Source organism: Pseudomonas yamanorum (genome assembly GCF_013386765.1).
GTDB classification, from domain to species: Bacteria; Pseudomonadota; Gammaproteobacteria; order Pseudomonadales; family Pseudomonadaceae; genus Aquipseudomonas; species Aquipseudomonas yamanorum_A.
The window spans coordinates 364-57,221 of sequence record NZ_JACARE010000034.1 but is presented as its reverse complement, the minus strand read 5'-3'; the positions used below and the strand labels follow the sequence as shown (position 1 = coordinate 57,221).

51 protein-coding genes and 2 pseudogenes (1 of these 53 running past the window's edge) are annotated in these 56,858 nt (G+C 63.3%); 17 read left to right on the top strand and 36 right to left on the bottom strand.

The features are described from left to right. Positions 1-923 carry the 3' portion of an ammonium transporter gene (locus HX875_RS24930; RefSeq protein WP_177046657.1) on the top strand. 403 nt of this gene lie to the left of the window's left edge, so 923 of the gene's 1,326 nt are visible here — the last part of the coding sequence; its start codon lies beyond the left edge, outside the window; its stop codon occupies positions 921-923. A gap of 137 nt (positions 924-1,060) precedes the next feature. On the opposite strand, the gene folD is transcribed toward HX875_RS24930, so the two are convergent. From folD to HX875_RS24885, 9 genes are all read right to left on the bottom strand, one after another. Further along, entirely contained in the window at positions 1,061-1,978 is a 918-nt protein-coding gene (gene folD / locus HX875_RS24925; RefSeq protein WP_177046655.1) for a bifunctional methylenetetrahydrofolate dehydrogenase/methenyltetrahydrofolate cyclohydrolase FolD, read from the bottom strand. Between the two features lie 48 nt (positions 1,979-2,026). Next, positions 2,027-3,706 (bottom strand): APC family permease, encoded by a 1,680-nt coding sequence (locus HX875_RS24920; protein WP_177046653.1) that lies wholly within the window; start codon positions 3,704-3,706, stop codon positions 2,027-2,029. Positions 3,707-3,781: 75 nt separating this feature from the next. Next, positions 3,782-6,091: a DUF1989 domain-containing protein gene (locus HX875_RS24915; protein ID WP_177046651.1), complete on the bottom strand. Its 2,310-nt coding sequence runs from the start codon at positions 6,089-6,091 to the stop codon at positions 3,782-3,784. Positions 6,092-6,093: 2 nt separating this feature from the next. Next, on the bottom strand, positions 6,094-7,461 hold the full coding sequence (locus HX875_RS24910; RefSeq protein WP_177046649.1) for an NAD(P)-binding domain-containing protein: 1,368 nt from the start codon (positions 7,459-7,461) through the stop codon (positions 6,094-6,096). A 21-nt stretch (positions 7,462-7,482) separates the two neighbouring features. Next, on the bottom strand, positions 7,483-8,349 hold the full coding sequence (gene purU / locus HX875_RS24905) for a formyltetrahydrofolate deformylase (RefSeq protein WP_177046647.1): 867 nt from the start codon (positions 8,347-8,349) through the stop codon (positions 7,483-7,485). Between the two features lie 30 nt (positions 8,350-8,379). Next, on the bottom strand, positions 8,380-9,510 hold the full coding sequence (locus HX875_RS24900) for an aminomethyltransferase family protein (protein WP_177046645.1): 1,131 nt from the start codon (positions 9,508-9,510) through the stop codon (positions 8,380-8,382). A 44-nt stretch (positions 9,511-9,554) separates the two neighbouring features. Continuing rightward, a complete protein-coding gene (locus HX875_RS24895) occupies positions 9,555-10,571 on the bottom strand; it encodes a heme-dependent oxidative N-demethylase family protein (protein WP_177046643.1) in 1,017 nt (338 codons plus the stop codon). A gap of 12 nt (positions 10,572-10,583) precedes the next feature. After that, positions 10,584-11,513, bottom strand: coding sequence for a PDR/VanB family oxidoreductase (locus HX875_RS24890; protein ID WP_177046641.1), 930 nt, complete (start codon positions 11,511-11,513; stop codon positions 10,584-10,586). Beyond that, positions 11,510-11,956 carry a dimethylamine monooxygenase subunit DmmA family protein gene (locus HX875_RS24885; protein ID WP_177046639.1) on the bottom strand — a complete coding sequence of 149 codons (447 nt, stop codon included), beginning with the start codon at positions 11,954-11,956 and terminating at the stop codon, positions 11,510-11,512. Before HX875_RS24885 ends, HX875_RS24890 begins: the two co-directional genes overlap by 4 nt. 224 nt (positions 11,957-12,180) lie before the next feature. On the opposite strand from HX875_RS24885, the gene HX875_RS24880 reads away from it, so the two are divergent. The 3 genes from HX875_RS24880 to HX875_RS24870 are packed head-to-tail and all read left to right on the top strand — an operon-like array spanning position 12,181 to position 14,647. Further along, a complete protein-coding gene (locus HX875_RS24880; protein ID WP_330213950.1) occupies positions 12,181-13,275 on the top strand; it encodes an ATP-binding protein in 1,095 nt (364 codons plus the stop codon). Continuing rightward, positions 13,244-13,903, top strand: coding sequence for a response regulator (locus HX875_RS24875; RefSeq protein WP_177046635.1), 660 nt, complete (start codon positions 13,244-13,246; stop codon positions 13,901-13,903). Before HX875_RS24880 ends, HX875_RS24875 begins: the two co-directional genes overlap by 32 nt. Further along, positions 13,904-14,647, top strand: a complete 744-nt coding sequence (locus HX875_RS24870; RefSeq protein ID WP_177046633.1) for a PAS domain-containing protein — start codon at positions 13,904-13,906, stop codon at positions 14,645-14,647. It abuts the gene before it with no gap. Positions 14,648-14,768: 121 nt separating this feature from the next. Here HX875_RS24870 and HX875_RS24865 read toward each other — a convergent pair whose 3' ends face one another. The 5 genes from HX875_RS24865 to ribBA all read right to left on the bottom strand — a co-directional run bounded on the left by HX875_RS24865 (position 14,769) and on the right by ribBA (position 20,031). Beyond that, positions 14,769-15,923: an ABC transporter ATP-binding protein gene (locus HX875_RS24865; protein WP_177046623.1), complete on the bottom strand. Its 1,155-nt coding sequence runs from the start codon at positions 15,921-15,923 to the stop codon at positions 14,769-14,771. A 15-nt stretch (positions 15,924-15,938) separates the two neighbouring features. Next, positions 15,939-16,748, bottom strand: coding sequence for an ABC transporter permease (locus HX875_RS24860; protein ID WP_177046621.1), 810 nt, complete (start codon positions 16,746-16,748; stop codon positions 15,939-15,941). A gap of 6 nt (positions 16,749-16,754) precedes the next feature. Beyond that, on the bottom strand, positions 16,755-17,672 hold the full coding sequence (locus HX875_RS24855; protein ID WP_177046618.1) for an ABC transporter permease: 918 nt from the start codon (positions 17,670-17,672) through the stop codon (positions 16,755-16,757). After that, positions 17,669-18,694, bottom strand: a complete 1,026-nt coding sequence (locus HX875_RS24850) for an ABC transporter substrate-binding protein (protein WP_177046617.1) — start codon at positions 18,692-18,694, stop codon at positions 17,669-17,671. The genes HX875_RS24855 and HX875_RS24850 overlap by 4 nt, the downstream gene beginning before the upstream one ends. Before the next feature lie 227 nt (positions 18,695-18,921). Beyond that, positions 18,922-20,031 (bottom strand): bifunctional 3,4-dihydroxy-2-butanone-4-phosphate synthase/GTP cyclohydrolase II, encoded by a 1,110-nt coding sequence (gene ribBA / locus HX875_RS24845; RefSeq protein ID WP_177046615.1) that lies wholly within the window; start codon positions 20,029-20,031, stop codon positions 18,922-18,924. Positions 20,032-20,100: 69 nt separating this feature from the next. Between ribBA and HX875_RS24840 the strand changes: the two genes are divergently transcribed. After that, positions 20,101-20,394: a DUF1330 domain-containing protein gene (locus HX875_RS24840; RefSeq protein WP_177046614.1), complete on the top strand. Its 294-nt coding sequence runs from the start codon at positions 20,101-20,103 to the stop codon at positions 20,392-20,394. 6 nt (positions 20,395-20,400) lie between these two features. Here the strand turns inward: HX875_RS24840 and HX875_RS24835 are convergent, their stop codons facing one another. From HX875_RS24835 to HX875_RS24780, 13 genes and pseudogenes are all read right to left on the bottom strand, one after another. Next, on the bottom strand, positions 20,401-20,964 hold the full coding sequence (locus tag HX875_RS24835; protein ID WP_177046612.1) for an NUDIX hydrolase: 564 nt from the start codon (positions 20,962-20,964) through the stop codon (positions 20,401-20,403). A gap of 2 nt (positions 20,965-20,966) precedes the next feature. Beyond that, on the bottom strand, positions 20,967-21,719 hold the full coding sequence (locus HX875_RS24830; protein WP_177046610.1) for a GntR family transcriptional regulator: 753 nt from the start codon (positions 21,717-21,719) through the stop codon (positions 20,967-20,969). Positions 21,720-21,888: 169 nt separating this feature from the next. Then, positions 21,889-22,374: a flavin reductase family protein gene (locus tag HX875_RS24825; protein WP_177046608.1), complete on the bottom strand. Its 486-nt coding sequence runs from the start codon at positions 22,372-22,374 to the stop codon at positions 21,889-21,891. Between the two features lie 12 nt (positions 22,375-22,386). Beyond that, the gene (locus HX875_RS24820) at positions 22,387-23,868 is read right to left on the bottom strand and encodes an aldehyde dehydrogenase (protein WP_177046606.1); all 1,482 of its coding nucleotides are present in this window, start codon (positions 23,866-23,868) and stop codon (positions 22,387-22,389) included. Next, positions 23,865-24,698, bottom strand: a complete 834-nt coding sequence (locus tag HX875_RS24815) for an alpha/beta fold hydrolase (RefSeq protein ID WP_177046588.1) — start codon at positions 24,696-24,698, stop codon at positions 23,865-23,867. Before HX875_RS24815 ends, HX875_RS24820 begins: the two co-directional genes overlap by 4 nt. 43 nt (positions 24,699-24,741) lie before the next feature. Continuing rightward, positions 24,742-25,332: an amino acid synthesis family protein gene (locus HX875_RS24810; RefSeq protein ID WP_177046586.1), complete on the bottom strand. Its 591-nt coding sequence runs from the start codon at positions 25,330-25,332 to the stop codon at positions 24,742-24,744. A gap of 196 nt (positions 25,333-25,528) precedes the next feature. Beyond that, positions 25,529-26,065 (bottom strand): annotated as a pseudogene (locus tag HX875_RS33250) (methyl-accepting chemotaxis protein); the annotation flags it as partial. Between the two features lie 327 nt (positions 26,066-26,392). Then, positions 26,393-27,472 (bottom strand): annotated as a pseudogene (locus tag HX875_RS33245) (HAMP domain-containing protein); the annotation flags it as partial. A 172-nt stretch (positions 27,473-27,644) separates the two neighbouring features. Beyond that, on the bottom strand, positions 27,645-29,057 hold the full coding sequence (locus HX875_RS24800) for an aspartate ammonia-lyase (RefSeq protein ID WP_177046582.1): 1,413 nt from the start codon (positions 29,055-29,057) through the stop codon (positions 27,645-27,647). Beyond that, the gene (locus HX875_RS24795; protein ID WP_177046580.1) at positions 29,044-30,033 is read right to left on the bottom strand and encodes a LysR family transcriptional regulator; all 990 of its coding nucleotides are present in this window, start codon (positions 30,031-30,033) and stop codon (positions 29,044-29,046) included. The genes HX875_RS24800 and HX875_RS24795 overlap by 14 nt, the downstream gene beginning before the upstream one ends. Before the next feature lie 20 nt (positions 30,034-30,053). Then, a complete protein-coding gene (locus HX875_RS24790) occupies positions 30,054-31,424 on the bottom strand; it encodes an MFS transporter (RefSeq protein WP_177046579.1) in 1,371 nt (456 codons plus the stop codon). Between the two features lie 247 nt (positions 31,425-31,671). Continuing rightward, a complete protein-coding gene (locus HX875_RS24785) occupies positions 31,672-32,394 on the bottom strand; it encodes a FadR/GntR family transcriptional regulator (protein WP_177046577.1) in 723 nt (240 codons plus the stop codon). 56 nt (positions 32,395-32,450) lie between these two features. Next, on the bottom strand, positions 32,451-34,187 hold the full coding sequence (locus HX875_RS24780) for an IlvD/Edd family dehydratase (RefSeq protein WP_010173667.1): 1,737 nt from the start codon (positions 34,185-34,187) through the stop codon (positions 32,451-32,453). A gap of 192 nt (positions 34,188-34,379) precedes the next feature. Here HX875_RS24780 and HX875_RS24775 point away from each other — a divergent pair, with 192 nt between their 5' ends. From HX875_RS24775 to araH, 7 genes are all read left to right on the top strand, one after another. Further along, positions 34,380-35,702: an MFS transporter gene (locus HX875_RS24775; protein WP_177046575.1), complete on the top strand. Its 1,323-nt coding sequence runs from the start codon at positions 34,380-34,382 to the stop codon at positions 35,700-35,702. Positions 35,703-35,723: 21 nt separating this feature from the next. Then, entirely contained in the window at positions 35,724-36,716 is a 993-nt protein-coding gene (gene araD1, locus HX875_RS24770) for an AraD1 family protein (RefSeq protein WP_177046573.1), read from the top strand. Positions 36,717-36,726: 10 nt separating this feature from the next. Further along, positions 36,727-38,307: an aldehyde dehydrogenase (NADP(+)) gene (locus HX875_RS24765; RefSeq protein WP_177046571.1), complete on the top strand. Its 1,581-nt coding sequence runs from the start codon at positions 36,727-36,729 to the stop codon at positions 38,305-38,307. Positions 38,308-38,357: 50 nt separating this feature from the next. Beyond that, positions 38,358-39,233 (top strand): SMP-30/gluconolactonase/LRE family protein, encoded by an 876-nt coding sequence (locus HX875_RS24760; RefSeq protein WP_177046568.1) that lies wholly within the window; start codon positions 38,358-38,360, stop codon positions 39,231-39,233. 56 nt (positions 39,234-39,289) lie between these two features. Continuing rightward, positions 39,290-40,294 (top strand): substrate-binding domain-containing protein, encoded by a 1,005-nt coding sequence (locus tag HX875_RS24755; RefSeq protein ID WP_177046567.1) that lies wholly within the window; start codon positions 39,290-39,292, stop codon positions 40,292-40,294. Positions 40,295-40,358: 64 nt separating this feature from the next. Next, entirely contained in the window at positions 40,359-41,891 is a 1,533-nt protein-coding gene (gene araG / locus HX875_RS24750; RefSeq protein ID WP_177046565.1) for an L-arabinose ABC transporter ATP-binding protein AraG, read from the top strand. A 10-nt stretch (positions 41,892-41,901) separates the two neighbouring features. Further along, positions 41,902-42,870 (top strand): L-arabinose ABC transporter permease AraH, encoded by a 969-nt coding sequence (araH, locus tag HX875_RS24745; RefSeq protein ID WP_177046563.1) that lies wholly within the window; start codon positions 41,902-41,904, stop codon positions 42,868-42,870. Between the two features lie 45 nt (positions 42,871-42,915). Here araH and HX875_RS24740 read toward each other — a convergent pair whose 3' ends face one another. Next, complete coding sequence (locus HX875_RS24740) at positions 42,916-44,064, bottom strand: aldose epimerase family protein (RefSeq protein WP_177046561.1); 1,149 nt, start codon at positions 44,062-44,064, stop codon at positions 42,916-42,918. A 138-nt stretch (positions 44,065-44,202) separates the two neighbouring features. Here HX875_RS24740 and HX875_RS24735 point away from each other — a divergent pair, with 138 nt between their 5' ends. The 5 genes from HX875_RS24735 to HX875_RS24715 all read left to right on the top strand — a co-directional run bounded on the left by HX875_RS24735 (position 44,203) and on the right by HX875_RS24715 (position 48,535). Next, positions 44,203-44,985, top strand: a complete 783-nt coding sequence (locus tag HX875_RS24735) for an SDR family NAD(P)-dependent oxidoreductase (RefSeq protein ID WP_177046558.1) — start codon at positions 44,203-44,205, stop codon at positions 44,983-44,985. Positions 44,986-45,117: 132 nt separating this feature from the next. Further along, positions 45,118-45,987, top strand: coding sequence for an isocitrate lyase/PEP mutase family protein (locus HX875_RS24730; protein WP_177046556.1), 870 nt, complete (start codon positions 45,118-45,120; stop codon positions 45,985-45,987). A 234-nt stretch (positions 45,988-46,221) separates the two neighbouring features. Beyond that, the gene (gene tauA / locus HX875_RS24725; RefSeq protein ID WP_177046554.1) at positions 46,222-47,208 is read left to right on the top strand and encodes a taurine ABC transporter substrate-binding protein; all 987 of its coding nucleotides are present in this window, start codon (positions 46,222-46,224) and stop codon (positions 47,206-47,208) included. Positions 47,209-47,210: 2 nt separating this feature from the next. After that, positions 47,211-48,044, top strand: a complete 834-nt coding sequence (gene tauD / locus HX875_RS24720) for a taurine dioxygenase (protein WP_177046552.1) — start codon at positions 47,211-47,213, stop codon at positions 48,042-48,044. A 14-nt stretch (positions 48,045-48,058) separates the two neighbouring features. After that, positions 48,059-48,535 carry an AAA family ATPase gene (locus tag HX875_RS24715; RefSeq protein WP_177046544.1) on the top strand — a complete coding sequence of 159 codons (477 nt, stop codon included), beginning with the start codon at positions 48,059-48,061 and terminating at the stop codon, positions 48,533-48,535. A gap of 230 nt (positions 48,536-48,765) precedes the next feature. Here the strand turns inward: HX875_RS24715 and paaZ are convergent, their stop codons facing one another. The 8 genes from paaZ to paaA form a co-directional block, all read right to left on the bottom strand. Beyond that, complete coding sequence (gene paaZ / locus HX875_RS24710; RefSeq protein WP_177046543.1) at positions 48,766-50,820, bottom strand: phenylacetic acid degradation bifunctional protein PaaZ; 2,055 nt, start codon at positions 50,818-50,820, stop codon at positions 48,766-48,768. A gap of 29 nt (positions 50,821-50,849) precedes the next feature. Beyond that, positions 50,850-52,496: a cation acetate symporter gene (locus HX875_RS24705; protein ID WP_177046541.1), complete on the bottom strand. Its 1,647-nt coding sequence runs from the start codon at positions 52,494-52,496 to the stop codon at positions 50,850-50,852. Further along, on the bottom strand, positions 52,493-52,801 hold the full coding sequence (locus HX875_RS24700) for a DUF485 domain-containing protein (protein WP_177046539.1): 309 nt from the start codon (positions 52,799-52,801) through the stop codon (positions 52,493-52,495). The genes HX875_RS24705 and HX875_RS24700 overlap by 4 nt, the downstream gene beginning before the upstream one ends. 161 nt (positions 52,802-52,962) lie before the next feature. Beyond that, positions 52,963-54,039 carry a 1,2-phenylacetyl-CoA epoxidase subunit PaaE gene (gene paaE, locus HX875_RS24695; protein ID WP_177046537.1) on the bottom strand — a complete coding sequence of 359 codons (1,077 nt, stop codon included), beginning with the start codon at positions 54,037-54,039 and terminating at the stop codon, positions 52,963-52,965. 33 nt (positions 54,040-54,072) lie between these two features. Then, positions 54,073-54,606: a 1,2-phenylacetyl-CoA epoxidase subunit PaaD gene (paaD, locus tag HX875_RS24690; RefSeq protein WP_177046535.1), complete on the bottom strand. Its 534-nt coding sequence runs from the start codon at positions 54,604-54,606 to the stop codon at positions 54,073-54,075. After that, positions 54,593-55,354: a 1,2-phenylacetyl-CoA epoxidase subunit PaaC gene (paaC, locus tag HX875_RS24685; protein WP_177046527.1), complete on the bottom strand. Its 762-nt coding sequence runs from the start codon at positions 55,352-55,354 to the stop codon at positions 54,593-54,595. Before paaC ends, paaD begins: the two co-directional genes overlap by 14 nt. Positions 55,355-55,362: 8 nt before the next feature. Further along, complete coding sequence (gene paaB, locus HX875_RS24680) at positions 55,363-55,644, bottom strand: 1,2-phenylacetyl-CoA epoxidase subunit PaaB (protein WP_003208899.1); 282 nt, start codon at positions 55,642-55,644, stop codon at positions 55,363-55,365. A gap of 27 nt (positions 55,645-55,671) precedes the next feature. Beyond that, positions 55,672-56,661, bottom strand: coding sequence for a 1,2-phenylacetyl-CoA epoxidase subunit PaaA (gene paaA / locus HX875_RS24675; RefSeq protein WP_003208897.1), 990 nt, complete (start codon positions 56,659-56,661; stop codon positions 55,672-55,674). Positions 56,662-56,858: the final 197 nt, after the last annotated feature.

The window sequence follows — 56,858 nt, the reverse complement described above, 5'->3', positions numbered from 1 at the left end:
TCGTGACCTTCCAGATGACCTTCGCCATCATCACCCCGGCACTGATCGCCGGGGCCTTTGCCGAACGCATGAAGTTCTCGGCGGCGCTGCTGTTCATGGCCGTGTGGTTCACCCTGGTCTATGCCCCGGTGGCGCATATGGTGTGGGGCGGTTCGGGGGCCTTGATGCATAACTGGGGCGTGCTCGATTTTGCCGGTGGCACCGCCGTGCACATCAACGCCGGGGTGGCTGCACTGGCCGCGTGCCTGATCCTGGGCAAGCGCCGTGGCTACCAGAACACGCCGATGCCGGCTCACAACCTGAGCCTGACCATGGCTGGCGCGGCGATGCTCTGGGTGGGCTGGTTCGGGTTCAATATCGGCTCCGGTGGCGGGCTCAACGGCACCTCGGGGATTGTCATGCTCAACACCCAACTGGGCGCGTGCGCCGGGATTCTCGGCTGGATGTTCACCGAGTGGTTCAAGGTCGGCAAGCCGAGTGCCCTGGGCCTGGCGAGCGGTGCCCTGGCCGGCCTGGTGGGGATCACCCCGGCCTGTGCCTATGTGGGCGTCGGCGGTGCCTTGGCCATCGGCCTGCTGTGCGGGGTGTTCTGCTACTTGAGCGTGACGGTGTTGAAGCGTCGTTTCGGTTATGACGACAGCCTCGATGTGTTCGGCTTGCACGGCATCGGCGGCATGATCGGCGCGGTGTTGACCGGCGTGTTCTGCGTGCCGTCCATGGGCGGGCTGGTGGAAGGCGTGACCATGGGCGGCCAGGTGGTTGCCCAGATCAAGGGGGTGCTGCTGACCACGGTGTATTGCTTCGTGATCAGCTGGATCATTCTCAAGGTGGTCAATGCACTGGTTGGGTTGCGCGCCCATGAGTCGGTGGAAGAGATGGGGCTCGACCTCGCCGAGCACAACGAGCGGGCTTACAACCACTGATAGCCCGAACGGCCCACTGTAGGAGCGAGCTTGCTCGCGAAGAACGTCAACGATGACGCAGCGCTTCTGGATTAGCGCGGTGTCCTTGCGCTTTTCGCGAGCAAGCTCGCTCCTACAGTGGCGGCTTGCATTGGGGCTCAGCTCACCGCCAGCTCATGGGGCAGGGCGGCCCGCTGCAACTGGGCGGCCACCAGGGTGTTTTTCAGCAGATAGGCAATCGTCATCGGTCCCACACCTCCCGGCACCGGGGTAATCGCACTGGCCACGGTGCGTGCGCTCGCATAATCCACATCCCCCACCAACCGCGTGCCGGTCTCGGTACTGATACGGTTGATCCCCACATCAATCACCACCGCGCCCGGTTTGAGCCAGCTGGCGTCGATCAGTTGTGGCCGGCCCACGGCGGCGACCACGATGTCTGCCAGGCGGCACAACGCGGGTGCATCGACACTGCGCGAGTGCACCACGCTGACCGAGCAGTTGGCCTGCAACAACAGGGTCGCCATGGGTTTGCCGACAATGTTCGAGCGGCCAATCACCACCGCGTGCAAGCCGCTCAGATCACCGCAGGTTTCGTGCAGCAGGCGCATGCAGCCACTGGGGGTGCAGGGTGTGAGCACTTCCAGGCCCTGCACCAGCCCTCCGACGTTTTCCCGATGAAAGCCGTCCACGTCCTTGATCGGGTCGATGGCATGAATCACTGAGGCTTCGTCGATATGGCCCGGCAGCGGCAACTGCACCAGGATGCCGTTGACCGCAGGGTCGGCGTTCAGCCGGGCAATCAGCTCCAGCACGTGCGCCTGGCTGGCGTCGTCCGGCAGCCGGTATTCGAGGGAGCGAATCCCGACTTCCTTGGCCCGCAGCAGTTTATTGCGCACATAGACGTGGCTGGCCGGGTCGTCGCCCACCAGCAGCACGGCCAGCGCCGGGTAGATCTGTTGCGTGGCAAGCACCTGAACCTCTTCGCGAACCTCGTCGAGAACCTGGGCAGCGATGGCCTTGCCGTCGATATCGCGGGCAAGCGTGGAGAGAGAGCTGGTCAAAAGCGTCACCATTGTCTGGAGAAGTGAAGGCGCTGAGGGATCACTCCCTCAGCGATGAGATCAGGCTACCAGCTGATGGCAGCCATACACCACCAGCACACCGGCAATCAGCGTGGCATAGGGCAACCAACCGGCACGCTTTTGCCCGTCATCGGCCTGGATATACAGGTCGCTGAGCATCGCGGCGGGGAAGCGGCCCTTGTCCTGCACGTAGTGGCGGAAGCAGAACACCGGCAGGATCAGCAACGCCAGCAGCAAACCGGTGACCAGCGTGCCCGCGCCCCAGATATCCGCGCCCAGGCCCATGCAGGCCAGGTTGACGAAGCTCAGCACGCCACCCGCCGCCAGCAGCACGGTGGGCGCCTTGTACGGGCGCACCCAGTCGGGGCGGTCCAGGCGGTGGATCCAGCCGGCGTTGAGGTTGAGGAAGTTGAAGATGATGTAGCTGACGTTGGAGGCCGCGAGCACGAACACGTAGTCGGACATCAGCAACAGCAGCAGGTTGAACGACAGGTCGGTCCACATCGCCGCCGTGGGCGCACCGTGTTCGTTGGTACGTCCCAGGTATTTGGGCAGCCAGCCGTCCACCGACGCCTGATACAGGGTGCGCGAAGAACCGGACATCGAGGTCATGATCGCCAGCAACGTCGCCAGCACCAGCATGATCAGCACGATATTGGCGACCACCTTGCCACCGCCAATGCTGTCGGCCATGACCTGGCCAACTCCCATGCCGCTGTAGATCACCGGTGACAACAGGCCGCTGTACACCGCCGGCGTGACGATGGCGCCGCTGGCGTCGAGCACCGCCGGGGTCACCAGTTGGCCCAGCCCCAGGCTGCCTTGAAACGCCAGCGGGACCAGGGTGAACACCAGGATGCACAGCAGGCCGGCGTAGAAAATCGCCTTGAACGTGTCGCGCTTGGGGTCCTTGAACTCCCGGGTGTAGCACACCGCCGTTTCAAAACCGTAGGTGGACCACGCGGCCATGAACAGCCCGCCGGCCATCAGCGACCAGCCGGAAATATCCCAGGGCCCATCGATGACTTGCCCGGCCGCATCATGGGCCAGGGGGTACAGCGGCAGGAAGTTGGCCTGGGCCGCATCCCCGGTGAACAACGGCACCACGCCCACCAGCAGCAGCGGGATCAGCGAGGTGACGCCCAGCACCAGGGTCAGGCGCGCCGAACGCAGGATGCCGCCGTGCTGCACGGCAAACACCGTGAGCAGAATCAACAGGCCGATGCCGAAGGTGGCGTTGATCCGCAGCGACAGGCCGCTCTTGACCCAGCCCAGGTCCAGCAGGGTCAGTTGCCAGGTGTTGATCAGCGCATCGGCGGGAAACAGCGCGGTCAGGATATAACCCGCCGCCAGCCCCGAGCCGATGGACAGCACCGGCGACCATGCCAGCCAGTTGCACCACACCGAAACCGGTGCAATCAGCTTGCTGTAGCGCACCCAGGCGACGGCGCCGTATACCGAGGCGCCACCGGACTTGTGGGGGAATAACCCGGCGATCTCGGCATAAGTGAATGCCTGGATAAACCCGAACAGGATCGACACGATCCACACGATCCACGCCGGTTTGCCGACCGTCGCGGCAATGGCGCCAATTGAGAACAGCACCAGGGCGGGTACGCCACTGGCGACCCAGAACGCCCCGCGCCAATCGATCTTGCGGTGCAGGCTGCCCACCGAACCGGCGGCCTGCGGTACTGCCTCGAACGTCGTCGCTTCCATCTCTGTATTCCCATGTCTGAATAGCGTTTAAGTGGGGCAGTCAAAATGGGGTGGCGCACACGCGTATCGGAACGATCAACTGCGCACCCGGCTTTTGTCCGGGTCATAGAAAATCGCTGCGCTGGCCGTGGCGCTGATGCGCTTCTGCAGGCCATCGACTTTGCCAATCTCGAGTACCGTGCCGGGCTCGGCGCACGCCACGTCCACCCGGCACAACGCGATGTTGCTGGCCAGCAGCGGGGAGCGGCAGGCGCTGGTAATGACCCCGACCTGGGCCCGGCCCTGGTACACCGGGTCGCCATGGTGGGCAGTCTCGTTGCCGCTCAAGTGCAGGCCGACGAGCTTGTGGGTGGGGTGCGCACTGCGCCGCAACAGGGCGTCGCGCCCGATGAAATCATCGGTTTTGCTTTTCAGCGGCACGCTGAACCCGATACCCGCCTCAAACGGGTCGGTCTGGTCGCTGAACTCGTAGCCGGCAAAAATCAGCCCGGCTTCGATGCGCAGCATGTCCAGCGCTTCCAGGCCCAGGGGGACCAGCCCCAAGGGTTGGCCGAGCTGCCAGATGCGGTCCCACACCCGTTCGGCGTCTTCGGGCTGGCACCACACTTCATAACCCAGTTCGCCGGTGTAGCCGGTACGGGAAATCATCAACGGACAGCCGTCGAAACCGTCCAGCCGCCCCACCAGGAAGCGGAACCAGCCGAGGGCTTCCAGGCCCGGTTGGGTGGGCGGGGTCCAGACCATCTGTTTAAGCAGCTCGCGGCTCATCGGCCCCTGCACCGCCAGGTTGTGGATCTGCTCGCTGGCGGACTTGACCCACACCTTCATGCCCAGTTTCTGTGCCTGTTCCCGCAGCCACACCCCGGCGTAGTCCTCACCGCAGACCCAGCGGAAATTGTCCGGGCCCAGGCGCAGCAAGGTGCCGTCATCGAGCATGCCGCCGTGGGGGTGGCACATGGCGCAATAGACCACCTGGCCCACCGCCAGGCGCCGCACGTCGCGGGTCAGGCAGTACTGCAACAGGCTCTCGGCGTCGGGGCCGATGATTTCGAATTTGCGCAAGGCGGTCAGGTCCATCACCGCTACCCGTTCGCGGCAACCGAGGTATTCCTCGATGGCGCCGTAGCCGTCGTAGCGCAACGGCAGCCACCAGTTGCGGTAGTCGGTGAAGCTGCCGGTGAGGCGGCTTGTGCGTGAGTGGAACGCAGACTCACGGGTCAGAATCGGGTCGGCATCGGCCGTGGTTCGAGTGCTCATGGCGATGGAAAAACGCTCCTTCTCGCTGTAGATGCGGACGTGGATGTCGCTCGGGTCCCAGCCATTGGCCGGGTCGATGTCATCCGGGCATGAAGTGCTGGCGCACAGCAGGTCGGTGGCGGCCCGCAACAGCACGTAGTCGCCGGGACGCGACCAGGGCTCGTCGAGGGTCATCTGCTGGTGCGCGTCGATCCCGGTATTGAAGAAAAAATTGATCGCCGGCCAACCCTTGCGGGCCTGGACACCATGGGGCACGAGTACCTGGCTGAGGTTGTCGCTGCAGTTGTCGTGCCCGAAATAGCCCTGGCTTTCGTAATAGCGTGCGGCGCAGGCCAGGGCGAAGGAGTCGTGGCGGCCGACGGTGTCTTGCACCACCTCCAGCATCGGTTGCATGTTCCGGTCGAAGAACTTCGAGAACAGCCCGGGTGCTGGGTAGGCGCTGCCGTTCAGCGTGCGGGTGACGGTCTGGTCGAGGTCCAGCTCCAGCCCGCGATCCAGGGCGCGACGGTCGAGGGCGACAAAGTCCGAACATTGGCGCCCGGCCACATCCAGCACCTGCACGTACTGCCCCTTGGCGACGGTGTAGCTGTGGGCCGTGCCGGCGCGCAGGGTGAATTCGTCCAGCACTTCGCCCAACGGTTCAGGCAGGGCGGGCATCCAGAGGGGAGAGGGGTCGACGCGGGTTACCAGCAGACGCAGTTCGCTCGGCCGGTATTGCCGGTCAACGGCGGTGGGCCCGGCCGGGGCGGCAACGATCACCAGTAACCGGTCATGGGCGGTGAAATGGCGGCTATGGCCGGGCGGGCTGTCGTCGTCCCACAGCGAGGCGGCCAGCGGCAACCGTTGCGGGTCGATGCCGCGCCGGTTGAGCGCCTGGTCGATACGCCGGGTCACGCGGCAAGCCGTTGTACCGTGCAGTGCCCAACTGGCCAAGGCACTGCGCCCGTCGGCATCGAGGGCCAGCAGTGCGCAGGTTTGCCGGCCTTCGATGTCGATCACCTGCAGGCGGTCGCCGGGTTGCAAGTCCACCAGGGTCACTCCGCCGGCGGCCACGCGGTAACGTTCCAGGTGGGGGGCGCGGGCGAACAGCCCGGGCTCTCGGGGATGAGAAACACGAGGTGCATTCATCATCAGCCGACCGACTTGATGGGCGTAGCGGGCTCAGCCAGGTACGCCGCCATCGAGTCATCCAGCGCCTGCAACCACGGTGTGTGGTGCGGTGGCGATTGGGTGCCGGTCATCAGCGAACGATAGGACTTGTCGCGGTAGCCCATGATGTTTTCCGCCTTGTCATGCTTCCAGTGCAGAAAGGTTTCGTTCACCGCGGCGATGTCGAAATTCGGGTAGTCAGTGGCGTCCACCAGGTGCTGGATGTAGGCGCCCTGGTACTCGAACATCTGCTGGTTGGTTTCCAGGGTCTGTTCCCGTGCGTGCCACTGCTGGCTGTCGGCGGCTCGTTCGGCCTGGCTCGGCAGGGTGATGCGCCCCAGGATCACATCGCGGGCATACCAGGCCTGGGCGTCGAACATGTTGAAGGAGTACCACTGGTCCTGCATGCCCAGGTAGATCAGGCGCGGGTTGGGTTCCCAGAACACGCCCTTGTACAGGTTCATCGGCCACAGGCGGTTGTCGGTCTTGAGGCTCAGCTCATCCGGCAGGAACGGGAAATGATGCTTGTAGCCGGTGCACAGGATCACCGCATCGATGTGTTTGCTGCTGCCATCGACAAAGTACGCGCGGTTGTTTTCCAGGCGCGTGAGCAGCGGCTTTTCTTCCCAGTTGTCTGGCCAGGCATAGCCCATGGGCGCGGTGCGGTAGCAACTGGTGATGCTGCGGGCGCCGTATTTGTAGCACTGCGAGCCGATGTCCTCGGCCGAATAGCTGCTGCCGACAATCAGCAGGTCCTTGTCCTTGAACTCCAGTGCCTCGCGAAAATCATGGGCATGCAGGATGCGCCCGGCGAACTGTTCGAAGCCGTCGAAGTACGGCACCTTGGGCGTGGAGAAGTGGCCGCAGGCGTTGACCACGTAGTCGAATTCCTCACAGGTCAGCGTGTCGTTGCTGTAGTCGTGGGCGTAGAGGGTGAAGCGTTGGGTCTGCTCGTCGAAGGTGACTTGGCGCACCACATTGTTGAAGCGGATGTAGTCGCGCACGCCGGCTTTTTCGACCCGGCCCTTGATGTAGTCCCACAGCACCTCACGGGGCGGGTAGGAGCCGATGGGCCGGCCAAAGTGCTCTTCAAAGGTGTAGTCGGCGAACTCCAGGCACTCCTTGGGTCCGTTGGACCACAGGTAACGGTACATGCTGCCGTGCACCGGCTCGCCGTTCTCGTCCAGGCCGGTGCGCCAGGTGTAGTTCCACATGCCGCCCCAGTCCTGCTGTTTCTCGAAGCACACCAGTTCGGGAATGGCGGTGCCCTGGTCGCGGGCCGACTGGAACGCGCGAAGTTGTGCCAGGCCGCACGGGCCGGCGCCGATGATTGCTACACGTAGAGTCATGAGCGTGCCTCCTGAAGGGTTTCAGCGAAAGATCACTGTCTTGTCCTGGTTGATGAACACCCGGTGCTCCAGGTGGTATTTCAGGGCTTTGGAAAGGGCGACGGTCTCGGTGTCGCGGCCAATGGCGACCAGCGAGTCGGGCAGGTGGGTATGGTCGACGCGCTGGATTTCCTGCTCGATGATCGGCCCTTCATCGAGGTCGCTGGTGACGTAGTGGGCGGTGGCGCCGATCAGCTTCACGCCACGGTCGTAGGCCTGGTGATAGGGCTTGGCGCCCTTGAACCCGGGCAGGAACGAGTGATGGATATTGATCGCCCGCCCCGAGAGCTGTTGGCACAGGCCGTCCGACAGAATCTGCATGTAGCGGGCGAGCACCACCAGGTCGGTCTGGGTGTCCTCGACGATGCGCATCAGCTCGGCTTCCTGACTGGCCTTGCTGTCCTTGGTGATGGGCAGGTAGATGAAGCGGATGCCTTCGCGTTCGGCCATGGCCCGCAGGTCCAGGTGGTTGGAGACCACGGCGGTGATGTGCATGTCCATCTCGCCCTTGCGGTGGCGATAGAGCAGGTCGGTGAGGCAGTGGTCGAACTTGCTGACCATCAGCAGCACGCGGGTCGGTTGGCGCGAGCTGAACAACTGCCACTGCATGTCGAAGCCACCGGCGAGGTCGCCCAGGCCTTCGCGCAGGGCACCGATATCACCGCTGATCCCGGTGTTGAAGCGGAACACCGCGCGCATGAAAAACTGCCCGGTGAACTCGTCGTCGAATTGCGCCAGCTCGCTGATATAGCACTGCTGCTGGGCCAGGCAAGCGCTGATCGCCGCGACGATACCGGACGCCGCCGGGCAGGTGATCTTGAGAATGTAATGTTCGCTGGAGGCGTCCATCGAAGGCTCCTGAATCAAGTGTGGGAAGGCTCAGCCCTTGGCCGTGCGCTTGGTTTTTTCCGGGTCGTCAAAGGGCAGGGCGTGAGTGGTGGCGCTGGCCTCAAGGCTGCCGCGCACCTGCAAGGCAATGCCGGGTTCGGAACAGGCAACGCTCATGCGTGCGATGGCCATCGAGCGTTTGCTCAGGCGCGAATACATGCCGCAGGTGATCACGCCGACCTGCTGGCCGCCTTGCCACAGGGTGTCGCCGGCCTCGGCAGGGCGTACGCCGTCGAGCAGCACGCCGGTGATCTTGAAACGCTCCTGGCCGCGCAGGCGCAGGTGTTCTTCGGCGCCGCGAAATGCTTGTTTGCCAGGGGAGACGGTGAAATCCAGGCCCATTTCCCAGAGGGTGTCGCCGGCCTTCTGGTCGGCGAAGGGGTACATCTGCGAATTGTCGTAGGGAAAAAACATCAGCGAGCTTTCCACCCGCAGCCAGTCCAGAGCGGTGAAGGCACACGGGATAATCCCCAGGCTCGCGCCTTGTTCGAGGATGCTGTCCCACAGGAAAGGCGCGTCGGCGGCCTTGCAGAAAATCTCGTAGCCGCGCTCGCCGGTGTAGCCGGTGCGGGAGACCATCACCGGGCGCTCGAACAAGCGGGTCTGCACGTGATGGAAATACGGCAACTGGCGAATGCCGGGCACGTGCTCGGCGAGGAAATCCACCGCCAGCGGGCCTTGCAGCGACAGGTCGTGCAGGTCGTCATCGAACAGCACCGCCACTTGCCGGCCCTGGGCGGAGCGCACCAGCATTTCATGCCCGGTGCCGGCGCCATGCACCACCATGAAGGCGTTGGGCCCGGTGCGGTAGACGATGCAGTCGTCGACGAATTTGCCGTCTTCGTCGAGCATCGAGGCGTACACCGATTTGCCGGGGTAGAGCTTGGCGATATCGCGGGTGGTCGCCCACTGCAACAGGCTTTCGGCGTGGGGCCCGACGTAGTGGACTTTTTTCAGCCCCGACACGTCCATCAGCCCGGCACGGGTGCGGATAGCCTGGTGGTGGTCGGCCAACTCGCTGCTGTAGGTCCAGGCGGTGCCCATGCCGTTCCAGTCTTCGAGGTTCGATCCGAGCGCGCGGTGCCGCTCGGCCAATGCAGAAATACGCCATGAGTGGGTCATGTGAGGGTCCTTTGGGAAAAAAGAGAGCCGGGAAAAAGCGAAGGTCAGGCCTGCGGGTCGAACTGGCTCAGCCACTCCACCAGCGTGTGCCGGTAGCGGTTCATGCCCTTGTAGTCGGCTATGGGGTCGGGCAGGTCGCGCAGCACGCGGTGCAGGCGACAGCCCCAGCCGGGCTGGGTCACCAGCTCATCCATGCTGATCAGGTAGGTGCGGATGCTGAACATCACCGCATTGCTGCGGGGCAGGCGCGCCATCACTTGCAACTCGACCCGCAGGTGCACCTGTTGCCCGACGTTCTGCGCGGTGATCTGGCCGCGGTCCGCGCCCCATTCGTGAAAGGTCTCGGGGGATGAATCCAGGCGCGGGTTGATGGTCAGGGTCCAGTTCAGGCGCCGCACAGGCTGGCCGGCCTGCAGGTTGAGCAGGTACTTCAGCGCACGCTCGAACACGCCCATTTGATGGGCCATGGGCACCGGTGCATGCCACTGCTTGAAACTCATGCCGGCGTCGAATGCCAAGGACCAGTCGGCCGGGCCGGTGATCAGGCCGGCGTCCATGTAGAGGTCGCCGTCGCGCTGGTCGAGCAAGGCGAAATCCCCCTGCACCTGGCGCCCGATAAATTCCAGCGGTTCACAGGGCAGGCTGGTGGCGTCGCCGAATACAAAGTGCTGGTTGATCTCCAGCAGGCGGTTCCGCCAATGCCAGCGGTCGCCATCACGGGCCAGGCTGAACCACTGCGGGTAATCGGCGGCGAGGTGTTCCATCAGCATCTGCAACGCATCCCAGGCGGCCACTTGCATGTGCGGCATCACCAGGTAGCGACGCGGGTCCTTGTCCAGCACCAGCGCGCGTTCGGCCATTTCCGAGCGGTAGTGCTCGTCGATGTCGAAGCCATGTTCATAGATCGAGCCCGGGTCGCGTGAGGTCGCCGGCTCGATATTCACCGAGTACAGGTAACTGTCTTCGGTAAACGGGAAGGGGAAGCGGCGGATCGCCGTCGGGCTGTTGTGAAAGCTGAAGTCGTCCCGATAACTCAGCACGGGGCTCGATGGTAGAGGCATGGTCAACAACTCCTAGAGGTCCAGCGAAACGCATGGGCCGTTGCCGCGAGAGACGCAGGGCATCAGAAAGTCGGCCTGCTCGGCCGGTGTGAGGAAGCTGTCGCGGTGTTCGATGGCGCCGCCCATGTGACGTGTCATGCACTGGCCGCACACGCCGCCACGGCACAGGTTGGGTACCTGCAACCCGGCGGTTTCCAGGGCTTCGAGCAGGCTCTGCTCGGCTTCGACCCGCAGGCGCCGATCACTGCGCAGCAGGTGCAGGTCGAACGGCTGGCCCGGTTGTGCGCCCTTGAACGCTTCCGAGTGCACGCGTTTGGGCGGCCAGCCGAGGCGCGTGGCCTGGTGCTCGACCGCGTCGAGCAGGGACTGCGGGCCGCAGGTGTAGACGTGGCTGCCCAGCGGCCGGTTGCCGAGGATGCGGCTCAGGTCCGGGCGGCCTTCGTAGGTGTGCAGGCGTGCACCGAGGCGCTGTTGCAACTCGTCGAGGTAGGCGTCGCTCAGGCCCGGCCTGAACAGGTAATGCAGTTCGAACTCGGCCTGCTGTTGTTCGAGGGCCGCGATGTAGGCCATGAACGGCGTGATGCCGATGCCGGCGGCGATCAGGATATGCCGGCGGGCCGTGGCGTGGGGGGCGAACAGATTGGCCGGTGGCGAGATCTGCAAGGTATCGCCGACCTGCACCTGCCGATGCAGGTACTGCGAACCGCCACGGGACACGTCTTGCAGGCGCACGGCGATGCGGTAGTGCTGGTGGTGCGCCGGGTCGCTGGTCAGTGAGTAGGCATTGCGTACCTTGCCTTCGGCCAGCGGCAGATGCACCTGCACATGGCTGCCGGGCGAGAAGCCGGGCAGGGTGCCGTCGCAGGCCACCAGGGTGAATTCGCGCACCACCGGTGTGAGCATTCTTGCCGCGCTCACCTGCACATTGAGGGCCGCGCTCATGGCTGGAACCCCGCATAGGGCTTGTCGGGGTTATTGCACACGCCGAAATAAGCCCCCAGGCGCCTGGAAAAATGCGTGCGCACCTCCAGCCCCACATGGCAGCCGATGCAGTTCAACAGCGGCTCCGGCCCGGTCGCCTGGATCAGGCCACAGTGCGCGCAATACACCAGGCGTTGGCCGGGCAGCGAGCAGGTCAGGCGGATTTCGTCGTCTTCCAGGCCGGCGGCGCGGGCCTGGCCGTGAAGGCGCCACACAAAGGCTTCATCGCCCAGCAGGTAGAGCCGACAACCCACGGTGGCGCTGGCCAGTGCCTGCTGCAAGCGCCAGGCGAAGTCGGGTTGTTCACCGTTCAGCAGCAATGGCCGGTCCAGTCCGGCGACAACCTCCAGGCCAACGGTCGCCGATTGCATCACCACGATGGGGCGGTTGTGGGTGTGGGTCATGCGGGCTCTCCAAGGTGCGTTTTGTTTCCTGTTGGGAGAGATACTTTCCTATGGGGAAAATCTTCTCAATCTGGAAAAAGGGCTATGCCTTTGGAGATAAGCCTTGCGCGACGGCCATTCGGGGCATGGAAGTTGCTGGTCTTAAGCGGATGTTGAGCAACCGGGACGGGGGGGTATCGAGAGTGCTGACACGACCAAAAGGCTGGCCGCTCTGGTTGGGGCCTGTGCGCCCCGAACAAGCGCGTAGCGTGCGCAGGCTGTTGGCCGGGTTGCCCTTGGGCGAGGCGCACGCTGACGGTGCCTTGTCGGTTTTCCTGGACCGTTTCGACGCATTGTTGCCCGCCGGCAAGCTCAACCTGATCCTCGGCGGCGAAGACCTGGGGCCGGCCCGGCGCGGGTTGATCGAGGGCTGCCAGGACGTGGCGGGCTGCCCCTGGCGTAACGCGACCGTGGCCGATACGCCCCAGGCGTGCGGCCCGTGCCGGGAACGGGGCGTGCACCGGCTGGTGTGCGCCTTGTCCGAGGGCCAGAAGGGGGCGTTGCTGCTCGACACGCCCCGGCGGGCCGGTGCCAGCTGGCGGCAACTCATGGAGGAGGCCGCGCAGGCGGTCGGTGTCACCGTGCGCCTGCGCAGCCACACCCTTGAGCAACAGCGCAAACAGGCGACGTCCCGGCACGGTGCCCTGGCCCGTGAGCTGCACGATTCGGTGGCGCAGCAGCTGGGTTACCTGTCGTTCCAGGCGCATGGGTTGCAGTCGCAACTGGGCGAGCCGGCGCAAGCCCGCGCCAGTCTGCAGGACCTGTGCGCGGGCTTGAGCCAACTGCAGCGCCAGGTGCGTGAGCTGATCACCAGCGCACGCCTGACCATGGACGGGCGCTCGCTGCGCCAGGCCCTGGCCGACTCCGTTGCGGAGTTCTCGCGGCGTTGCATCATCGTGTTCGAACTGGACAACCGCCTGGCCGACGATGCGTTGAACCCGGAAACCGAATTGCAGATCCTGCAGATCATTCGCGAAGCCCTGGCCAATGCGGTGCGGCATTCCCATGCGCGGCACGTACGCATTGAACTGCGCCAGACCCAGGACGGCGATGCCTCGGTGTCGGTGGAGGATGACGGCATTGGCCTGAGCCCTGCCTGCGGCGAAGACAACCATTTCGGCCTGGCAATTATTCGCGAACGTGCCGCCAGCATCGGCGCGCGGCTGAGCATTGAAGCGATCCGCCCGCACGGGGTGCGCGTGCACCTCGGCCTGCGCCGCAACCAAGACCTGCCACAGGGGAGTCTCGATGGATTGCACGACCTTATTACTGATCGATGATCACCCATTGTTTCGCAAAGGCCTGGCGCAGTTGTTCGGTGCCAGTGACGACTTCGAAGTGGTGGGGCAGGCGGCCAGTGGCCGTGAGGGCATCAACCTGGCGGTGAGCCTGACGCCGCAGCAGGTCCTGCTGGATTTGCACATGCCGGGCCTGAGCGGTTTGCAGGTGCTGGATGAACTGCGCCAATTGCGCCTCGATTGCCAGGTGGTGGTGCTGACGGCGTCGATGGACCGCGCCGAATTGCTTGCGGCCTTGCGCCTGGGCGCCAGCGGTTACGTGCTCAAGGAAACCGAACCCGACGCCTTGCTGGCGTATATGCGCAACTGCCACAAGGGCGCGATCGTGCTGGATTCGACCCTGATTGCCCTGCTGGCCGACCAGGCCGAGCCCACGCAACACTGCGAGGCCCCGGGCAGCGACAACCTCACCGAGCGCGAAGGCCAGACCCTGGCATTGATCGCCGCCGGCATGAGCAACAAACAGATCGGCCGGGAACTGGGGATCAGCGACGGCACGGTAAAAATCTACGTGCGCAGTTTGCTGCAGAAGCTCGGCCTGCACTCGCGGCTGGAGCTGGCCGCGTGGGTGCACAGCGGCGCATTGATGAAACACGAGGAGCGCCATTAGATGAGGGAAAGCCCTGAAGCGTTTGTGCAGACGCCGCCCGTGCACCTGATGGATCGCTTCCCCGCCGCGTTGCTGGAGCTGCGGGACAATGGCCAGATCGCCCACTTCAACCTGGCCTGGGCCGAGCTGATGGGGCAACCGGGGGCGGAGCGCAATCTGCTGGATTACGTGCACCAGGAAGACCGCCCGTTATGGCGCCAGGCCTTGAATGAACTGCGCCGGCGGCCTGATACGTCATTCAACCAGCGCCTGCGCTTTGTGCATCCTTGCGGCGAGTTACGCTGGTTCGAGGTGAGCCTCAAGCGCGGCCCGCAAGGGTTCTACCTGGCGGCCGGGGATGTGACTGCGCACAAGCGCCGCGAAATTGCCTTGCAGGCGAGCCAGCGCAGCAGCATGAGTTTGCTCGACAGCATGCCGGGGCTGATCTATCGCGGGCGCAACAATCGCGACTGGACCATGGAATTTGTCAGTGCCGGGTGCCTGCAATTGACCGGTTATCCCGCCGAGCGGCTGGTGGACAACCATGAGTTCACCTACAACAGCCTGATCCTGGCGCAGTACGCCGACTACGTCTGGCGCGAAGTGCAATATGCGCTGTCGCGGCGGGAGCCGTTCGAACTCAATTACCAGATTCGTTGCGCCGATCAGTCGATCAAGCACGTGTGGGAGAAGGGCGTGGGGATCTATGCCGATACCCGCGAGGTGCTGGGGATCGAGGGGGCGATTTTCGAACGCAAAACCTGACGGGTAAAACACAATTAAAAATGTGGGAGCGGGCTTGCCCGCGAAAGCGGTGGATCAGCCAATGCATCTATTGACTGTCACACCGCATTCGCGAGCAAGCCCGCTCCCACAGGGGGGTGACTCAATGCGCCCCGGCCGCCTTGTTCAGATCACTCTCCGCCCACTGCGTATACACACACGCATCCGCCGTGGCCCAGCGCACCCGCACCGGGTCGCCGGCCTTGAGCGGCATGCCCGCGGCGGACAACGCCTTGACCGTCATCGAAGTGCCGCCCAGGGTTTTCACGCTGCAGGTCTGGCTTTCGCCGAGGAACAGCACTTCGCCCACGATCGCCGACACTTCATTCCAGCCCGCCGCCAACGGTTGCCCGGCGGCCTGCTCGACGCTCAGCGCCAGGGCTTTTTCCGGGCGCACCATCAGCAGCACGTCCTGGTCGATGTGCAGCCCGGTGGTCAGGCGGATCGACAGGGATTGGCCTTCGAACGCGCCGACGGCGTTGCCCTGGGCCTTGAGCTTGAGGAAGTTCGAGTTGCCGAGGAACGAGGCGACAAATGCGTTCGGCGGGTTCTGGTACAGGTCGAAACCGCTGCCCAGGCCGACGATCTTGCCGTGGCTGAAAATCGCAATGCGCTGGGACAGGCGCATGGCTTCTTCCTGGTCGTGGGTCACGTAGACGATGGTGATGCCCAGGCGCCGATGCAACTGGCGCAGTTCGTCCTGCAAGTCTTCCCGCAGTTTCTTGTCGAGGGCGCCGAGGGGTTCGTCCATCAGCAGGATGCGCGGCTCATACACCAGCGCCCGGGCGATGGCGACGCGCTGTTGCTGGCCGCCGGAGAGTTGCGAAGGGCGGCGATGGGCAAACGCTTCCAGTTGCACCAGCTTGAGCATCGCGTCGACGCGCTTTTCGCGCTCGGCACTCGCCAGTTTGCGAATCGCCAGGGGGAAGGCGATGTTGTCGCGCACCGACAAGTGCGGGAACAGCGAGTAGCGCTGGAACACCATGCCGATGTCGCGCTTGTGGGGCGGCACATTGACCAGGGATTGGTTGCCCACCAGGATCTCGCCGCTGCTCGGTGTTTCAAAGCCGGCGAGCATCGACAGCGTGGTGCTTTTGCCCGAGCCGCTGGAGCCGAGGAAGGTGAGGAACTCGCCGTCCTGGATGTCCAGGGAGATGTTGTCCACGGCGGCAAACTCGCCGTAGTACTTGTTCAGGTTGCGCAGGCTTACCAGGGGTTGCTCGTTGCCTTGCGCGGACGCTTTGATCACTGCACTCATGTTCTTCTCCAGGGCTCAGGGCCGGGTTTCTGTGCGCCGGCGAACGGCGGCGGCAATCACCATGACCAACACCGAGAGGCCGATCAGCAACGTCGACGCGACGGCGATCACAGGCGTCAGGTCCTGGCGCAGGGTGGTCCACATTTTCACGGGAAGGGTTTGCAGGGTCGGGCTGGCCATCATCACGCTGAGCACCACTTCGTCCCACGAGACGAGAAAGGCGAACAGCGCACCCGCCACCATGCCCGGGCGAATCGCCGGGAAGGTCACCTTGAACACCGCCTGCAAGCGCGAGGCGCCGCAGATCACGGCGGCGTCTTCAATCGACTGATCGAACAGCTTCAGCGAGTTGATGATCGAGATGATGGTGAACGGCAACGCGACAATCACGTGGCTGACCACAAAGGCGAACATCGTCCCGGTGTAGCCGAGCTTGAGGAACAGCGCGTACACCGCCACCGCGATGATCACCAGCGGCACGATCATCGGCAGGGTGAACAGGCCGTAGAGCAATTCGCGGCCGGGAAAGCGCCCGCGCACCAGGGCGAATGCCGTGGGCAGGCCCAGCGCCACGGCAAACACCGTGGTCAGCACCGCGACCTTGAGGCTGGCCACGGCGGCGTTCATCCAGTCGGGGTTGGAGAAGAACTGGCCGTACCATTTCAGCGTCCAGCCGGGCGGCGGGAACACCAGCCATTGTGAGGAGCCGAACGACAGCAGCACGATGAACACGATCGGCAACAGCAGGAACAGGCCGATCACGCCGGTGGTGGTGTACAGGCCCAGGCGCATCCTGCGGCTCATGGCATTGGGAGTCAGGAGCATGACGGCTTACCTCGCGTTGCTGGCGCCAACCGGGGATTCCGGCTGAAGCTTCAGGTAGAAGTAGAACAGCACCAGCGTGATGAAGATCAGCAACGCGGCGCCGGCACTCGCCAGGCCCCAATTGAGGAACGATTGCACCTGCTGAATGATGAACTCCGGCAGCATCATGTTCTGCGCACCGCCGAGCAGCGCCGGGGTGACGTAGTAACCGAGGGACATCACAAACACCATCAGCCCGCCGGAAAACAGCCCCGGCCGGCACAACGGCAGGAACACCCGGAAGAAGTTGGTCCAGGGGCTGGCGCCGCAGATGGAGCCGGCCTGCAGGATCATCGGGTCGATGGCCTGCATGGTCGCCTGCAACGGCAGCACGATAAACGGGATCATGATGTAGCTCATGCCGATCACCACGCCGGTCAGGTTGTGCACCATCTCCAGGGGTTGATCGATGATGCCCATCGCCATCAGCGCCTTGTTGATCACGCCTGAAGCCTGCAACAGCACGAGCCAGGAATAGGTCCGGGCGAGCAGGCTGGTCCACATCGACAGCAGCACGATGTTCAGGATCCAGCGCCCCCAGCCGCGGGGCACCAGGGTGATAGCCCACGCCAGGGGAAAGCCCAGCAACAGGCTGAACAGGGTCACCAGGCCCGCCACTGAAAAGGTGTTGAGCAACACCCGCGCATAGGCCGAGTTGGCGAACAGCTGTTCATAGTTGCCAAGCCCCGGCACCGGCTCCAGCACGCCCCGCAGCAGCAGGCCGATCAGTGGTGCCAGGAAGAACAGGCCGAGGAACAACAGGGCCGGGATCAGGTTGCTGGAACCGCGCCAGCGCTGCGCCAGGGACGGCGCTACGGCTTTACCGCCAGCCTTGCCGGCAGCGCCCAGGGCGCTCCCGGCGGGCGTGGTTGCGGTCATTTTCATTTGACTAGCCATTCATTCCACCGTGTCGCAATGGCCGGACCGTTCTTGGCCCAGTAGGCGAAATCGAGGGTGATCTGGTCCTTGGCATACGCCGTCGGCAGGTTGGGTGCCAGGACTGAATCCAGGCGCTGCACGCTGTCGATATTCACCGGTGCATAGGCGGTCAGGTTGGAGAAATCTGCCTGGCCTTTGGCGCTGCTGGCGCTGGCCAGGAACTTCATGGCCGCCGCCTTGTTTTTCGAACCTTTGGGCACGACCAGGATGTCGGCCATCACCAGGTTCTGCTTCCAGCTTACGCCCACGGGCGCGCCGTCTTCCTGCAGGGCGTGAACGCGCCCGTTCCAGAACTGGCCCATGCTGACTTCGCCGGAGGCCAGCAGCTGTTGCGACTGGGCACCGCCGCCCCACCAGACGATGTCTTTCTTGATGGTGTCGAGTTTCTTGAAGGCGCGGTCCAGGTCCAGCGGGTACAGCTTGTCGGCGGGTACGCCGTCGGCCAGCAGCGCCAGTTCAAGCACGCCAGGGCTTGGCCATTTGTAGAGTGCGCGTTTGCCAGGGTAGGTCTTGGTGTCGAACAGCGCGGACCAGTCCTGGGGTTTGCCGGCGCCGAGCTTGCCTTCGTTGTAGCCCAGTACGAAGGAGAAGAAGAATGAACCCACTCCGTGGTCGGAGACGAAGCGCGGGTCGATCTTGTCGCGCTGGATCACCGAGAAATCCAGGGGTTCGAGCAAGCCTTCGGCGGCGGCGCGCAAGGCGAAGTCGGCTTCGACGTCCACCACGTCCCACTGCACGTTACCGCTTTCGACCATGGCCTTGAGTTTGCCGTAGTCGGTGGGGCCATCCTGGACCACGGTGATGCCGCTGGCCTTGCTGAACGGGTCGGCCCAGGCCTGTTTCTGCGCGTCCTGGGTGCTACCGCCCCAGCTCACGAAATTGACGCTTTCGGCCGCCAGGGCCGCATGAGTGGCCGTGGCCAATAAGCCCGCGAACAGCACTGCGGTGACACGTTTGTTCAACACCATTTTCACGCCCTCATTTGTTTTGTTATTGAGCGGGCTTGGTAGTGCCCGCCTATCGGGAGCAGTAGGTCCAGCAGGGCCTCTAATCGAGGCCCCGGAAGGCGACCGTGCCAAGGGCTTTTATGGGTGCTTTCCCTGGCGGGTGCACTTGGCAGAAACGTTCGGTCTATGGGATGTCATATTATGGTATTCCAAACTTTGTGCAAGCATTTTGCCTTACCGGTTATCCGTCATTCGGTGAACGCAATGCTCTCCACCACCTCAAGGTCGTAGCCGGTCAAACCGGCATATTTAAGGGGCGGGCCGAGGTGGCGCAGTTTGCCGACCCCGAGGTCCTGCAAGATCTGCGCCCCGGTGCCTACTTCAGAATAGATGCGCGATTGGGAACGGTTGAATTGCCGGGGCGCCTGGGTCAGTTGCGGCACGCGCTCGAGCAATGCCTGGGATGACTCATGATTGGCCAGCACCACCACCACGCCGCAGCCTTCGGCGGCCACTCGCTGCAAGGCGGCCCACAAGGTCCAGTTGGACGGGCCGCTGTATTCGGCGCCCACCAGGTCGCGCAGCGGGTCGATCACATGCACCCGTACCAGCGCCGGTTCGTCACGACGCAACTGGCCCATGACCATTGCCATGTGCACGCCGCCGTCGATGCGGTCTTCGAAGGTGATCAGGCGGAACGTGCCGTGCACCGTCGGCAGGTCGCGTTCGCCAATGCGCACCACGGTGCGCTCGGTGCTCAGGCGGTAGTGAATCAGGTCGGCGATGGTGCCGATCTTGATCCCGTGCGTGCGGGCGAATACTTCCAGGTCGGGCCGGCGGGCCATGGTGCCGTCATCGTTCATCACTTCGACGATGACCGAGGCCGGCGTGTGCCCCGCCAGGCGCGCCAGGTCGCAACCGGCTTCGGTGTGGCCGGCGCGGGTCAGTACCCCGCCGTCCCTGGCGCGCAGCGGGAAGATGTGCCCCGGTTGCACAATGTCGGCCGGCCCGGCACTCATGTCCACGGCAGCGGCCACGGTGCGCGCGCGGTCGGCGGCGGAGATTCCGGTGGTCACGCCGACGGCCGCTTCGATGGACACGGTAAACGCGGTACTGAACACGCTGCCGTTGCTCGGCACCATCTGTTCCAGGCCGAGGCGCTGGCAATGTTCATCGGTGAGCGTCAGGCAAATCAGGCCACGGGCTTCGCGGGCCATGAAGCTGATCGCCTCGGCGGTGCAGCAGTCGGCCGGCAGCAACAGGTCGCCTTCGTTTTCCCGATCTTCGTCGTCCACCAGGAGTACCATTTTGCCCTGGCGGTAGTCTTCGATGATTTCTGCGATGCTGTTGAAGGTCATGTAACGTGCTCGGGTTGTTGGTTGTATGTATTATGGTATACCACAAAACTTAACGTAGAGGATGTCACGATGAAGGCGTACTGGATTGCCCATGTGGATGTGGCGGATGCCGAGCAATACACGCAGTACACCCAGCGCGCACCGGCGGCGTTTGCGAAGTTTGGCGGGCGATTTCTGGCCAGGGGCGGGCGCAGCGCCGCGATGGAAGGCGGGCCGGCAACGCAGCGCAATGTGGTGATCGAATTCGACAGCTACGACCAGGCGGTGGCGTGCTACGAGTCCGAGGAATATCAGGAGGCGAAGGCGCACCGTGAGGGCGTGGCCCAGGCGCAGATCATCATTGTGGAAGGCTTGGCGCTCTGACGCGCATCAGCGGATAAAGTGAATCCTGCCGCTGTCGTCGTTGCCGATGTAAATGCCGTAGACCCCGGCCTGGCGTTCCTCGATATAGCGTTCGAGGATCTGCCGGATCGCCGGGTAGTAGATGCTGTCCCAGGGAATGTCCTCGGGCGCGAAGAATTGGTAGTCCAGGGTTTCCGGCCCGAACTGGCCGGTAATCTCCAGCGCAATGGCGCGAAAGATGATGTACACCTCGCTGATCTTCGGCACGCTGAAGATCGAGTAGGGCGACACAATCTCCGCCCGCACGCCGCTTTCTTCCCAGACTTCCCGCAGTGCCGCCTGTTCCGTGGTTTCGCCACCCTCCATAAAGCCTGCCGGCAACGTCCAGGTGCCCGGGCGTGGCGGGATTGCCCGTTGGCACAGCAGGTACTTGCCGTCCTGCTCGATGATGCAGCCGGCGATGATCTTCGGATTGACGTAGTGGATATAGCCGCAGCCGCGGCACATCAGGCGTTCATGGGTATCGCCCGGCGGGAGCTGGTGACCCAGGTCACTGCCGCCGCATTTCGGGCAAAAGCCAGGGGTGAACATGGTCAGTGACCTATGCGGGGTTCTTTGAGCGCGATGGGCAGGGTGATCTCGGGGATCTTGCCGGTCTCTTCCTGCTTGCGCTTGAGGTAGTCCAGGGCAACGGCGGCGGCGGCGCGCACATGGTCGACGCAGGCCTGGTGAGCCGCGAGCGGGTCGCCGCTCTTGATCGCCTGCACCATGCGCTCCATTTCCTGGTTGCTGGTACCGCGACGGTTTTCCTGGGACACCGACGTGGCCCGCAGGTAGCTGATACGCGCCTGCAACTGACGCAACTGGGTGGCGGCAACATGGTTGCCGGAGCCCACCAGCAGCACGTCGTAGAAACCCTGTACCGAGTCGATGACCTGTTGCAGTTCACCGTCCTTGAGGGCCTTGCGGTTTTCCTCGAGGGCTTTTTCCAGGGCCTTGATGTCCTTGGCCTTGGCGCGCAGGGTGAACAACTGCACGATCAAGCCTTCGAGCACGCAGCGCAGTTCATAGATATCGACGGCATCGGCCAGGGTAATGATTGCGACTTGCGGGCCCTTGGCGTCGGCGAACTCCACCAGGCCTTCGGACTCCAGGTGACGCAAGGCTTCGCGCACCGAGGTGCGGCTGACGCCGAGGCGGTCGCACAGGTCGCGCTCCACCAGGCGGTCGCCCGGCAACAGCTGGAAGTTCATGATGGCGCTGCGCAGTTTTTCCAGCACGATTTCGCGCAGGGTGACCGGGTTGTGATTGACCTTGAAGCTGTCGTCGAGGGGCAGGCGTTTCATGGGGTCTGCTCTGAATGGGGCGGTTAACTGGAGGCCTCGGCACCGGCTTTGGCGAAGGCTTCAGGGGCCAGCCGGGCCGATTGAGGGCCAAAATCTTCGGCAAGTTTATCACGCTGTGTTCTTTAAGCGACAAACCCTCACGGCCCCACGAATGGCCCCGGCAGCCGCCTCACGCCAGGGTAGGCAACGGGCCCAGCTTGCCTTTGTGGTAGATCATCGGCGTCATCGGCTGGTCGGGCAGAATCAGGTTTTTCACCGCGCCCACAATGATCGCGTGGTCACCGCCGTCGTATTCGCGCCACAACTCGCACTCGATGATCGCCGTGGCCTTGGCCAGCAGCGGGTTGCCCAGGTCGCTGAGGTGCCACTCGATGCCCTTGGCTTTTTCCTTGCCTTTGCTGGCAAACGCATAGGCCTCGGCAGTCTGGTCGGCGGACAGCAGGTGAATCGCAAAGCGCTTGCTGTCCCGCAGGATCGGGTAGGTGTCCGACGCATAGTTGGGGCAGAACAGCACCAGGGCCGGGTCAATCGACAGCGCGCTGAACGCACTGGCGGTGATGCCGACGATGCCGCCTTCCGGGTCCAGGGTGGTCACCACCGTGACGCCGGAGGGAAACGAGCTCATCACGTCTTTGTAAATGCCGGGTTCGATCATGGTTGTGGTCTCTTAGCGCATCACGAAAGGATCAGGCATCGGTGCCTGGGAAAGGTTGATCCACACCGTCTTCAGCTCGGTGTAGGCCAGCACCGAATCGATGCCGCTTTCGCGTCCATAGCCACTGTTCTTGAAGCCGCCGATGGGCGCCATGGCCGATACGGCGCGGTAGGTGTTGACCCAGATGATGCCCGAGCGCACATCCCGCGCCAGCCGGTGGGCGCGGCCCAGGTCGCGGGTCCAGATGCCGGCGGCCAGGCCGAACTGCGAGTCGTTGGCGATGGCCAGGGCTTCGGCTTCGTCCTTGAAGCGAATGACCGACGCCACCGGGCCAAACACTTCTTCCTGCATGATCTTCATCGAATTGCGGTCGCACTCGAACAAGGTCGGCTCGTAGAACCAGCCTTCGCCGAGGTTCTGCGGGCGTTTGCCGCCGGTGCGCAGGCGCGCGCCTTCGGCGATGGCATCCGCCACCAGGCCCTCGACCACGGCCAGTTGCTGCGCGGTGGCCATGGGGCCCATCTCGCTGGCGTCGTCTTGAGGGTTACCGATGCGAATGCGTTGGGCGCGCGCCACCAGGCGCTCGACGAATTCGTCGTAGATTTCATCCTGCACCAGCAAGCGCGAGCCGGAGACGCAGCTCTGCCCGGAGGCGGCATAGATACCGGCGATGGCGCCGTTGATGGCGCTGTCGAGGTCGGCGTCGGCAAAGATGATGTTCGGTGATTTGCCGCCCAGTTCCAGGGACAGCTTGGCGAAGTTCTCGGCGCTGCTGCGCACCACATGCCGTGCCGTGGCGGCGCCGCCGGTGAAGGCGATCTTGCGTACCAGCGGGTGGCGGGTAAGGGCGGCGCCGGTGCTCGGGCCGTAGCCGGTCACGACGTTGACCACACCTGGCGGGATGCCGGCTTGCAGCGCCAGGCGCGCCAGTTCAAGGATGGTCGCCGAGGCGTGCTCCGACGGTTTGATCACAATGGTGTTGCCTGCCGCCAGGGCGGGCGCGAGTTTGATCGCGGTCAGGTACAGCGGGCTGTTCCATGGAATGATCGCGGCAACCACGCCCATGGCTTCGTGCACGGTGTAGGCAAACAGGTCGGGCTTGTCCAGCGGCAGGGTGCCGCCTTCGAGCTTGTCGGCCAGGCCTGCGGTGTAGTGGAAAAACTCCGGCAGGTAACTGACCTGGCCGCGGGTTTCACGGATCAGCTTGCCGTTGTCGCGGCTTTCGAGCTGGGCCAGTTGCTCTTTGTTCTCGGCAATCAGGTCGCCCAGGCGGCGTAACAGCTTGCCCCGCGCGGTGGCGGTCAGGCCGCGCCAGGCCGGGCTTTCGAAGGCGCTTTGGGCGGCGCTCACGGCGCGCTCCACGTCAGCCTCGTCAGCATCGGGCAACTGCGCCCAGGGCTCGGCCAGCGCCGGGTTCAGGCTGTCGAAGGTCTTGCCGGACAGGGCGTCAACCCATTCGCCGCCGATGCACATCTGGAAGCGTTCAAGTGTCATGCCACGATCCCCTTTATCGGGTGTTGTTGGGAGTGTGCCGTTTCGAGGAAGTCCAGCAACAGCTGGTTGACCAGACGCGGCGATTCGACAGGCATCATATGCCGTTGCTCGGGCAAAACGGCCACGGTCGCACCGGGAATGCGCTCGGCCAGTTGCCGGGCCATTTGCGGTGTCGAGCCGGGGTCCAGCTCGCCGGTGGCCACCAGCGTCGGCGCCTTGATGCTGCCCAGGTCGTCGGCGCGGTACATGTCCTGGGTGGCGAACAATTCATAGGTGGTCAGGTAACCCTGAGGGTCATTGCCCGCGAGGGTCTGGCGCAACGCGGCAATCTGCGCCGGGTTGGCGGCCTGGTATTCACGGCTGAACCAGCGCGACAGGGCGGCTTCGGCATTCGCGTCGGGCCCGTGTTCGGCGGCCTGGGCGGTGCGTGCGATCACCCCGGCGCGCTGCTCCTGGCTACGATTGAACACACTGTTGAGCACCACCAGGCTTTGCAGGCGCTCCGGGTAGTGCAGGGCAAAGGCGCGAGCCACCAGGCCGCCCATGGAAAACCCGATCACCGTCGCCTGGGGCAATTGCAGGTGATCGAGCAGTTCCAGCAGTTGGTCGGCGTAGCCCAGCAGCGGCGTACCGCTCTGCGGGCGCGGGCTGGCGCCATGGCCAAGCATGTCATAGGCAATGACGCGGTACCGGGTGGCGAGGCCGACCACCTGGCCGCCCCACATTTCTTTATTCAGGCCCACGCCGTGGATCAAAACCACAGGCTGGCCTTGGCCGGTCGCCAGGTAACTGGTGCCAGCCGGGGTACGTTCAGCGGTGAGCCGAATCATGGAGCGCTCCTGCATGCCTTTTTGTTTGAGTGACGGGTCTTGCTTACTGGGCTTTTTCAGCCGCCAGCTCTTCCAGGTCGATGTAGCGATTGCCAATACGCGGGTGCAGGCGACCGCCGTCGGCACAGCCCAGGACCACGACGATTTCATCGGCGCGGGGCGCGTCTTCAATCTTCATTTCCAGGGTGATGTAGTGCGAGCGCAGGCCTTCGTCGTCCTTGTGCATCATTGGGATCTGGATCGAGGTGCCCGGGCCGCCGCGCTTGTTGGTGAAGCTCAGGTAGCTTTTGGCCTTGACCGCTTCACGGTAGTGGTTGCCAAAGCGCAGGGTGTGGATGATCGCCGAGGCGTGTTCGATCTCTCCATCGGCACCCACCACGGCCGCCTTGCCGTAGGCTTCGATCTTCTCGGCGCCGCCGATGATGCCCACCAGGCGCTCGACCATCAGCGCACCCAGGTCGGAACAATTGGCGCGGATTTCCGGCTTCAGGTCTTCGACAAAACCGCGGCCCAGCCACGGGTTTTTAAGCACAACGGCCAGGCCGACCATTTTGACCGGAGTGTCCGAGGCTTTGCCGCCTTCGATAAAGGTTTCTTCTACATAGCTGACGATTTTGCGGATTTCGAAACTCATGAACGGCTCCATCTGACGCAGGTGATTTGCGTATGATGGTATACCATAATACGAGAAGCGCAATAGCGTGATGTGCGTTGCCCTGGGGCAAGCTGACAAATGGCCGGCAACGAGCCCGCCCGCGCTAGGCGGGGGAGGCTGGACAGGCGTGATGGGGTGGGGAGGCGGTGAGCACGTCACCGCCTCGCAGGCGGGGTTAGAACTTGAAGCGCCCGACCAGGCCCTTGAGCTGGCCGGAAATATCCGTCAACCGCCCGGAGCCGGTCTGTGCCGAATGAGCAAAGCCTTCCACCAGCTGGGCGTCGGCATGAATCTGCGCGATGTGCCGGTTGATCTCTTCGGCCACCTGATGCTGTTCCTCGGCGGCCGTGGCGATCTGGGTGTTCTGGTCGCGAATCGAGTCCACCGAGCCACGGATCTTGTCGAAGCTGTCGCGGGCCTGCTGGATGCGTTCCACGCTGGTGTGGGAGACCTGCAGGCTGCCTTGCATCTGCAGGGTGACTTCCTGGGTGCGGCGGGCGAGGTTGCCCAGCAGGCTGTCGATCTCGCCGGTGGAGTCGGCGGTGCGGCGGGCGAGGGCGCGGACTTCGTCGGCCACCACCGCAAACCCACGGCCCTGGTCACCGGCCCGTGCGGCTTCGATGGCCGCGTTGAGGGCCAGCAGGTTGGTTTGCTCGGCAATCGAACGAATCGTGTCGAGGATGGTGTTGATGTTCTTGCTGTCTTGTTCGAGCAACTGCATGGTCTGGGTCGACTTTTGCAGGTCTTCGCTCAGCTTGAGCACGCTGCCGGTGGCTTCGCCGATGTGCTGCTGGCCATCGTGCACATCCCGATAACCTTCGTCGGCGCTCGAGGCCGCCGCGCTGCATGAACGGGCGACTTCGTTGGCGGTGGCCACCATTTCGTTGAACGCGGTGCTCACCAACTCCACGGCTTCGCGCTGACGGCCGGCGGCCTGGTTCATGTTGTGCGCGACTTCACGGGTGTCGGCCGCGGCGGTTTGCAGGTCGGACGAGGCGTTGCCGATGCGCTGCACCAACTGCGCGATCATGCTCAGGAACTGGTTGAACCAGCCCGCCAGGGTGGCGGTTTCGTCCTTGCCCTGGACCTTGAGTTGGCGGGTAAGGTCGCCTTCACCTTCGGCGATTTCCTGCAGGCCGTCGGCCACGCCACGAATCGGGCGCACGATCACCCGGGCGAAGCTGGCGCCGACAATGGCGAAGACCACCGCCAATGCCGCCGCGATGGCGACGATCAGCCAGGTCAGGCGCGTCGCGCCCGCCATCACTTCGTCACGCTTGATCAGGCCGATAAAGCGCCAGCCCAAATCTTTGGAACTGACCACGTTGGCCATGTACGGCACGCCGTCAATCTCCACCTGGGTCACGCCATCGCCGCGCTTGGCCAGTTCGGCGTAGTTGGGGCCCAGGTCGGCCAGGGGCTTGAAGTTGTGCTTGGCGTCGCTCGGGTCCACCAGCACGTTGCCGTTGGCTTCCACCAGCATCAGGTAGCCGCTGTCCCCCAGCTTGATATTGCGCACCAGTTCGGTGAGCTGCTTGAGGGATACATCCAGGCCGACGACTCCGAGGATATTGCCGGTGGCATCGGCGACGGTGTGCACGGTGCCGATCAGCGTCACATCGTCCGGTGCCCAGTAGTAGGCGCCGGTGCGCACGGTGGTGCCGGGCGCGGCGATGGCGGCTTTGTACCAGGGCCGCACACGCGGGTCATAGTTGTTCAGTTTGGTGTCGTCAGGCCAACTGGCATAGCCTCCGTCGCTCAGTCCCAGGGACAGGTAGGCGGTGCTCGGATGGCTTTTGGCGAACTGGTCGAAAATCGCCAGCAGGTCTTTGTTGGTCGGGGTCAGCGGGATTTGCGCGGCGTCGGCGCCGGCGTAGCTCTTGAGGTCCTTGGCCGCGACAACGCGCGGGTCCTTGGCCACATAGTCGACGTTCTGGCTGATGCCGTCGAAGAACTGCTTCATGCCATTGTCGATCTGGCGGATCTCGCGACCACTGCTGTCGAGGAAATTGGCCAAGGCCCCGTCGCGCACATTCAGTACGACGAGCACGGCCACCAGGATGACCGGCAGGCACGCGATGGCCGCAAAGGCCCAGGTCAGCTTCTGCTTGATATTCATGACTTCACCCGCGGGTATTTATAGTTTTTGGCAAGGAGAAAACAGTAGGGTCGAGCGTCGCATGTGTTGTGGTGGGGCGGTGTCAGCCATGCGTACCCCCTGTATATCGACTGCGGGGGTACGTACTTGAGGCTGGAGGGGGTGTTTAAGTGGAGCGGGGAGGCCAGCGGCCTCAGTCCTCGAACACAGGTCGTGAGGAGCGCTCGATCGCGGCCATGGCTTCGGCCTGGCTCATCAACCCGGACTCTTCCAGGATCGACAGCAGTGAGCGACCTTGCGCCACGGACTGGCGTGCCAGCTGGCTGACGCGGGCGTACCCCAGTTTCGGCACCAGCGCGGTGGCTACCGCCATCGAGTCGGTCAGGTGTTGTTCATTGCGTTGCGCATCAGCCGTTATCCCACTGACGCATTTTTCGCGGAAGCGCTGGATGCCCTGGGTCAGCAGCGCAATGCTGTCGAATACACGGGAAGCCACCAATGGCTCGTAGTGGTTGATCTCCAACTGGCCAGCCTGTACCGCCTGTGCCACCGCCACGTCGTTGCCGATGACCGCGAAGCTCAGTTGAATCATGGCCATCGGCAGCACCGGGTTGACCTTGCCGGGCATGATCGACGAGCCGGCCTGGGCTTCGGGCAGCTTCAGTTCGCCAATCCCGCCGACAGGGCCGGACGACAGCAGGGTCAGGTCCGAGGCGATCTTGGCCAGGGACGCCGAGCAGGTGCGCAGTTCGGCGGAAACCCGGGAGAACACATCCATGTTCTGCATCGCGTCGAAGGCATTCGACGGTGCCTGGTATTCAATGCCGGTGATCTGTACCAGGTGCCGGTACACCGAGGCGCGATACGCCGCCGGCGCGCCGAACCCGGTGCCGATGGCGGTGCCGCCCAGGGGCAGGGTGCGCAGTTTGTCGCGTACGCTGGCAAGCTCCGCGCCCAGTCGATGGGTGAGGTCGGCATACCCGGAAAACACCTGGCCCAGGCGCATTGGCTGGGCGTCCTGCAAGCAGGTGCGGCCCAGGTGCAGGACATCGGCAAACTGTTCGGCTTTCTGGTCGAAGCGGGTTGCCAGTTGTTCCACTTCATCGATCAGCGGGCCGAGCATCGCGTACGTGGCGATCTTCAGGGCTGCGGGGTAAACATCGTTGGTCGACTGCGAGGCGTTCACATGGTCATTGGGGTGCACCACCTCATACGAACCGGCGGCATGCCCCATCAACTGTTGGGCGCGGTTGGCAATCACCTCGTTGAAGTTCATGTTGGTGGACGTACCGCCGGAGCCTTCCAGCAGGTCGACGATCAGGGAGTCGTCGCACTGGCCGGCGATCACTTCGCTGCAGGCCTGCACAATGGCCTCGCATTGGGGCAGGGCAATGACGCCGCAGGTGTGGTTGGCCAGCGCGGCCGCCGATTTGCACTGGGCAAAGGCATCACGAAAGGCAGGGTAGTGGGCGATGGTCAACGGTGACACGCTGAGGTTGTCGAACCCGCGTACCGAGTTCACCCCATACAACTTGCCGGCCGGAATGTGCACATCACCGACGTAATCGGTTTCCAGTCGTGCAGCGGCAGAATCAAAAGTACTCACGAGCATCACCCTCATCTATTTGGATTAACGCCTCCACCCCTTTGTCCAGGGCCTTGAGCCTGGGCAGGAAGGAGTGGAGGATCACATTGCGCGCCGTTTCGCAGGCATCGGCGAAAAAGGCGCTGTATTCATCGCGTCGCGCTACCAGGTACAGCGAGCGCTCCAGCTGCAGGTCCGGGGTGAGGTGTGCGGTCACTTTGTCCACCCACGAAGAGGCTTGCAAAAAACACATCGGGCTGGTCACCGCCCATCCGATGCCCTCCGCGACCATCGAGGTCAACGCATCGGCGTTGTCCAGCTCCAGGCGGTTGGGCACCCGGACATTCAGGCTGCGCAGATGGCGTTCGATCTGCAGGCCGACCTGGGACATCCGGTTGAAACGCACCACCGGCAGCACATTGGCCAGCGCCCGTACGTCCTCGACCGTGTTGATTTCGGTGCGCAGCTGGCTGGGCGTGATCACAAAGTACTTCTCTGAAAACAGCCGGTAGCGAATCACATCGTTGGCGTCCATCAGCGGGTCGCTGGTGACGATCAGGTCCAGGTCGCGGCGCAGCAGGGATTCGCCTTGTTGCGGGCTGAGCCCGGTGCGGATCGACAGCTGCGCGACCTTGCCCAGCAATTGTTTGGTGAACACCGAGCCGCAGGTCGCTGCAAAGGAGTCCACCAGGCCAATGCGCAGGTCCGGGTTCACGCCGCGTCCGGCGTCGATCACCTGGGCCTTGAGATGGGACAGTTCCTCGCTCAACACCGAGCCCCGGTTGCGCAAGGCGATGCCGAACGAAGTGAGGGCGAGCGGACGGGTGGTGCGGTCTACCAGCACCACCCCCAGGTCCTCTTCCAGCTGGCGCACCATCTGCGAGACGCCGGACTGGGAAATGCCCATGCGCGCGGCGGCTCCCGACATGCTGCCCTCTTCGGCAACCGCGATGAATACCTGGACCGCATACATGTCGATAAGCCTGTTCGCTGACATCGTCATCCCTCTTCAACGGTTTACTTCGGGGTGCGCCCCACGGGGCTGGACAGCGCCGGCGACAAGCCCGGGTCGATATCGGGTGTGACGCCCGACAAGTCTTCCTTGCTGGTTTCCGGTGCAAACAAGTGGCAGAACACGCCGCCCACGATCAGCACACCGACGCACACGCCCAAGGCTGCATGAACCCCCACATGTTGCACCGCGACCGGCAGCAGGAAGGTCGCCACCGCCGAGCCAAACCGGCTCGCGGCCACGGCCAGGCCGATCCCCGAGGCCCGCAGGTGGGTGGGAAACAGCTCCGGTGGATAGACGAACTCCAGGTTCACCGCGGCCGCCATCACGCAGGCAAAAAAGCCGAACGCGAGGATGGTGCCGAGCGGGCCGAAACCGGCGTAGGCCAACACGGCCAGGCCGGCAGCGCTCAGGTAGAAGGTGCCCACCAGAAACACGCGGCGAGAGATGCGGTCGATCACCAGCAAACCGAGCAGGGCGCCGACCAGCAGCAGTACGTTGTAGACCAGGCCACCGACGAACTTGTCCTGCACGTTCAACGCTTCCAGGACTTTGGGTGCGAACGTGCCCAAGGCAAAGAACGGAATCACCTGGCAGGTATAGAACACGCAGCCCACCAAGGTGTTCTTGCGCCAGCGCGGGCTCAACAGCTCGCTCCAGCTGCCGCGTGGCTTTTGCGCAGAGGCCTGGGCGGCCGGTGCGGGCAGATAGACGTGTGGCCCGAACTTGCTGCGCACTACGGCCAAGGCTTCTTCGTTGCGCCCCCGGGCCATCAGCCAGATCGGCGACTCCGGAACCCCCAGGCGCAGCGGCAAGATCAACAGCGCGGGGATGCCACTGAGGGCGAGCATCACGCGCCAGGCATCCGGGCCGATATCGCGGACCGCAAACCCGGCCAGGTACGCCGCCACGTAACCCGCCGCCCAGGCCGCCGCCAGTACACTGAGCAAGCGCCCCCGATACCGGCGGGGAGCGAACTCGGTCACCAGGGATTTGCTCACCACATAGTCAAACCCCAGCACCAGGCCCAATAACAGGCGCAGCGCCAGCAGTTGCTCGGGGGAGGTGACAAAGAACTGCGAGGCGGAAATCACCGCGAACAACAACATGTCCCAGGCAAAAATCGTGCGCCGGCCAAACTTGTCGGCGATCGGGCCGGCAAACAGGCTGCCGAGGAACAACCCGGCCAGGGACGCGGCACCCAGCAGGCCCATCCACAACGCGGTCAATTGCAGGGGCCCTGCCGCCATGCTCACGGCGATCCCGATAATGCCCAGCACGAACCCGTCACTGAACTGGCCACCCGTGCCGCTGAACACCGTCCGGATATGGAAGCGGCTCAGCGGAAGGTCTTCGAACGCTACTTGACCACTCATTCGTCTCTCCACTTGCTTTTTTATAGGTGTGGGATCCGGTGCATCAGCACCCGGTGAGAGCGAGTCTAGGGCGACGACTTCACGAAATCAGCAGGCGTCGTGTGAGTATCAAGATAGCTGATACTTGGCGCCGTTTTTCGTGAAGGTCCGGGTTAAACCGGTGGCTCGATTGAGCAGTACGGCCTGTCGGGGAGCAGGCCGGGAAGGGCAGGAGGCTATTGGCGTGGAGGGCGGGACCAGGCCCGCCTTACAGCGGGGTCAGCACATTCATCACGGTGTCCAGCGCCACGCGTGTGTCATCCAGCTGCACCAGGGACGCATGCCGGGCGCCGAGGGCATCACGGTTCTTGATCGCGGTGAGGATCGCTTTGTGCCGGGGCAGGCTCAGGCCCTGGATATCCGGGCGGCGGTTGGTGATGTTGATCGACTCGCGCAGCGGCAGCGACAGCATGTTGCACATATAGGCAAGCAGGTCGTTGCGGGTGGCGTCGGCAATCGCGCGGTGGAAGTCCAGGTCGGCCTGCAACAGCGTTTCGTGGGTGTTCGCGGTTTCCATGCCCAGGTAGGCTTTTTCGATGGTGGCGATATCGGCGTCGGTGGCGGTGGTCGCGGCCATGGCGGCGATTTCCGGTTCCAAAATCCGCCGTACACCGGCCAGGGTGTTGAAAAATTCGCTGTGGGGGGTCGACTGCATCAGCCAGGACAGCACGTCCGGGTCCAGCAAATGCCACTGGGCCCGAGGACGCACCATCGCACCGACCTTGGGCTTGGAAATCACCAGGCCCTTGGCGCTCAGCACCCGGGTGGCCTCACGCAATACCGACCGGCTGACTTTGTATTCCTCGCACAGGCTTGCCTCCATGGGCAACCGTTCTTCCGGTTTGAAGCGCCCGGAAACGATGTGCATGCCCAAGTCCTGAACGATTTGGGCGTGCATGCTCTTGCGCGGCTTGGTCGGCTGCTGGTCCATAACAGGAAGGCTACTCTGGCGAAATTGGCGGCATCATAGCATTCCTCCCGTCCCAATTAGTGGGAATGACGTGGCACTTCCGCGCCCCGGCAGCCCACCAGGAAATCGAAGTCGCAGCCCTGGTCGGCCTGCAATACGTGGTCGATATACAGCTGCCGGTAGCCGCCGACGATCAGTTGCTGTGGCGGCGCCAGGTCGGCCATGCGTGCTGCCAGTTCGGCGTCCGGGATGTCCAGGTGCAGGCGGCCGTTGGCGCAGTCGAGTTCGATCCAGTCGCCTTCCTTCACCGTGGCCAACGGCCCGCCGGCTGCCGCTTCCGGCGCCACGTGCAGCACCACAGTGCCGTAGGCGGTGCCGCTCATGCGCGCATCGGAGATGCGTACCATGTCGGTCACACCCTGGGCCAGCAGCTTGGCCGGCAAGCCCATGTTGCCCACTTCCGCCATGCCCGGGTAACCCTTGGGGCCGCAGTTTTTCATCACCAGGATCGAGTTGGCATCCACGTCCAGCTCCGGGTCGTTGATCCGCGCCTTGTACATGTCGAAGTTCTCGAACACCACCGCACGCCCGCGGTGCTGCATCAGTTCGGCGCTGGCGGCCGAAGGCTTGAGCACTGCGCCGAGAGGGGCCAGGTTGCCCCGCAGCACACAGATACCGCCGTCGGCGCGGATCGGGTTGTCGAGGGTGCGGATCACCTCGTCCTGGCCGTAGATCGGCGCCTCCCTGGTGTTTTCGCCGAGGGACTTGCCGTTGACGGTCAAGGCGTTCGGATGCGGGATCAGGTTGGCTTCACCCAGGCGACGCAGCACGGCTGGCAGGCCGCCGGCGTAGTAGAACTCTTCCATCAGGAAGCGCCCGGACGGCTGCAGGTCGACGATGGTCGGCATGCCGCGGCCCATGCGGGTCCAGTCGTCCAGGTCGAGCTCCACGCCGATGCGTCCGGCGATGGCTTTCAAGTGAATCACCGCGTTGGTCGAGCCGCCGATGGCCGCGTTGACGCGGATCGCATTTTCAAAGGCTTCCTTGGTCAGGATCTTCGACAGCTTGAGGTCTTCGCGCACCATCTCCACCGCGCGCATGCCGGACATGTGCGCCAGCACATAACGCCGCGCATCCACCGCTGGGATCGCCGCATTGTGGGGCAGGGAAGTGCCCAGGGCTTCGGCCATGCAGGCCATGGTCGAGGCGGTGCCCATGGTGTTGCAGGTGCCCGCCGAGCGCGACATGCCGCCTTCGGCCGCGAGGAAATCGTCGAGGGTGATGGTGCCGGCCTTGACCTGTTCGCTGAGCTGCCACACCACGGTGCCCGAGCCGATGTCCTGGCCCTTGTGCTTGCCGTTGAGCATCGGCCCGCCGGTGACGACGATGGCCGGCACGTCGCAACTGGCCGCGCCCATCAGCAGCGCCGGGGTGGTTTTGTCACAGCCGGTCAGCAGCACCACACCGTCGATGGGGTTGCCGCGAATGGCTTCCTCCACGTCCATGCTGGCCAGGTTGCGGGTGAGCATCGCGGTGGGGCGCAGGTTCGATTCGCCGTTGGAGAACACCGGGAACTCCACCGGGAAACCACCGGCTTCGATCACCCCGCGTTTCACATGCTCGGCAATCTGGCGGAAGTGCGCGTTGCAGGGCGTCAGTTCCGACCAGGTGTTGCAGATCCCGATGATTGGCTTGCCATGGAACTGATGATCGGCAATCCCCTGATTTTTCATCCAGCTGCGGTACATGAAGCCGTTTTTGTCGGCAGTACCAAACCAGCTGGCGGAGCGCAGGACGGGCTTTTTCTCGGACATGATGTGTTCTCTTATTGTAAGACTATATTGATCTAATCTCGGCTTAACATAGGCGTAAAATCGCCGCTTTGGAAGTGTTGTTGATTAAATAGTAATACTATATAGTCCGATTCAACGAGGCCTGGCCCTGGCGGTTTTCCGCGAGAGGCGACCCGCAACGCTCTATAAAAATAACAATCGGAGACCGCTCACATGAGCCAGGAACAGCGGCTGATACGTCGCATCACGCTCAAGTTGATTCCCTTCCTGATCCTGCTGTACCTGATTGCCTACGTGGACCGCTCGGCCGTGGGCTTCGCCAAGCTGCACATGGGCGCGGATGTCGGCATCGGTGATGCGGCGTATGGCCTGGGGGCAGGGCTGTTCTTCATTGGCTACTTCCTGTTTGAAATCCCCAGCAACCTGATGCTTGACCGTTTTGGTGCCCGGCGCTGGTTTGCGCGGATCATGGTCACCTGGGGCGCCATCACCATCGGCATGGCGTTCGTGCAGGGCCCCCACAGTTTCTACGTGATGCGCTTTCTGCTGGGCGCGGCGGAAGCCGGGTTCTTCCCGGGCGTCCTGTACTACATCACCCAATGGTTCCCGGTGCGTCACCGCGGCAAGATCCTCGGGCTGTTCATCCTCTCCCAACCCATCGCCATGATGATCACCGGGCCCGTGGCGGGCGGCTTGCTCGGCATGGACGGCGTCCTCGGCCTGCATGGCTGGCAGTGGTTGTTCATCGTCATCGGCACCCCGGCGATCCTGCTGACCTGGCCGGTGCTGCGCTACCTGCCGGACGGGCCGCAACAGGTCAAATGGATGGACCAGGCCGAGAAGGACTGGCTCACCGGCGAGCTGGCCAAAGACCTGCAAGCCTACGGCCAGACCCGGCACGGCAACCCGCTGCATGCGCTGAAGGACAAACGCGTTTTGCTGCTGGCGCTGTTCTACCTGCCGGTGACCTTGAGCATTTATGGCCTGGGCCTGTGGCTGCCGACCTTGATCAAACAGTTCGGCGGCAGCGACCTGACCACCGGGTTCGTGTCGGCGGTGCCGTATATCTTCGGGATCATCGGTTTGCTGATCGTCCCGCGCAGTTCCGACCGCCTGAATGATCGCTACGGCCACCTGGCGGTGCTTTACGTGTTGGGCGCCATCGGCCTGTTCCTCAGCGCCTGGCTGACCGTACCGGTGTGGCAACTGGCAGCGCTGTGCCTGGTGGCGTTCGCGCTGTTCTCTTGCACGGCGGTGTTCTGGACCTTGCCCGGGCGGTTCTTTGCCGGCGCCAGTGCCGCGGCGGGCATCGCCTTGATCAACTCGGTGGGCAACCTGGGCGGCTACATCGGCCCGTTCGTGATCGGTGCCCTCAAGGAATACACCGGCAACCTCGCGTCAGGCTTGTACTTCCTGGCGTGCGTGATGCTGTTCGGGGTGGTGTTGACCGCTGTGGTGTATCGGTTGCTGGAGCGCAAGCACGTGCTGCCGCCCGACCAGTTCGCCGCCAGCGCCCGTGGCGCCACGCGTACTTAATTGGCAATCAGGAGAACACTCATGGGTTTAGTGCAGTTTGAATTGAGCAATGGCGAACGCCGGGTGGGCGTGGTCGAGGGCGGGCAGGTGCGCGAGGTGCAATCCGCACGCTCGGTACGCGACCTGGCGCTCGCCGCCATCGAGGCCGGTGTCACCTTGCAACAGCAGGTGGAGCGCCTCGGCCTCGGGGCCAGCCACGACTATGCCGAGTTGCTGGCTGGGCAGCGCATCCTGCCGCCGCTGGATCATCCGGACCCGGCGCATATGCTGGTCAGCGGTACCGGCCTGACTCACCTGGGCAGCGCGTCGGCCCGGGACAAGATGCACCAGCAGGCCGGTGACGAGAGCGCGATGACCGACTCCATGCGCATCTTCAAATGGGGCGTGGAGGGCGGCAAACCGGCCTCGGGCCAGGCCGGTGTGCAACCGGAGTGGTTCTACAAGGGCGACGGCAGCGTGGTGGTGCGCCCGGGGCAGCCGTTCCCGGTGCCGTCATTTGCCGAGGACGCCGGCGAAGAGCCGGAAATCGCCGGGCTGTATGTGATTGGCCACGACGGCAGGCCGTATCGCCTGGGCTACGCGGTGGGCAATGAGTTTTCCGACCACGTGATGGAGCGCAAGAATTACCTGTACCTGGCTCACTCCAAACTGCGCAGTTGCAGCTATGGTCCCGAGTTGCGCCTGGGTGAGCTGCCCCGGCACCTGGCGGGCACCAGCCGTATCCTGCGCGACGGCGAAGTGCTGTGGCAGAACGAATTCCTCAGTGGCGAAGCCAACATGTGCCACAGCCTGGAAAACCTGGAATACCACCATTTCAAATACAGCCAGTTCCTGCGCCCGGGGGACGTGCATATCCATTTCTTCGGCACCGCCACCTTGTCGTTTGCCGAGGGCATTCGGACCCAGCCCGGGGATGTATTCGAAATCAGCCAGGCTGAGTTCGGCGCGCCCTTGATCAACGGCATTGCGCGGGTCGACGGCGCCCTGGCACCCGGCCGCGTAGGCACCCTTTAAGGAGACAGGCATGACCCGGATTATCGGCCACAACTACATCGGCGGGCAGCGCAGCGCGGCCGGCAGCGTTACGCTCCAGAGCGTCGACGCCACCACCGGCGAGGCCTTGCCCTTTGATTTCTACCAGGCGACGGCGCAGGAAGTCGACGCTGCGGCCAACGCTGCGGCGGCGGCTTACCCGGCCTATCGCACCCTGAGCGCGCAGCATCGCGCGGTGTTCCTGGAAGCGATTGCCGATGAGCTGGACGTCCTGGGCGATGACTTCGTCGCCTTGGTCTGCCGCGAAACGGCGCTGCCCGCCGGGCGTATCCAGAGCGAGCGCGGGCGTACCAGCGGCCAGATGCGCCTGTTCGCCAAAGTACTGCGGCGCGGTGATTTCTACGGTGCGCGTATCGATCAGGCGCTGCCGGATCGCCAGCCCTTGCCACGCCCGGATCTGCGCCAGTACCGCATCGGTCTTGGCCCGGTGGCGGTGTTTGGGGCGAGCAACTTTCCCCTGGCGTTTTCCACGGCCGGTGGCGACACCGCCGCCGCGCTGGCCGCCGGTTGCCCGGTGGTGTTCAAGGCCCACAGCGGGCACATGGCCACCGCCGAGCGGGTGGCCGACGCGATCCTGCGGGCGGCCCACAGCACCGGCATGCCCGACGGCGTGTTCAACATGATCTACGGCGGCGGTGTGGGGGAGGCGCTGGTCAAGCACCCGGCGATCCAGGCGGTGGGGTTTACCGGCTCGCTCAAGGGCGGTCGGGCCCTGTGTGACATGGCGGCCGCCCGCCCGCAACCGATCCCGGTGTTTGCCGAGATGTCCAGCATCAACCCGGTCATCGTCCTGCCCCAGGCCCTGCAAACCCGGGCAGGCAGCGTCTCCCGTGACCTGGTGGCCTCGGTGGTCCAGGGCTGCGGCCAGTTCTGCACCAACCCGGGCCTGGTGATCGGCATTGCTTCGCCTGCATTTCGCGCCTTCACCCATCAGGTCGTGCAACTGATGGCCGGGCAACCGGCGCAAACCATGCTCAATGCCGGCACGTTGAGCAGCTATGGCAAAGGTCTGCAAACCCTTCGCGCCCACCCTGGCATCGAGCACTTGGCGGGCGAGGCGCAAGCCGGCAATCAGGCACAGCCACAGCTGTTCAAGGCGGATGCCAGCCTGCTGATCAACGGTGATGAAGTGCTTCAGGAAGAAGTGTTCGGCCCCACCACCATTTTTGTGGCGGTAGCCGACCAGGCGCAACTGACTGCCGCGTTGCACGGCCTGCACGGCCAGCTCACGGCGACGATCATTGGCGAACCGGCGGATTTCACTGAGTTCAGCGAGTTGACGCCGTTGCTGGAGCAAAAGGTCGGGCGCATCCTGCTCAACGGCTACCCTACCGGGGTCGAAGTGTGTGACGCGATGGTCCATGGCGGGCCGTATCCGGCGACGTCCGATGCCCGTGGCACCTCGGTAGGCACCTTGGCCATCGACCGTTTCCTGCGACCTGTGTGCTTTCAAAATTACCCTGATAGCCTGCTCCCCGACGCCCTGAAGAATGCCAACCCCTTGCGCATTCAGCGTCTGGTAGATGGGCAGCCGTCTCGCGAAGCGCTGTAACGCGAGCAAGTTCATTACCACCTGAAAACAACAAGAACGCAGGAGGTTTCATGTCGTGGACCGCAGTCACACCGCACCGGGCTCGACTGGGCGAAGGCCCGTTCTGGGACGTGCCGGGCCAGGCGCTGTACTGGGTGGATATCATCGGCCGGCAGGCGTTGCGCCTGCAGGGCGGGCAACTGCACGCCTGGCAACTGCCCGAACCGGTCTCGGCGTTTATCCCGTGTGCAAGTGGCGATGCGCTGGTGACCCTGAGCAGCGGCGTGTACCGGCTCGACCTCGATTCGCCGCAGTCCGACCCACGCCTGACCTTGCTCTGCGTCGCCGACCCGCACCCGGGCAACCGGGCCAACGAAGCCCGCTGCGATGCCCGGGGCCGGCTATGGCTGGGCACCATGCAGAACAACATCGGCGCCCAGGGTGAAGACCTGCCGGTGCTGCGGCGTTCCGGCGGGCTGTTCCGGGTGGATGCCGACGGCCACGTCACACCGTTGCTGCACGGCCTGGGGATTCCCAACACCTTGCTGTGGAATGACGAAGGCACCCACGTGCATTTCGGCGACAGCCTGGACGGCACGCTGTATCGACACGCGATCACCGACGCTGGGCAGCTGGCACCCGCAGAATCCTGGTTTGGGCCTCACCCGCGCGGCGGCCCGGACGGTTCGGCCATGGACACCGAAGGCTATATCTGGAACGCCCGCTGGGATGGCAGTTGCCTGCTGCGCTTGACCCCGGGTGGCGAGGTCGACCGGGTGCTCGAGCTGCCGGTCAGCCGTCCCACCAGTTGCGTGTTCGCAGGCCCGCACCTCAAGACCTTATACATCACCAGCGCCGCCAGCCCGCTGAATCACCCGCTGGATGGTGCGGTACTGGCCATCGAGGTCGATGTGCCGGGGAAAATCTGCCACCGGTTCGCCGGATAACCCACAGGCTTCACCGCTGTTCAACCCACTCAAAAACAACAACAAGGAGTCACCCTATGAATCGTCGTCGTGGTATCCGTTCCCTGTGCTGCGCCGCTGTGGCGGCGTCTGCGTTCAGCCTCAGCGGCCTGTTGCTGGCGGCTGAACCTGTGAAAATCGGCTTTCTGGTCAAGCAGGCCGAAGAGCCGTGGTTCCAGACCGAATGGGCCTTCGCCGAAAAGGCCGGCAAGGACAAGGGCTTTGAAGTGATCAAGATCGCCGTGCCCGACGGCGAGAAAACCCTCTCGGCCATCGACAGCCTGGCCGCCAACGGCGCCAAGGGCTTTGTGATTTGCCCGCCGGACGTGTCCCTGGGCCCGGCCATCATGGCCAAGGCCAAGGCAAACGGCTTGAAAGTGATCGCCGTGGATGACCGCTTTGTGGATGCCAAGGGCAACTTCATGGAAGACGTGCCTTACCTGGGCATGGCCGCCTTTGAAGTGGGCGAGAAGCAGGGCAGCGCCATGGCCACCGAGGCGAAAAAACGCGGCTGGGACTGGAAGGACACCTACGCGGTGATCAACACCTACAACGAACTCGACACCGGCAAGAAGCGCACCGACGGTTCGGTCAAATCCCTGAAAGCCGCCGGCATTCCAGACGACCACATCCTGTATGCGGCCCTCAAGACCCTCGACGTGCCTGGCAGCATGGACGCCACCAACTCGGCATTGGTGAAACTGCCCGGCGGCGCGAAAAACCTGATCATCGGCGGCATGAATGACAACACCGTGCTCGGCGGCGTGCGCGCCACCGAAAGCGCCGGCTTTGCCGCGGCCAATGTCATCGGTATCGGCATCAACGGCACCGACGCCATCGGCGAGTTGAAGAAAGCCAACAGCGGCTTCTTCGGTTCCATGCTGCCCAGCCCGCACATCGAGGGCTACAACACCGCGAGCATGATGTTCGAGTGGATCACCACCGGTAAGGAACCACCGAAGTACACCGCGATGGACGAGGTTACGTTGATCACCCGCGAGAACTTCAAGCAGGAGCTGGAAAAGATCGGTCTGTGGAACTGACGACCGCTGACGTTCCCCGGCGGCCCTGGTGGCGGGGCTGCCTGACCTGTGTGACGAGGTGGTTATGCACGCGCAACTGAAACAACCCGAGAGCGCCGGCGCCAGCCTGTGCTTCAACGGCATCGGCAAGACGTTTCCCGGGGTCAAGGCGCTGGACGGCATCAGCTTCAGCGCCCACCCCGGGCAGGTCCACGCCTTGATGGGCGAGAACGGCGCCGGCAAATCCACGCTGCTGAAAATCCTCGGCGGCGCCTATCAGCCCAGCAGCGGCAGCCTGCAGATCGGCGCGCACACCCTGGCCTTCAAGTGCGCGGCCGACAGCATCGCCAGCGGCGTCGCGGTGATCCACCAGGAGTTGCACCTGGTGCCGGAAATGAGCGTGGCCGAAAACCTGTTCCTCGGGCACCTGCCGGCCAGCTTTGGCTTGATCAACCGCGGTGCGTTGCGCCAGCAGGCATTGGCGTGTCTCAAGGGCCTGGCGGATGAAATCGACCCCGAGGAAAAAGTCGGGCGGCTGTCCCTGGGCCAGCGCCAGTTGGTGGAAATCGCCAAGGCGTTGTCCCGTGGCGCCCATGTGATTGCTTTCGACGAACCCACCAGCAGTTTGTCGGCGCGGGAGATCGACCGCCTGATGGCAATCATCGGTCGCCTGCGGGACGAGGGCAAAGTGGTGCTTTACGTGTCTCATCGCATGGAAGAGGTGTTCCGCCTCTGCAACGCGGTGACCGTGTTCAAGGACGGCCGCTACGTGCGAACCTTCGAGGACATGAGCAGCCTGACCCACGATCAACTGGTGACCTGCATGGTCGGTCGCGACATCCAGGACATCTACGACTACCGCCCACGTGCGCGCGGCGCGGTGGCGCTCAAGGTCAACGGCGTGCTGGGCCACGGCTTGCGTGAACCGGTGAGTTTCGAGGCCCACCAGGGCGAGATCCTCGGCCTGTTCGGGCTGGTGGGCGCCGGGCGTACCGAGTTGCTGCGGCTGCTGGGCGGCCTTGCGCGCACCACCGCCGGCAGCCTCGATTTATGCGGTGAAGCCTTGCGCCTGCGCTCACCCCGCGACGCGATCGACGCCGGCATCCTGCTGTGCCCCGAGGACCGCAAGAAGGAGGGCATCGTGCCGCTGTCCAGCGTTGCCGAGAACATCAATATCAGCGCGCGCAGTGCCCATTCGCGGTTTGGCTGGTTATTGCGCGGCCGTTGGGAGAAGGACAACGCCGCCCGGCAGATTCAGGCGCTGAAGGTCAAGACGCCCACGGCCGCGCAGAAAATCATGTACCTGTCCGGTGGCAATCAACAGAAGGCCATTCTCGGTCGCTGGCTGTCGATGCCGATGAAAGTCCTGCTGCTGGACGAGCCCACCCGGGGCATCGATATCGGCGCGAAGGCCGAGATCTACCAGATCATCCATGACCTGGCGGCCCGCGGGATTGCGGTGATCGTGGTGTCCAGCGACCTGATGGAAGTGATGGGGATTTCCGACCGGATCCTGGTGCTGTGTGAAGGCGCGATGCGCGGCGAGATGAGCCGCGAACACGCCAATGAATCCAACCTGCTGCAAATGGCCCTGCCGCGCCAACGCGCCGGGAACTGACGAGGTGACTATGACAAGCCAAAACACGGCGCTGCCCACGGCGCGCAAGCCCCTGGACCTGCGCAGCCTGCTGGACAACTGGGCGATGCTGCTGGCAGCGGTGGGGATCTTCGTGCTCTGCACCTTGCTGATCGACAACTTCCTCTCGCCCCTCAATATGCGTGGCCTGGGGCTGGCGATCTCCACCACCGGGATTGCCGCGTGCACCATGCTGTATTGCCTGGCGTCCGGGCATTTCGACCTGTCCGTAGGCTCGGTGATTGCCTGCGCCGGGGTGGTGGCAGCGATCGTGATGCGCGACACCGACAGCGTGTTCCTGGGCATCGGTGCGGCGCTGCTGATGGGCCTGGTGGTGGGATTGATCAACGGCATCGTGATCGCCAAGCTGCGGGTGAATGCGCTGATCACCACGCTGGCGACCATGCAGATCGTGCGCGGCCTGGCCTATATCTTTGCCAACGGCAAGGCGGTGGGCGTGTCCCAGGATTCGTTCTTTGTCTTCGGCAATGGCCAATTGTTGGGTGTGCCGGTGCCGATCCTGATCACCATCGTGTGCTTCCTGTTCTTCGGCTGGCTGCTCAACTACACCACTTACGGGCGCAACACGATGGCCATCGGCGGCAACCCGGAGGCGGCGTTGCTGGCGGGGGTGAACGTGGATCGCACCAAGATCATCATCTTCGCCGTGCATGGGGTGATTGGCGCCCTGGCCGGAGTGATCCTGGCTTCGCGCATGACCTCCGGCCAGCCGATGATTGGCCAGGGTTTCGAACTCACGGTGATTTCGGCCTGCGTGCTGGGTGGGGTCTCGTTGAGCGGCGGGATTGGCATGATTCGCCACGTGATTGCCGGGGTGCTGATCCTGGCGATCATCGAGAATGCGATGAACCTGAAGAACATCGATACCTTCTACCAGTATGTGATCCGGGGTTCGATCCTGCTGCTGGCGGTGGTGATTGATCGCATGAAGCAACGTTGAACCTGGTGAGAGCTGTCGAGCTTCAGCTCGACAGCTCTCACCCGTTTAGTTGGCAGAGAATTTCAGCACGGTGTTCTGGGTGTAGGTCTGGCCAGGGTCGAGGCGGGTGGACGGGAAGTTCGGCTGGTTGGGAGCGTCGGGAAAGTGTTGGGTTTCCAGGGTAAACGCGCTCCAGTGGGCGTAGGGTTTGCCACCCTTGCCCTTGATCGAACCGTCGAGGAAGTTGCTGGTATAGAACTGCACGCCGGGCTCGCTGGTATATAGCTGCAAGCGGCGCCCGGACTGCGGGTCGTGCACCTCGGCGGCCAGTTTGCCGAGGTCACCCTGGGTATCCAGCACCCAGTTGAAGTCAAAACCACCTTGTTTCGGCTCGGCGTATTTCAGCTGGGGATGATCGTCCTTGATGTGCTGGCCGATGGCGGTAGGTTTGAGAAAGTCCATCGGCGTGCCGGCCACCGGGGCCAGTTCGCCGGTGGGAATCAAGGTGCTGTTGACCGGGGTGTAATGGCTGGCATGCAGGGTGGCCAGTTGCTTGAGCACGTCACCGTTACCGGCGCCGGCGAGGTTGAAGTAACTGTGGTTGGTGAGGTTCAGCACCGTGGGTTTATCGGTGCTGGCCTTGTAGTCGATGTGCAACTCGTTGTTGTCGTTGAGGCTATAGGTGACATCGACTTTCAGGTTGCCGGGAAAACCCATCTCGCCGTCCTTCGACAAGTAGCTCAAGGTCACGCCCACCGAGTCATTCTGCTTGACCGGCTGGGCTTTCCAAACGTGCTTGTCGAAGCCCTGCGGGCCACCATGCAACGAGTTTGGCCCGTCGTTGAGGGGCACCTGGAAGCGTTTGCCGTCCAGTTCGAACGTGCCTTTGGCCAGGCGATTGCCAAAACGGCCGATGGTCGCGCCAAAGAACGCAGTGCCGGCCTGATAGCCCTGGACGTTATCGAAGCCCAGTACCACATCGGCGAACTGGCCGTGTTTGTCCGGTACCTTGAGCGACTGCAGCACAGCGCCGTAGGTGATGACCGTGGCTTGCATGCCATGGCTGTTACGCAACACGTACTGCTCGACGGCGGTGCCGTCGTTGGTCTTGCCGAAGGGTTTGTGTTCGCTGGACAAGCCAGCGGCATGAGCGCCAAGGCTGGCCATCGCCAGGGAGAGGCCAAGGCTGGTAAGCAGGAATCGGGATTGCCGCATGACTGAGCTACCTTTATTGTTGTTAATTAAATAGTTCGACTATTTATCGTATTTCGATCAAGTGCAGTGCTGATATATAGACAAAATCGCAAAATTTGCAATATAAAATAAGACTAATTAGAGCGGAGTGACCGTCACATGCACACTGAAAAACAGCCTGTCGCCCAAGCCACGTACCCGGACCTGCGGGATAAGACGGTGTTGATTTCCGGAGGGGCTTCCGGGATTGGCGAATCCATGGTGCGAGCCTTTGCACGCCAGGGTGCCAGGGTGGCGTTCGTGGACCGGGCGCAAGGGCAGGGTGACCGGTTGGCGGCGGTACTGTCGGCCGAGGGGCATAGCGTCGAGTTCGCCCATTGCGACATCACCGACGAGATTGCCTACAAGGCCGCGATCGGGCGCCTTGCGCAAACCCTGGGGCCGATCGACGTGCTGGTGAACAATGCGGCCAATGACGTTCGGCACACTCTGGATCAAATCGACTCAGAGCTGTTCGACCAACTGATTTCAGTCAACCTGAAGCACGCCTTTTTTGCCGCCCGGGCCGTGGTGCCGATGATGAAGGCGGCGGGGCACGGCTCGATCATCAACCTGGGGTCCGTCGGCTGGATGATGGCCTCCAGCGGCTACCCGGTGTACGCCGCCAGCAAAGCCGCGGCCCATGGCATGACCCGCGCCCTGGCACGGGAGCTGGGGCCCAGCCGGATCCGGGTCAATACGCTGGTGCCGGGTTGGGTGATGACCGAAAAACAACTGGCGCTGTGGGTGGACGATGCGGCCCGGGAACTGATCAGCCGCAGCCAGTGCCTGCCGGGCAGTGTGCAGCCGGAACATATCGCCAACATGGCGCTGTTTCTGGCGTCGGATGTGTCGGCGATGTGTTCGGCGCAGAATTTTATTGTGGATGGGGGGTGGGTCTGAAACGTCTCTGCCAAACGTGATCTCTAAGTTTCTCAAACGTCATCAACCATTTATTTTGGGCGTGATACGCTAGCGTTACTTTTGAATTGGCACTGGTCGTTCCCGCGTACACGGCGACAGTGAGGAGTGAACATGTCGAAAATTTCCCACCACGATCTACGGCGCTCGTTTCGCGAGTTGCTCGCCTCCCAACACTGCTTTCATACCGCTTCGGTGTTTGACCCGATGTCGGCCAGGATCGCTGCAGACCTGGGCTTTGAAGTCGGTATCCTGGGCGGTTCGGTGGCGTCGCTGCAGGTCCTGGCTGCACCGGACTTCGCGCTGATTACCCTGAGTGAATTCGTCGAGCAGGCCACCCGGATCGGCCGGGTTGCACAACTGCCGGTAATCGCCGACGCCGATCACGGCTACGGCAATGCGCTGAACGTGATGCGCACCGTGCAGGAGCTGGAGCGTGCGGGCGTTTCGGCGCTGACGATTGAAGATACCTTGCTGCCTGCGCAGTTCGGGCGTAAATCCACCGACCTCATCAGCACCGAAGAGGGCGTGGGCAAGGTCAAGGCGGCGCTGGAGGCACGGGTTGATCCGCAGCTTTCGATCATCGCCCGGACCAACGCCGCCGTGCTGCCGGTGGACGACGTTATCCATCGCACCAAGGCGTACCAAGAGGCGGGTGCAGACGGCATCTGCATGGTGGGTATCCGTGACTTCGACCACCTTGAACAGATCGCCGAAGGCCTGACGGTGCCGCTGATGCTGGTGACCTACGCCAACCCGAACCTCAATGACAACGAACGCCTGGCCAAACTGGGCGTGCGGATTGTGGTGGCCGGCCACGGCGCCTACTTCGCCTCGATCAAGGCCACCTACGACAGCCTTCGCGAACAGCGCAACCTCACCCGCAGCACGTCAAACCTGACGGCCAGCGAGTTGACCCATACCTACACCTTCCCCGATACCTACGTGAACTGGGCCAAAGAGTTCATGGACGTTCAAGAGTAAAACCCTGTAGGAGCGAGCTTGCTCGCGAAAAACTCGAGGACACCGCGTGCATTCAGGATCCCAGCGTTATCGTTGACGTTTTTCGCGAGCAAGCTCGCTCCTACAGAGGCTCTAAGCTAATTCCATAAAATTATTTATTTTATTTTTTATAGATCAATATCATCTAACTGAGTTGACCCTTGAAGAGCCGGGAACCGCGCTGCTCAAGTCTTATCCGCTCAGGAATCTATAAAAATGAAAACGCTGAAACTGGCCCGGAATCTCTTCTCGGCCGTGGGCCTCGCTGTCCTTTCCCTAAGTGCTCAATCCGCTGACCTGACCTTCGGCTACATCAACGGCATCGACCCGATCAAGCGCGCGATTGCCGATGGCGAATATGAAAAGGGCATTGGCCAGAAAATCGATTGGCGCGCATTCGATGCGGGCCCGGCCGTGTTGGCGGCGATGGCGTCCGGCGATGTACAGATCGGCAACCTGGGTTCCAGCCCGCTGGCCGCAGCGGCTTCGCGCAACATGCCGTTGGTGGCATTCATTGTCAGCGCCCAGATCCGCAGTTCCGAGGCACTGGTGGTGCGCGACGGCAGCGGGATCAAGACTCCTGACGACCTGATCGGCAAAACCATCGCCGTGCCGTTTGTCTCAACCTCCCATTACAGCCTGCTGGGTGCGCTGAAGCACTGGAACCTGGACCCGCGCAAGGTCAACATCGTCAACCTGACACCGGCGCAAATCACCGCCGCGTGGGCCCGTGGCGATATCGACGGGGCGTTTACCTGGTCGCCTGCCCTGGGAGAAATCCGCAAGACCGGCAAGATCCTCACCGACGCTGGCGAGGTTTCAAACTGGGGCGCGCCGACCTTTGAAGTGTGGGTCGCCCGCAAGGATTTCGCCGAAAAGAACCCCAAGATCGTGGCCGACTTTGCCAAGGTCAGCCTGGCAGCCATTGCCGATTATGCGGCGCATAAAAAAGACTGGACTGCCGACTCTGCCCCTGTGAAGAGCATCGCCCGGCTCACCGGGGCTAACGCTGCGGATATTCCCGAGTTGCTGGAAGGCTCTTCGTTCCCGACAGCCGCCGAACAGAAAAGCGCGCAATACCTCGCCGGCGGCACCGCCAAGGAAATCGCCAAGACCGCCGAGTTTCTGAAGGAACAGGGGAAAATCGAAAAGGTGCTGCCGGACTATTCAGCCTTTGTCAGCGACAAGTTCATCGGAGAGTAATCATGGGCCTGACGCTTCATCCCCTTGGCCCTGCCATCGGCGCCGAGGTCGAGGGGCTGGATATGTCCCTGCCTCTGACTGATCAACAGCACGACTGGGTAGAGCAAGCACTGCTGCAGCATCAGGTGTTGTTCTTCCGTAACCAGGCCATTACCCCCGCGCAGCACGTAGCGTTTGCCGCGCGGTTTGGTGATTTGCACCGGCATCCGATTTATCCGCACGTTGACCAGCACCCGGAACTGCTGCTGATCGACACCGCCGTGACCGATGTGCGCGACAACGCCATCTGGCACACCGACGTGACCTTCCTCGCCGCGCCGGCGATGGGCTCCGTATTGGCGGCCAGGCAAGTGCCGGCCTTTGGCGGGGATACGTTGTGGGCCAATGGCGTGGCGGCGTTCGAAGCGTTATCGGCCCCCATCAGGCACCTGCTTGATGGCCTGACCGCTACCCACGAGTTGACCAAGTCCTTTCCCACCGAACGGTTTGGCAGCACGCCCGAAGCATTGGAACGCTACGAAAAAGCCAGGAAGGATCACCCGCCGCTGTCACACCCGGTGGTCAGGACCCATCCCGCTACGGGTCGCAAGGCATTGTTTGTGAATGAAGGCTTCACCACGCGAATCAACGAGCTTGAGGCGGCAGAAGGTGAGGCGCTGCTGCGGCTGTTGTTCAGCCACGTGAGCCGCCCGGAATTTACCGTGCGTTGGCGGTGGAAGGCGAATGATGTAGCGTTCTGGGATAACCGCATTACCCAGCATTACGCGATTGATGATTACCGGCCGCAAAGGCGGGTGATGCACCGCGCGACGATTTTGGGTGACGTGCCTTTTTGATGGAGGATCAGTCGATGGACCTGCCCTTGGTGATCAACCCGGACGACTATCTGGAAACTGAGTTCGGCAGGGAGTTCACGCCGGAGCGAAATCGACAGGCATGGCAGCTCGCGTATGCACGGTTGAGGCACGTACTGTCGGAAGCCGAAGCGGGTGCTCATGTTTACGTGGTCATGGGCGTGCAAGGGGCTGGCAAGTCGCGCTGGGTGTCGGAGAACCTTGAGCGATTGGGGCGCGGGGCGATCGTCTTTGATGCAGCCTTGCCGGCGCGGCGTCATCGGGAGGAGCTGCTTTCCATCGTCAGGGAATATGCAATCCCGGTAACGGGCATCCTGGTGAGTGCACCCTTGGAGCTGGCGTTAGCGCGAAACGCACAACGCAGCGCTGACAAGAGAGTGCCGGAGGCAGCATTGAAAAGCGTGTTCAACATGCTTGAACCGCCTGATGAAGACGAAGGGTTTGTGCGGGCACAGACGATTGTCAGCGGCTAAAGGTATTTGCACTCTTCCCGCAGCAGCGTCCTGCGGTGTCAGTTCCCTGAGCCGCAGGCGGTCGGTGTTGATGATGGGGAAGTCGGACACTGTGGGCGTCATCTTTTGCAAAAACGATCCCTAAGGTGTGTTGTACGGCGCAAAAAATCAATCAGGCGGGATGCAAACACACTCTCCTGATCAACCGAGATCAAATGTGGAGCTGTCGAGCCCCACATTGTTCTGAGCGATCAGTCCTCGCGTTTCACCACCAACGTCAAGATGTCATAACTGGCCACCAACTCACCCAGCTGGTTGGTCACCTCCACATCCCACGCCACCACGCCTTGCGGAATGCCCTGCGGGCTCTTCTTGCCCTGGTCGATCTTGCGCTTGCAGGTCAGCCGTGCCTGGATGGTGTCGCCAATGCCCACCGGGTTGATAAACCGCAGGGTGTCCAACCCGTAGTTCGCCAACACCGGCCCCGGTGCCGGGGACACGAACAGCCCGGCCGCCGCCGACAGCACAAAATAACCATGGGCGATGCGCTTGCCGAATTGCGATTCCTTGGCGGCGATGTCGTCGAAGTGCATGTAGAAGTGGTCGCCCGACAGGCAGCCGAAGTTCACCAGGTCAGCCTCGGTGACGGTGCGGCGGTGGGTCAGCAGTGATTCGCCAATCTGCAGGTCCTGGAAGAACCGGCGGAACGGGTGCACTTCGGTCTCGATGACCTTGGCGCCGCGCACGTATTCGCCGGTGACGGCCGCCAGCATGGTGGGCGAGCCCTGGACTGCCGCGCGTTGCAGGTAGTGTTTCACCGCGCGCAAGCCGCCGAGTTCTTCGCCACCACCGGCGCGGCCCGGGCCGCCGTGTTTGAGCTGTGGCAGCGGCGAGCCGTGGCCGGTGGATTCGGCGGCGGATTCGCGGTCGAGCACCAGCAGGCGGCCGTGCCACGCAGCCGCGACTGGAATGGCTTTGGCGGCGATCTGCGGGTCTTTGGTGATCAGGCTGGCGACGAGGCTGCCTTTGCCCCGTGCGGCGAGGGCGAGGGCTTCGTCCAGGTCGTCGTAGGCCATCAAGGTGCTGACCGGGCCGAAGGCCTCGATGTCGTGGGCGCCACCCTCAGCGTGCGGGTCGCGGGCTTGCAGCAGGGTCGGGGCGAAGAAGGCGCCCTGGTTGACGTTTTCGCCGCGGGGTTCAAAGCCGTCGCGGGCGCCGAACAACATGTCGCTGCTCTGCAACAGGCTTTCCAGGCGCTCGGCCACGTCTTTCTGCTGGTCGTGGGAGGCCAGCGCGCCCATGCGCACGCCCTCCACCGACGGGTCGCCCACCACGACTTTTTTCAGGCGGTCACGCAGGCGGGTGGCGACGGCATCGATGTGTTTGGCTGGTACGATGGCGCGGCGAATGGCGGTGCATTTCTGCCCGGCCTTGGTGGTCATTTCCCGGGCGACTTCCTTGATGAACAGCTCGAACTCTTCGTCGTCCGGGCTCACGTCCGGGGCGAGGATCGCGCAGTTCAGCGAGTCGGCCTCGGCATTGAACGGCACCGAGTTGCGGATCAGGTTAGGGTTGACCCGCAGCTTGGCGGCGGTGTCGGCGGAGCCGGTGAAGGTCACCACGTCCTGGCCTTGCAGGCGGTCGAGCAGGTCGCCGGTGCTGCCGATCACCAGTTGCAGGCTGCCCGCTGGCAGCAGCCCGGATTCGTCCATCAGGCGCACCACGGCTTCGGTCAGGTAGCTGGTGGCGCTGGCCGGCTTGACGATGCACGGCATGCCCGCCAGGAAACTCGGGGCGAATTTTTCCAGCATGCCCCAGATCGGGAAGTTGAACGCGTTGATGTGCACCACCAGGCCGCCACGGGGCACCAGAATGTGCGTACCGGCGAAACTCCCCAGCTTGCTCAACTGCATTGCCGGGCCTTCGTGGACGATATTGCCCGACGGCAATTCCCGCGAACCGAGGCTGGCGTAGGTGAACAGGGTGCTGTTGCCGCCTTCGATGTCGATCCAGCTGTCGGCACGGGTCGCGCCGCTGTGGTGGGAGAGGGCGTAGAGCTGTTCCTTGCGCTCGCTCAGGTACAGGGCGATGGCCTTGAGGCGCTGGGCCCGTTGCTGGAAGTCCAGGGCCATCAGCCCGCTGACGCCCTGGCGACGGCCATGCTCGATGGCTTCGGCGAAGTCCGGGCGCTCTTCATGGGTGCGTGCCAGTTCGTGGCCGTCGATGGCGCTGCGCAGCACCTGGGCGCCGTGTTGGCCGATCCAGCGGCCAGCGATAAAACTTTGCAGGGTAGGGGCGTGAGGCATCACGATTCCTCCGGGTTGAATAAAGAGAGTTAGTGTTTGCTGGCGCCTGCGGCACCAATGCCGGTCATGGAGCGAATGAACTGCGCCAGGTAACGCCCACGCTCAATGGCGGCGCGGGGCGAGCGGTCGGTGACGGAAAAGACCCAGGCGCTGAAAAACGCCAGGCTCATGGAGAACAGGGCCGGGTTGGAGTACGGGAACAGCGCCTTGTCGTAATGCAGCACGTTGACCCACACCGCCGGGCTCAGCACCAGCAGCACGATGGCCGAGACCAGTCCGGCCAGGCTGCCGGTCACCGCGCCACGGGTGGTCAGGCCCTTCCAGTACATCGAGAGGAACAGCACCGGGAAATTCACCGAGGCGGCGATTGCCAGTACCAGGCCCGACAGAAACGCAATGTTCTGCGACTCAAACAGCAGGCCGAGGATGATCGCCAACACGCCGATGCACAGCGTGGCGATGCGCGACACGCGGATTTCCTGTTGCTCACTGGCCTGGCCCTTGCGGATCACGCAGGCATACAGGTCATGGGACACCGCCGATGCGCCGGACAACGCCAGCCCGGCCACCACGGCCAGGATGGTCGCGAAGGCCACCGCCGAAATGAACCCGAGGAACAGGTTGCCGCCCACGGCCTGGGCCAGGTGCACGGCGATCATGTTGCCGCCGCCGATGATTGCGCCATTGGCATCCCGGAAGCTCGGGTCAGTCCCCACCATGACGATGGCGCCAAAGCCGACGATGATCAGCAGCAGGTAGAAGTAGCCAATGAAACCGGTGGCGTAGAACACGCTCTTGCGCGCTTCCTTGGCGTCGCTGACGGTAAAGAAGCGCATCAGGATATGCGGCAGCCCGGCGGTGCCGAACATCATGCCCAGGCCCAGGGAAATCGCATCGATCGGGTTCGACAGCAAGCCGCCCGGCGCCATGATCGCGTTGCCTTTGGCGTGCACCGCAGTGGCGCCGGCGAACATCGCTTCGGTGCTGAAGCCAAAATGCTTGAGCACCATGAACGCCATGAAAGTGGTGCCAAACAGCAGCATCACCGCCTTGATGATCTGCACCCAGGTGGTGGCGAGCATGCCGCCGAAGGTCACGTAGAACACCATCAGCACGCCCACCAGCATCACCGCGTACAGGTAGTCGATGCCGAACAGCAGCTCGATCAGCTTGCCGGCGCCAACCATCTGCGCCACCAGGTACATCAAGGCCACGGTCAGGGTGCCGAAGGCCGAGGTCAGGCGCACCGGGGTTTGTTCCAGGCGGTAGGACACCACATCGGCAAAGGTGTACTTGCCCAGGTTGCGCAGGCGTTCGGCGATCAGGAACAGGATAATTGGCCAGCCAGCCAACACGCCCAGGGCGTAAAGCAGGCCGTCATAACCGTTGAGGAACATCATCGCCGAGATGCCGAGGAATGACGCCGCGGAGATCATGTCGCCGGCGATCGCCAGGCCATTCTGGAACCCGCTCATGCCGCCTCCGGCGGTGTAGAAATCGCTGGCGGAGCGGGTGCGCAGGGCGGCCCAACGGGTGACGCCGAGGGTGAACAGCACGAACACCAGGAACATGCCGATGGCGTTCCAGTTCAATGGCCGGGACGCGCCATCGGCGGCCACCGCCAAGTCGGTGGCCAATGCCAAAGGCAGGAGAAACCACGCCACAAGCCGACTCATACTGCGCACTCCTGCTTGAGTTTGTCGTTCAGCGGGTCGATCACATGGTTGGCGCGGTACACATAAAAGCCGGTCAGTGCGAACGCCAGCAGCACAATCACCACACCCACCAGCATGCCCACGGTGGTCACGCCGCCGCTCAACGACTGCCCGAGGGTGGCCGGGGAGAACGCCACCAACAGCACAAACCCGAAATAGATCACCAGCATGATCAGCGACAGCGACCAGTACAGGTTCTGTTTGCGGCGTACCAACTGGATGAAATCGGGATGTCGACGGATGCGTTCGATAGCGTCGGGGGTCATGGCGGTGTGCTCCTTTTTATTGTTGTTGTGGTTAAACCTGCGCCCTGTAGGAGCGAGCTTGCTCGCGAAAAACCTGAGGGCGCCGCGTTGATTCAGGCTACCCGCGTCATCGTTAACGACCTTCGCGAGCAAGCTCGCTCCTACAGGGGAGCGGTGTGTCCTTAAAGCTGATCGAAATCCAGTACCACCTTGTCGCTGACCGGGAACGCCTGGCACGACAGCACATAGCCGGCGGCCACTTCGTAGTCCTCCAGGGCGTGGTTGCTGTCCATCTCCACTTCGCCTTCGATCACCTTGCATTTGCAGGTGGAGCACACGCCGGCCTTGCACGAATACGGCAGCTCAGCGCCTTGGGCGTTGCCCGCGTCAAGAATGCTTTGGCTGTTGCGGGGCAGGTCGAAGGCGAGGGCGCGGCCATCGCTGATCACGGTGATCTGGCTGACCGCCGCATCCACTTGCCGCGCCGCTTCACGAGCCTCGCGTTTGTGCTGGCTGCCGGCGGCGGCGAACAGTTCGAAGTGAATGCGCTCCGGCGCCATGCCCTTGGCCTTGAGACTGTCGCGCACGGTTTCGGTCATTTCCTGCGGGCCGCAGATAAAGGCCGCGTCGAGGGCTTTTACGTCGAGCCAGCGGGAGAACAGTTGCTCGCATTTGTCAGCGTTGATACGGCCGTTGTAGAGGTCGACATCCTGTTGCTCGCGGCTGAACACGAAGATCAGGTTCAGGCGCTGCAGGTAGCGGTTCTTCAGGTCTTCGAGCTGTTCGCGAAACAGCGCGCCGGAGCTGGAACGGTTGCCGTACAGCAGCGTCACGCGGCTGTGGGGCTCGGTTTGCAGGGTGGTCTTGATGATCGACAGGATCGGCGTGATGCCGCTGCCGGCGGCCACCGCCAGGTAATGACCGTGGCGAGCGGGATCCAGGTCCACATGAAAATGCCCGGCGGGCGGCATCACTTCCAGGCTGTGCCCGGCCTTGAGCTGCTCATTGGCAAACGCCGAGAACCGCCCTCCGGCCACGCGCTTGATGGCGATGCGCAGTTCACCGTCATTGACCCCGGTGCAGATCGAATAAGAGCGGCGCACTTCCTCGCCATCCAGCTGGGTGCGCATCACCAGGTGCTGGCCTTGGGTGAAGTGGAAACTGTCTTGCAGGTGCTGCGGAATCTCGAAGGCGATGGACACCGCGTCACGGGTCTCGTTGCGCACATCCTTGATGGTCAGGCTATGAAATTTGCTCATTGTTGTTCTCCAACCAAGCGGGCCGCTGGCCCCTCAGATGCACTTGAAATAGTCGAACGGTTCCAGGCAGTCGCGGCAGCGGTGCAACGCTTTGCAGGCCGTGGAGCCGAACTCGCTGAGCACTTCGGTGTGGGTGCTGCCGCATTGCGGGCAGGCAATCACCGGGCTTTCGCCGAGCAGGCTGCGCTTGCTGCTACTGCCTTGGGGCGGTGCGATGCCGTAGGCCCGCAGGCGTTCGCGGCCACTGCTGGTGATCCAGTCGGTGGTCCAGGCCGGGGTCAACTTGCGTTCCAGTTGCGGCGCACGAAAACCCGCTTGCTCCAGGGCATCGCGGATATCGCCCTCGATCACTTCGGTGGCGGGGCAGCCGGAGTAAGTCGGCGTGACCACCACATGCAGATGGCCGGCCTGCCAGTCCAGGTCGCGCACTATCCCCAGGTCGACCACGCTCACCACCGGCACTTCCGGGTCCATGACCTGGGCGAGGGTGGCCCACGCCGCGGCCAGGTCGGTGGGTTGCGCCGGCCGTGCGCCCTGGTCGCTGGCGATCAGCTCACCAGGTTGCATCGGGGTACGCTCGGGGCAGGAATTGCATTTCTGCCAGCAGAATCCCCAGGTGCTCGCTGTGCAGGCCACGGCGGGCGTCCAGGTAGAAATAGCTCGCGGCCGGCGGCAGGGGCAGGGTGGCGCTGGTGAAGATCTCGCTGACCTTGGCCTGCCACGCCGCAGCCACTTGCGCCGCGTCCGGCGTGATGCTGGCGGTGTGCAGGCGCTGTTCACTGTCGTCGGCGCTGGTCAGTTCCACGGTGAACCGCCACAACTCGGGGATCGCCGCGAGCATGCGTTTGTGGCTTTCCTCGGTGCCGTCCCCCAGGCGCTCCACCCACTCGCCGGAGCGGCGCAGGTGATAGGTGACTTCCTTGACGGCCTTGGCCGCGATGCCGGCGATGCGTTCGTCGCTGGACTGGGCCAGGCCGTTCAACACCGGCAAGTGCCAGGCGTCATAGAGGAATTGCTTGAGAATGGTCACCGCGTAGTCGCCGTTGGGTTGCTCTACCAGCAGCAGGTTGCGATAGGCCCGCTCATCCCGGCGGAAGGCCAGGTGATCGGCGTCGCGCCCGTCGTCCAGCAGCTCGGCGGCGTATTCCAGCCAGTTACGCGCCTGGCCCACCAGGTCGAGGCCGACGTTCATCAGTGCCAGCTCTTCTTCCAGCGCCGGCGCGTGGCCGCACCACTGGCACAGGCGCTGGCCCTGGATCAGGGCGCTGTCGCCGAGGCGCAGCAGGTATTCGATCAGATCGGTTTTAGTGTTCATGGTCGACCTCACATGTGTCCGACTTCGGCCGGCAGCTCGTAGAAGCTGGCGTGGCGGTAGACCTTGTCATCGGCGGGGTCGAACAGCGGGTCTTTCTCGTCCGGAGACGAGGCGGTGATCAGCGCGGAAGGCACCACCCACAGGCTCACGCCTTCACTGCGCCGGGTGTACAGCTCCCGGGCGTTCTCGATGGCCATGGTGGTGTCGGCGGCATGCACGCTGCCCACATGTTTGTGATTCAGGCCGTGCTTGCTGCGCACGAAAACTTCAAACAGGGTCCATTCAGACATAACGGTGACTCCACATCAGGTGGCCGATCAGGCGGCGTTCTTGTTCTGTTTTTTACGGGCGTGGGCCACGGCGGCTTCGCGCACCCAGGCACCGTCTTCAATGGCTTTGCGGCGGGTGGCGACGCGTTCCTGGTTGCACGGGCCGTTGCCCTTGAGCACCTCGTAGAACTCGCTCCACTGGATTTCGCCGAAATCGTAATGGCCGCGTTCGGCGTTCCACTTCAGGTCCGGGTCGGGGCAGGTGCAGCCCAGCAGTTCCAGCTGCGGGATGGTCTGGTCGATAAAGCGCTGGCGCAGTTCGTCGTTGCTCTGGCGCTTGATCTTCCAGGCCATGGACTGGGCGCTGTTGGGGGAGTGTTCGTCGCTGGGGCCGAACATCATCAGCGACGGCCACCAGAGGCGGTTGATTGCGTCCTGGACCATGTCTTTTTGGGCCTGGGTGCCCTGGCGCATCATGGTCAGCAGCAGTTCGTAGCCCTGGCGCTGGTGGAAGCTTTCTTCCTTGCAGATGCGCACCATGGCCCGGGAGTAGGGGCCGTAGGAGGTGCGCTGGAGCACCACCTGGTTGACGATGGCGGCACCGTCAACCAGCCAGCCCACTGCGCCCATGTCGGCCCAGTTGAGGGTTGGGTAGTTGAAGATGCTGGAGTACTTGGCCTTGCCGCTGTGGAGCTTGGCGATTTCTTCGTCGCGGTCGGCGCCCAGGGTTTCCATGGCGCTGTACAGGTACAGGCCGTGGCCGGCTTCGTCCTGGATCTTGGCCATCAGTTGCAGCTTGCGTTTGAGGGTGGGGGCGCGGGTGACCCAGTTGCCTTCGGGCAGCATGCCGACGATTTCCGAGTGGGCGTGCTGGGAGATCTGGCGGATCAGGGTTTGACGGTAGGCGTCGGGCATCCAGTTCTTGGCTTCGATTTTGATTTCGGCGTCGATCTTTTCCTGGAAGGCGCGCTCCTGGTCGGACATCTCCGACAGGTCCTTGATGCGCTTTACTCCGGTTTCTACAAGCTGTGCGTACATGGGGGGTCTCCCGCCTTGTGTTTTGTCGTAGGCATGGAGAACTTTATAAGCGATACGGAAATTAATATCAAACACAAAATTTAGTGTCGTTATTGGGTTTTGTATCGCTTTGGGTGGGGGGTATATCCGTTATTTAGGTAACGGCGGCTTATGGTTCCGCTCTTACAGCGGGTCACTTTGCAAAAGCGGCAAAGTAA

Coding starts and splice junctions, on each gene's coding strand:
- HX875_RS24760 (WP_177046568.1), top strand. CDS start 38,358: ATGTCGTGGACCGCAGTCACACCGCACCGGGCTCGACTGGGCGAAGGC.
- HX875_RS24855 (WP_177046618.1), bottom strand. CDS start 17,672: ATGAAAATGACCGCAACCACGCCCGCCGGGAGCGCCCTGGGCGCTGCC.
- HX875_RS24810 (WP_177046586.1), bottom strand. CDS start 25,332: ATGAGTTTCGAAATCCGCAAAATCGTCAGCTATGTAGAAGAAACCTTT.
- araD1 (WP_177046573.1), top strand. CDS start 35,724: ATGGGTTTAGTGCAGTTTGAATTGAGCAATGGCGAACGCCGGGTGGGC.
- HX875_RS24885 (WP_177046639.1), bottom strand. CDS start 11,956: ATGACCCACACCCACAACCGCCCCATCGTGGTGATGCAATCGGCGACC.
- HX875_RS24900 (WP_177046645.1), bottom strand. CDS start 9,510: ATGACCCACTCATGGCGTATTTCTGCATTGGCCGAGCGGCACCGCGCG.
- paaZ (WP_177046543.1), bottom strand. CDS start 50,820: ATGCCTCACGCCCCTACCCTGCAAAGTTTTATCGCTGGCCGCTGGATC.
- HX875_RS24705 (WP_177046541.1), bottom strand. CDS start 52,496: ATGAGTCGGCTTGTGGCGTGGTTTCTCCTGCCTTTGGCATTGGCCACC.
- HX875_RS24890 (WP_177046641.1), bottom strand. CDS start 11,513: ATGAGCGCGGCCCTCAATGTGCAGGTGAGCGCGGCAAGAATGCTCACA.
- HX875_RS24825 (WP_177046608.1), bottom strand. CDS start 22,374: ATGATCGAACCCGGCATTTACAAAGACGTGATGAGCTCGTTTCCCTCC.
- paaE (WP_177046537.1), bottom strand. CDS start 54,039: ATGAGCAAATTTCATAGCCTGACCATCAAGGATGTGCGCAACGAGACC.
- HX875_RS24895 (WP_177046643.1), bottom strand. CDS start 10,571: ATGCCTCTACCATCGAGCCCCGTGCTGAGTTATCGGGACGACTTCAGC.
- paaB (WP_003208899.1), bottom strand. CDS start 55,644: ATGTCTGAATGGACCCTGTTTGAAGTTTTCGTGCGCAGCAAGCACGGC.
- HX875_RS24835 (WP_177046612.1), bottom strand. CDS start 20,964: ATGTTCACCCCTGGCTTTTGCCCGAAATGCGGCGGCAGTGACCTGGGT.
- araH (WP_177046563.1), top strand. CDS start 41,902: ATGACAAGCCAAAACACGGCGCTGCCCACGGCGCGCAAGCCCCTGGAC.
- purU (WP_177046647.1), bottom strand. CDS start 8,349: ATGGACGCCTCCAGCGAACATTACATTCTCAAGATCACCTGCCCGGCG.
- HX875_RS24820 (WP_177046606.1), bottom strand. CDS start 23,868: ATGACACTTGAACGCTTCCAGATGTGCATCGGCGGCGAATGGGTTGAC.
- HX875_RS24920 (WP_177046653.1), bottom strand. CDS start 3,706: ATGGAAGCGACGACGTTCGAGGCAGTACCGCAGGCCGCCGGTTCGGTG.
- HX875_RS24730 (WP_177046556.1), top strand. CDS start 45,118: ATGTCGAAAATTTCCCACCACGATCTACGGCGCTCGTTTCGCGAGTTG.
- HX875_RS24735 (WP_177046558.1), top strand. CDS start 44,203: ATGCACACTGAAAAACAGCCTGTCGCCCAAGCCACGTACCCGGACCTG.
- HX875_RS24910 (WP_177046649.1), bottom strand. CDS start 7,461: ATGACTCTACGTGTAGCAATCATCGGCGCCGGCCCGTGCGGCCTGGCA.
- folD (WP_177046655.1), bottom strand. CDS start 1,978: ATGGTGACGCTTTTGACCAGCTCTCTCTCCACGCTTGCCCGCGATATC.
- tauA (WP_177046554.1), top strand. CDS start 46,222: ATGAAAACGCTGAAACTGGCCCGGAATCTCTTCTCGGCCGTGGGCCTC.
- araG (WP_177046565.1), top strand. CDS start 40,359: ATGCACGCGCAACTGAAACAACCCGAGAGCGCCGGCGCCAGCCTGTGC.
- ribBA (WP_177046615.1), bottom strand. CDS start 20,031: ATGACCTTCAACAGCATCGCAGAAATCATCGAAGACTACCGCCAGGGC.
- HX875_RS24815 (WP_177046588.1), bottom strand. CDS start 24,698: ATGATTCGGCTCACCGCTGAACGTACCCCGGCTGGCACCAGTTACCTG.
- paaD (WP_177046535.1), bottom strand. CDS start 54,606: ATGCAACCTGGTGAGCTGATCGCCAGCGACCAGGGCGCACGGCCGGCG.
- HX875_RS24785 (WP_177046577.1), bottom strand. CDS start 32,394: ATGGACCAGCAGCCGACCAAGCCGCGCAAGAGCATGCACGCCCAAATC.
- HX875_RS24865 (WP_177046623.1), bottom strand. CDS start 15,923: ATGAGTGCAGTGATCAAAGCGTCCGCGCAAGGCAACGAGCAACCCCTG.
- HX875_RS24875 (WP_177046635.1), top strand. CDS start 13,244: ATGGATTGCACGACCTTATTACTGATCGATGATCACCCATTGTTTCGC.
- HX875_RS24790 (WP_177046579.1), bottom strand. CDS start 31,424: ATGAGTGGTCAAGTAGCGTTCGAAGACCTTCCGCTGAGCCGCTTCCAT.
- HX875_RS24860 (WP_177046621.1), bottom strand. CDS start 16,748: ATGCTCCTGACTCCCAATGCCATGAGCCGCAGGATGCGCCTGGGCCTG.
- HX875_RS24715 (WP_177046544.1), top strand. CDS start 48,059: ATGGACCTGCCCTTGGTGATCAACCCGGACGACTATCTGGAAACTGAG.
- HX875_RS24915 (WP_177046651.1), bottom strand. CDS start 6,091: ATGAATGCACCTCGTGTTTCTCATCCCCGAGAGCCCGGGCTGTTCGCC.
- tauD (WP_177046552.1), top strand. CDS start 47,211: ATGGGCCTGACGCTTCATCCCCTTGGCCCTGCCATCGGCGCCGAGGTC.
- HX875_RS24830 (WP_177046610.1), bottom strand. CDS start 21,719: ATGAAACGCCTGCCCCTCGACGACAGCTTCAAGGTCAATCACAACCCG.
- HX875_RS24850 (WP_177046617.1), bottom strand. CDS start 18,694: ATGGTGTTGAACAAACGTGTCACCGCAGTGCTGTTCGCGGGCTTATTG.
- paaC (WP_177046527.1), bottom strand. CDS start 55,354: ATGAACACTAAAACCGATCTGATCGAATACCTGCTGCGCCTCGGCGAC.
- HX875_RS24870 (WP_177046633.1), top strand. CDS start 13,904: ATGAGGGAAAGCCCTGAAGCGTTTGTGCAGACGCCGCCCGTGCACCTG.
- HX875_RS24840 (WP_177046614.1), top strand. CDS start 20,101: ATGAAGGCGTACTGGATTGCCCATGTGGATGTGGCGGATGCCGAGCAA.
- HX875_RS24775 (WP_177046575.1), top strand. CDS start 34,380: ATGAGCCAGGAACAGCGGCTGATACGTCGCATCACGCTCAAGTTGATT.
- HX875_RS24700 (WP_177046539.1), bottom strand. CDS start 52,801: ATGACCCCCGACGCTATCGAACGCATCCGTCGACATCCCGATTTCATC.
- HX875_RS24795 (WP_177046580.1), bottom strand. CDS start 30,033: ATGTCAGCGAACAGGCTTATCGACATGTATGCGGTCCAGGTATTCATC.
- HX875_RS24765 (WP_177046571.1), top strand. CDS start 36,727: ATGACCCGGATTATCGGCCACAACTACATCGGCGGGCAGCGCAGCGCG.
- paaA (WP_003208897.1), bottom strand. CDS start 56,661: ATGTACGCACAGCTTGTAGAAACCGGAGTAAAGCGCATCAAGGACCTG.
- HX875_RS24740 (WP_177046561.1), bottom strand. CDS start 44,064: ATGCGGCAATCCCGATTCCTGCTTACCAGCCTTGGCCTCTCCCTGGCG.
- HX875_RS24755 (WP_177046567.1), top strand. CDS start 39,290: ATGAATCGTCGTCGTGGTATCCGTTCCCTGTGCTGCGCCGCTGTGGCG.
- HX875_RS24780 (WP_010173667.1), bottom strand. CDS start 34,187: ATGTCCGAGAAAAAGCCCGTCCTGCGCTCCGCCAGCTGGTTTGGTACT.